Origin of the sequence: Streptomyces scopuliridis RB72, from assembly GCF_000718095.1 — a bacterium.
GTDB classification, from domain to species: domain Bacteria; phylum Actinomycetota; class Actinomycetes; order Streptomycetales; family Streptomycetaceae; genus Streptomyces; species Streptomyces scopuliridis.
On sequence record NZ_JOEI01000006.1, the window covers coordinates 114205 to 171067 of the forward strand.

49 protein-coding genes (1 of these 49 cut by a window edge) are annotated in these 56863 nt (G+C 70.8%); 24 read left to right on the forward strand and 25 right to left on the reverse strand.

The annotated features are described in order from the left end of the window. Window positions 1–57: 57 nt before the first annotated feature. Entirely contained in the window at window positions 58–621 is a 564-nt protein-coding gene (locus tag IF11_RS0108610; RefSeq protein ID WP_030350876.1) for a DoxX family protein, read from the forward strand. A gap of 81 nt (window positions 622–702) precedes the next feature. On the opposite strand, the gene aspS is transcribed toward IF11_RS0108610, so the two are convergent. Continuing rightward, on the reverse strand, window positions 703–2475 hold the full coding sequence (aspS, locus tag IF11_RS0108615; RefSeq protein ID WP_030350877.1) for an aspartate--tRNA ligase: 1773 nt from the start codon (window positions 2473–2475) through the stop codon (window positions 703–705). A gap of 136 nt (window positions 2476–2611) precedes the next feature. Here aspS and IF11_RS0108620 point away from each other — a divergent pair, with 136 nt between their 5' ends. Beyond that, window positions 2612–4825: an ATP-binding SpoIIE family protein phosphatase gene (locus IF11_RS0108620; RefSeq protein WP_030350878.1), complete on the forward strand. Its 2214-nt coding sequence runs from the start codon at window positions 2612–2614 to the stop codon at window positions 4823–4825. Here the strand turns inward: IF11_RS0108620 and IF11_RS0108625 are convergent. The 3 genes from IF11_RS0108625 to IF11_RS0108635 all read right to left on the reverse strand — a co-directional run bounded on the left by IF11_RS0108625 (window position 4786) and on the right by IF11_RS0108635 (window position 8224). Then, window positions 4786–5865: an AI-2E family transporter gene (locus IF11_RS0108625; RefSeq protein WP_030350879.1), complete on the reverse strand. Its 1080-nt coding sequence runs from the start codon at window positions 5863–5865 to the stop codon at window positions 4786–4788. The two genes, IF11_RS0108620 and IF11_RS0108625, sit on opposite strands and share 40 nt — an antisense overlap. Window positions 5866–6311: 446 nt before the next feature. Continuing rightward, window positions 6312–7007, reverse strand: coding sequence for a response regulator (locus IF11_RS0108630; RefSeq protein ID WP_030350880.1), 696 nt, complete (start codon window positions 7005–7007; stop codon window positions 6312–6314). Then, window positions 7004–8224 (reverse strand): sensor histidine kinase, encoded by a 1221-nt coding sequence (locus IF11_RS0108635; protein ID WP_240627732.1) that lies wholly within the window; start codon window positions 8222–8224, stop codon window positions 7004–7006. The genes IF11_RS0108630 and IF11_RS0108635 overlap by 4 nt, the downstream gene beginning before the upstream one ends. 179 nt (window positions 8225–8403) lie before the next feature. On the opposite strand from IF11_RS0108635, the gene IF11_RS0108640 reads away from it, so the two are divergent. Together IF11_RS0108640 and IF11_RS0108645 are read left to right on the forward strand one after the other, a co-directional pair. Continuing rightward, entirely contained in the window at window positions 8404–9324 is a 921-nt protein-coding gene (locus IF11_RS0108640) for an ABC transporter ATP-binding protein (protein ID WP_030350882.1), read from the forward strand. Then, a complete protein-coding gene (locus tag IF11_RS0108645) occupies window positions 9321–10094 on the forward strand; it encodes an ABC transporter permease subunit (RefSeq protein ID WP_030350883.1) in 774 nt (257 codons plus the stop codon). The genes IF11_RS0108640 and IF11_RS0108645 overlap by 4 nt, the downstream gene beginning before the upstream one ends. 67 nt (window positions 10095–10161) lie before the next feature. Here the strand turns inward: IF11_RS0108645 and IF11_RS0108650 are convergent, their stop codons facing one another. Together IF11_RS0108650 and IF11_RS0108655 are read right to left on the reverse strand one after the other, a co-directional pair. Beyond that, window positions 10162–11115, reverse strand: a complete 954-nt coding sequence (locus tag IF11_RS0108650) for a pirin family protein (RefSeq protein ID WP_030350884.1) — start codon at window positions 11113–11115, stop codon at window positions 10162–10164. A 152-nt stretch (window positions 11116–11267) separates the two neighbouring features. Continuing rightward, complete coding sequence (locus IF11_RS0108655; RefSeq protein ID WP_030350885.1) at window positions 11268–11756, reverse strand: SseB family protein; 489 nt, start codon at window positions 11754–11756, stop codon at window positions 11268–11270. A 163-nt stretch (window positions 11757–11919) separates the two neighbouring features. On the opposite strand from IF11_RS0108655, the gene IF11_RS0108660 reads away from it, so the two are divergent. Both IF11_RS0108660 and IF11_RS0108665 read left to right on the forward strand, forming a co-directional pair. Further along, the gene (locus tag IF11_RS0108660) at window positions 11920–13746 is read left to right on the forward strand and encodes an acyl-CoA dehydrogenase (RefSeq protein WP_030350886.1); all 1827 of its coding nucleotides are present in this window, start codon (window positions 11920–11922) and stop codon (window positions 13744–13746) included. Between the two features lie 304 nt (window positions 13747–14050). After that, window positions 14051–15352, forward strand: a complete 1302-nt coding sequence (locus IF11_RS0108665; RefSeq protein ID WP_030350887.1) for a M18 family aminopeptidase — start codon at window positions 14051–14053, stop codon at window positions 15350–15352. A 101-nt stretch (window positions 15353–15453) separates the two neighbouring features. On the opposite strand, the gene IF11_RS0108670 is transcribed toward IF11_RS0108665, so the two are convergent. Next, the gene (locus tag IF11_RS0108670) at window positions 15454–17325 is read right to left on the reverse strand and encodes an NHL domain-containing thioredoxin family protein (protein ID WP_030350888.1); all 1872 of its coding nucleotides are present in this window, start codon (window positions 17323–17325) and stop codon (window positions 15454–15456) included. 202 nt (window positions 17326–17527) lie between these two features. Between IF11_RS0108670 and IF11_RS0108675 the strand changes: the two genes are divergently transcribed. Continuing rightward, window positions 17528–18022: an LURP-one-related/scramblase family protein gene (locus IF11_RS0108675; RefSeq protein ID WP_030350889.1), complete on the forward strand. Its 495-nt coding sequence runs from the start codon at window positions 17528–17530 to the stop codon at window positions 18020–18022. Window positions 18023–18186: 164 nt separating this feature from the next. Here the strand turns inward: IF11_RS0108675 and IF11_RS0108680 are convergent, their stop codons facing one another. Beyond that, complete coding sequence (locus IF11_RS0108680; RefSeq protein ID WP_030350890.1) at window positions 18187–19032, reverse strand: carbon-nitrogen family hydrolase; 846 nt, start codon at window positions 19030–19032, stop codon at window positions 18187–18189. Window positions 19033–19206: 174 nt separating this feature from the next. Between IF11_RS0108680 and IF11_RS0108685 the strand changes: the two genes are divergently transcribed. After that, window positions 19207–20031, forward strand: coding sequence for a maleylpyruvate isomerase family mycothiol-dependent enzyme (locus tag IF11_RS0108685; RefSeq protein ID WP_030350891.1), 825 nt, complete (start codon window positions 19207–19209; stop codon window positions 20029–20031). Between the two features lie 84 nt (window positions 20032–20115). Here IF11_RS0108685 and IF11_RS0108690 read toward each other — a convergent pair whose 3' ends face one another. Together IF11_RS0108690 and IF11_RS0108695 are read right to left on the reverse strand one after the other, a co-directional pair. Beyond that, window positions 20116–21357 (reverse strand): MFS transporter, encoded by a 1242-nt coding sequence (locus IF11_RS0108690; RefSeq protein WP_206300685.1) that lies wholly within the window; start codon window positions 21355–21357, stop codon window positions 20116–20118. Window positions 21358–21413: 56 nt separating this feature from the next. Next, window positions 21414–22076 (reverse strand): GntR family transcriptional regulator, encoded by a 663-nt coding sequence (locus tag IF11_RS0108695; RefSeq protein WP_030350893.1) that lies wholly within the window; start codon window positions 22074–22076, stop codon window positions 21414–21416. Between the two features lie 142 nt (window positions 22077–22218). Here IF11_RS0108695 and IF11_RS0108700 point away from each other — a divergent pair, with 142 nt between their 5' ends. From IF11_RS0108700 to IF11_RS0108710, 3 genes are all read left to right on the forward strand, one after another. Next, window positions 22219–23262 carry a BRO-N domain-containing protein gene (locus tag IF11_RS0108700; RefSeq protein ID WP_030350894.1) on the forward strand — a complete coding sequence of 348 codons (1044 nt, stop codon included), beginning with the start codon at window positions 22219–22221 and terminating at the stop codon, window positions 23260–23262. Between the two features lie 189 nt (window positions 23263–23451). After that, window positions 23452–24384 (forward strand): D-alanyl-D-alanine carboxypeptidase family protein, encoded by a 933-nt coding sequence (locus tag IF11_RS0108705; protein WP_030350895.1) that lies wholly within the window; start codon window positions 23452–23454, stop codon window positions 24382–24384. A gap of 185 nt (window positions 24385–24569) precedes the next feature. Continuing rightward, complete coding sequence (locus IF11_RS0108710) at window positions 24570–25559, forward strand: D-alanyl-D-alanine carboxypeptidase family protein (RefSeq protein ID WP_420894604.1); 990 nt, start codon at window positions 24570–24572, stop codon at window positions 25557–25559. Window positions 25560–25597: 38 nt separating this feature from the next. Here the strand turns inward: IF11_RS0108710 and IF11_RS0108715 are convergent, their stop codons facing one another. Together IF11_RS0108715 and IF11_RS0108720 are read right to left on the reverse strand one after the other, a co-directional pair. Continuing rightward, window positions 25598–25780, reverse strand: a complete 183-nt coding sequence (locus IF11_RS0108715) for a DUF397 domain-containing protein (RefSeq protein WP_030350897.1) — start codon at window positions 25778–25780, stop codon at window positions 25598–25600. Then, entirely contained in the window at window positions 25773–26642 is an 870-nt protein-coding gene (locus IF11_RS0108720) for a helix-turn-helix domain-containing protein (RefSeq protein ID WP_030350898.1), read from the reverse strand. The genes IF11_RS0108715 and IF11_RS0108720 overlap by 8 nt, the downstream gene beginning before the upstream one ends. A gap of 273 nt (window positions 26643–26915) precedes the next feature. On the opposite strand from IF11_RS0108720, the gene IF11_RS0108725 reads away from it, so the two are divergent. After that, complete coding sequence (locus IF11_RS0108725; RefSeq protein WP_037727341.1) at window positions 26916–27368, forward strand: ATP-binding protein; 453 nt, start codon at window positions 26916–26918, stop codon at window positions 27366–27368. Continuing rightward, window positions 27365–27610, forward strand: a complete 246-nt coding sequence (locus IF11_RS0108730; RefSeq protein WP_030350900.1) for a hypothetical protein — start codon at window positions 27365–27367, stop codon at window positions 27608–27610. Before IF11_RS0108725 ends, IF11_RS0108730 begins: the two co-directional genes overlap by 4 nt. A 742-nt stretch (window positions 27611–28352) precedes the next feature. On the opposite strand, the gene IF11_RS0108735 is transcribed toward IF11_RS0108730, so the two are convergent. From IF11_RS0108735 to pdhA (IF11_RS0108745), 3 genes are read right to left on the reverse strand one after another with little or no spacing between them, the layout of a single operon-like run. Next, window positions 28353–29795 (reverse strand): dihydrolipoamide acetyltransferase family protein, encoded by a 1443-nt coding sequence (locus IF11_RS0108735; RefSeq protein WP_030350901.1) that lies wholly within the window; start codon window positions 29793–29795, stop codon window positions 28353–28355. A gap of 14 nt (window positions 29796–29809) precedes the next feature. Next, the gene (locus tag IF11_RS0108740; RefSeq protein ID WP_030350902.1) at window positions 29810–30790 is read right to left on the reverse strand and encodes an alpha-ketoacid dehydrogenase subunit beta; all 981 of its coding nucleotides are present in this window, start codon (window positions 30788–30790) and stop codon (window positions 29810–29812) included. Window positions 30791–30792: 2 nt separating this feature from the next. After that, window positions 30793–31974 (reverse strand): pyruvate dehydrogenase (acetyl-transferring) E1 component subunit alpha, encoded by a 1182-nt coding sequence (pdhA, locus tag IF11_RS0108745; protein WP_030350903.1) that lies wholly within the window; start codon window positions 31972–31974, stop codon window positions 30793–30795. Between the two features lie 324 nt (window positions 31975–32298). Here pdhA (IF11_RS0108745) and IF11_RS0108750 point away from each other — a divergent pair, with 324 nt between their 5' ends. The 3 genes from IF11_RS0108750 to IF11_RS0108760 all read left to right on the forward strand — a co-directional run bounded on the left by IF11_RS0108750 (window position 32299) and on the right by IF11_RS0108760 (window position 34757). Continuing rightward, the gene (locus IF11_RS0108750) at window positions 32299–32955 is read left to right on the forward strand and encodes a response regulator (RefSeq protein ID WP_030350904.1); all 657 of its coding nucleotides are present in this window, start codon (window positions 32299–32301) and stop codon (window positions 32953–32955) included. Between the two features lie 149 nt (window positions 32956–33104). Then, window positions 33105–33533, forward strand: a complete 429-nt coding sequence (locus IF11_RS0108755) for a pyridoxamine 5'-phosphate oxidase family protein (RefSeq protein ID WP_030350905.1) — start codon at window positions 33105–33107, stop codon at window positions 33531–33533. 204 nt (window positions 33534–33737) lie between these two features. Then, window positions 33738–34757, forward strand: a complete 1020-nt coding sequence (locus IF11_RS0108760; protein ID WP_030350906.1) for a phosphotransferase — start codon at window positions 33738–33740, stop codon at window positions 34755–34757. 33 nt (window positions 34758–34790) lie between these two features. On the opposite strand, the gene IF11_RS0108765 is transcribed toward IF11_RS0108760, so the two are convergent. Continuing rightward, window positions 34791–36431 carry a protein kinase domain-containing protein gene (locus IF11_RS0108765; protein ID WP_030350907.1) on the reverse strand — a complete coding sequence of 547 codons (1641 nt, stop codon included), beginning with the start codon at window positions 36429–36431 and terminating at the stop codon, window positions 34791–34793. A gap of 360 nt (window positions 36432–36791) precedes the next feature. Between IF11_RS0108765 and IF11_RS0108770 the strand changes: the two genes are divergently transcribed. The 6 genes from IF11_RS0108770 (at window position 36792) to IF11_RS0108795 (ending at window position 44471) form a co-directional block, all read left to right on the forward strand. Beyond that, window positions 36792–38468 (forward strand): protein kinase domain-containing protein, encoded by a 1677-nt coding sequence (locus IF11_RS0108770; protein ID WP_030350908.1) that lies wholly within the window; start codon window positions 36792–36794, stop codon window positions 38466–38468. Between the two features lie 156 nt (window positions 38469–38624). Further along, the gene (locus IF11_RS37695; RefSeq protein ID WP_051745708.1) at window positions 38625–39209 is read left to right on the forward strand and encodes a hypothetical protein; all 585 of its coding nucleotides are present in this window, start codon (window positions 38625–38627) and stop codon (window positions 39207–39209) included. A gap of 108 nt (window positions 39210–39317) precedes the next feature. Continuing rightward, a complete protein-coding gene (locus tag IF11_RS36500; RefSeq protein ID WP_037727346.1) occupies window positions 39318–40001 on the forward strand; it encodes a PadR family transcriptional regulator in 684 nt (227 codons plus the stop codon). Window positions 40002–40162: 161 nt separating this feature from the next. Then, window positions 40163–40960 (forward strand): ABC transporter ATP-binding protein, encoded by a 798-nt coding sequence (locus IF11_RS0108785; protein ID WP_420894575.1) that lies wholly within the window; start codon window positions 40163–40165, stop codon window positions 40958–40960. After that, window positions 40957–43806: an ABC transporter permease gene (locus IF11_RS0108790; RefSeq protein WP_030350911.1), complete on the forward strand. Its 2850-nt coding sequence runs from the start codon at window positions 40957–40959 to the stop codon at window positions 43804–43806. Before IF11_RS0108785 ends, IF11_RS0108790 begins: the two co-directional genes overlap by 4 nt. A 122-nt stretch (window positions 43807–43928) precedes the next feature. Next, window positions 43929–44471 (forward strand): bacterial proteasome activator family protein, encoded by a 543-nt coding sequence (locus tag IF11_RS0108795; RefSeq protein WP_030350912.1) that lies wholly within the window; start codon window positions 43929–43931, stop codon window positions 44469–44471. A gap of 111 nt (window positions 44472–44582) precedes the next feature. Here IF11_RS0108795 and IF11_RS0108800 read toward each other — a convergent pair whose 3' ends face one another. The 7 genes from IF11_RS0108800 to pdhA (IF11_RS0108830) form a co-directional block, all read right to left on the reverse strand. Beyond that, a complete protein-coding gene (locus IF11_RS0108800; RefSeq protein ID WP_030350913.1) occupies window positions 44583–45572 on the reverse strand; it encodes an NAD(P)H-quinone oxidoreductase in 990 nt (329 codons plus the stop codon). A 47-nt stretch (window positions 45573–45619) separates the two neighbouring features. Further along, window positions 45620–46675: a potassium channel family protein gene (locus tag IF11_RS0108805; protein ID WP_030350914.1), complete on the reverse strand. Its 1056-nt coding sequence runs from the start codon at window positions 46673–46675 to the stop codon at window positions 45620–45622. Between the two features lie 20 nt (window positions 46676–46695). Then, window positions 46696–48174 carry a molybdopterin molybdotransferase MoeA gene (locus IF11_RS0108810; protein WP_030350915.1) on the reverse strand — a complete coding sequence of 493 codons (1479 nt, stop codon included), beginning with the start codon at window positions 48172–48174 and terminating at the stop codon, window positions 46696–46698. Further along, a complete protein-coding gene (locus IF11_RS0108815) occupies window positions 48171–49046 on the reverse strand; it encodes an NTP transferase domain-containing protein (protein ID WP_030350916.1) in 876 nt (291 codons plus the stop codon). Before IF11_RS0108815 ends, IF11_RS0108810 begins: the two co-directional genes overlap by 4 nt. Before the next feature lie 81 nt (window positions 49047–49127). After that, a complete protein-coding gene (locus tag IF11_RS0108820) occupies window positions 49128–50540 on the reverse strand; it encodes a dihydrolipoamide acetyltransferase family protein (RefSeq protein WP_030350917.1) in 1413 nt (470 codons plus the stop codon). Then, the gene (locus IF11_RS0108825; RefSeq protein ID WP_030350918.1) at window positions 50540–51544 is read right to left on the reverse strand and encodes an alpha-ketoacid dehydrogenase subunit beta; all 1005 of its coding nucleotides are present in this window, start codon (window positions 51542–51544) and stop codon (window positions 50540–50542) included. Before IF11_RS0108825 ends, IF11_RS0108820 begins: the two co-directional genes overlap by 1 nt. Continuing rightward, the gene (pdhA, locus tag IF11_RS0108830) at window positions 51541–52755 is read right to left on the reverse strand and encodes a pyruvate dehydrogenase (acetyl-transferring) E1 component subunit alpha (protein WP_051745712.1); all 1215 of its coding nucleotides are present in this window, start codon (window positions 52753–52755) and stop codon (window positions 51541–51543) included. The genes IF11_RS0108825 and pdhA (IF11_RS0108830) overlap by 4 nt, the downstream gene beginning before the upstream one ends. A 188-nt stretch (window positions 52756–52943) precedes the next feature. Between pdhA (IF11_RS0108830) and IF11_RS0108835 the strand changes: the two genes are divergently transcribed. Then, window positions 52944–53483 carry an Lrp/AsnC family transcriptional regulator gene (locus IF11_RS0108835; protein WP_030350920.1) on the forward strand — a complete coding sequence of 180 codons (540 nt, stop codon included), beginning with the start codon at window positions 52944–52946 and terminating at the stop codon, window positions 53481–53483. Window positions 53484–53589: 106 nt separating this feature from the next. Here the strand turns inward: IF11_RS0108835 and IF11_RS0108840 are convergent, their stop codons facing one another. After that, window positions 53590–54195, reverse strand: coding sequence for a TetR/AcrR family transcriptional regulator (locus IF11_RS0108840; protein ID WP_030350921.1), 606 nt, complete (start codon window positions 54193–54195; stop codon window positions 53590–53592). Next, window positions 54192–55712 (reverse strand): 3-hydroxyacyl-CoA dehydrogenase, encoded by a 1521-nt coding sequence (locus tag IF11_RS0108845; RefSeq protein ID WP_030350922.1) that lies wholly within the window; start codon window positions 55710–55712, stop codon window positions 54192–54194. The genes IF11_RS0108840 and IF11_RS0108845 overlap by 4 nt, the downstream gene beginning before the upstream one ends. Before the next feature lie 205 nt (window positions 55713–55917). Here IF11_RS0108845 and paaN point away from each other — a divergent pair, with 205 nt between their 5' ends. Continuing rightward, window positions 55918–56863, forward strand: partial view of a phenylacetic acid degradation protein PaaN gene (paaN, locus tag IF11_RS0108850; RefSeq protein ID WP_030350923.1) — the 5' portion only. It continues 776 nt past the right edge of the window; the window shows 946 of its 1722 coding nt (coding positions 1–946); the start codon lies at window positions 55918–55920; its stop codon lies beyond the right edge, outside the window.

Genomic DNA, 56863 nt, shown 5'->3' on the forward strand with positions numbered 1-56863 from the left:
CTTTCAAGCATAGGTTTCGTCCCCCACGTCCCCCACACCCCAGGAGAGAACACGCTCATGTCCTCCCTCACCCGCACCCCCGCCGGCCCGCTCACCCGCACCCCCGACGCCCCACACACCCCGCACGCCGCCTCGCCGCACGCCTACGACGTCGGCCTGCTGCTCCTGCGCGTCGTCCTGGGACTGACGATGGCCGCGCACGGCGGCCAGAAGCTGTTCGGCTGGTTCGGCGGCGGCGGTATCGACGGCACCGGATCCTTCTTCACCATGAGCGGCTACCCCAACGGCAAGGCACTGGCCGTCGTGGCCGGCCTCACCGAGACCTTCGGCGGCCTGGGCCTGGCCCTCGGCCTGCTCACCCCGCTCGCGGGCGCCGCGGTGGTCGGCACCATGGTCAACGCGCTCGCTGTGAAGGGCTTCGGCGGCTTCTTCGCCCCGACCGGCATCGAGTACGAACTCCTCCTCGCCGCCGGCGCCGCCGCCCTCGCCCTCACCGGCCCGGGCCGCCTCGCCGCGGACCGCTACCTGCCCTGGGTCAAGTCCCACCGCCTGGCCTACGGCGCGGCGGCTCTGGCCCTCGGCCTCCTCATCGCGGCGATCACGCTCCTCCTCCGCAACTGACCCGGCTCCCCTCCCAAGCTCGGGCGCAAGAAAGGGGCCCGGAACCGTGTGGTTCCGGGCCCCTTCGGGTGTGCCGGGAGGCTACTCGCCGGACTTCGCGGCCGACTTGCGGAGCGCGATGTTCAGCTCGCGGAGGCGGGACTCGGCCAGCTCCGTGGGCGCGCCCATCATCAGGTCCTGCGCGTTGCCGTTGAGCGGGAAGGCGATCGTCTCGCGGATGTTCGGCTCGTCGGCCAGCAGCATCACGATGCGGTCGACGCCCGGGGCGATGCCGCCGTGCGGCGGGGCGCCGAGGCGGAACGCGCGGAGCATGCCCGCGAACTCGTGCTCGACGGTCTCGCGGTCGTAGCCGGCGATCTCGAACGCCTTGATCATCAGCTCGGGCTCGTGGTTACGGATCGCGCCGGAGGACAGCTCGGTTCCGTTGCAGACGATGTCGTACTGCCACGCCAGGATGTCCAGCGGGTCCTTCGTCTCCAGGTCTTCCAGACCGCCCTGGGGCATCGAGAACGGGTTGTGCGAGAAGTCGATCTTCCCGGTCTCCTCGTCCCTCTCGTACATCGGGAAGTCGACGATCCAGCAGAACCGGAAGACGCCCTCCTCGAAGTGGCCCGCCCGCTTGGCGGCCTCGACGCGGACCGCGCTCATGATCTTGGAGACCTCGTCGAACTCACCCGCGCCGAAGAAGACGGCGTGGCCGGGGACGAGCCCCAGGCGCTCGGTGAGCAGCTTGACGTTCTCCTCGGTGAGGAACTTGGCGATCGGGCCGCTCAGCGAGCCGTCCTCGCCGACCCGCACCCAGGCCAGGCCCTTCGCGCCGTGCTCGACCGCGTAGTCACCGAGCCCGTCGAAGAACTTGCGCGACTGGCCCGCCGTGTCCGGCACCGGCAGCGCGCGCACGTGCTTGCCGGCGAACGCCTTGAACTCGGAGCCCTCGAAGACGTCCGAGATGTCGGCCAGTTCGAGCTTCGCGCGCAGGTCCGGCTTGTCGTTGCCGTACTTCAGCATCGACTCGCGGAACGGGATGCGCGGGAACGGCGAGGTCACATGGCGGCCGTTGCCGAACTCCTCGAACAGCTCGGTCATCAGCCTCTCGATCGGCCGGAAGACGTCCTCCTGCTCGACGAAGCTCATCTCGACATCGAGCTGGTAGAACTCGCCGGGCGAGCGGTCGGCGCGGGCGTCCTCGTCGCGGAAGCACGGCGCGATCTGGAAGTAGCGGTCGAAGCCCGAGATCATCAGCAGCTGCTTGAACTGCTGCGGAGCCTGCGGCAGCGCGTAGAACTTGCCCGGGTTCAGCCGGGACGGGACCACGAAGTCACGGGCGCCCTCGGGGGAGGTCGCGGTGAGGATCGGCGTGGCCATCTCGTTGAAGCCCAGCGCGGTCATCTTGTGCCGGATGGCGGAGATGACGGCCGTACGCAGCATGATGTTGCGGTGCATGCGCTCGCGGCGCAGGTCGAGGAAGCGGTACTCCAGGCGCCGCTCCTCGTTCACTCCGTCCTCGGCGTTGACCGTGAACGGCAGCGGGCCCGCCGCGCCGAGGATCTCGACCTCGGAGACCTCGATCTCGATCTCGCCGGTCGGCAGCTCCGGGTTGACGTTCTCCGCACCGCGCGCGGAGACCTTGCCGTCGATACGGACGACGGTCTCCTTCGTGAGCTTGGACAGCTCCTCGTTCGCGGGGGTGCCGGGGCGGCCCACGAGCTGGACCAGGCCGTAGTGATCACGCAGATCGATGAAGAGGATGCCGCCCAGGTCTCGGCGATTGTGCAGCCAGCCGCTCAGCCGGACGTCGGCACCGACGTCAGAGGCGCGGAGCTCGCCGCAGGTGTGGGACCTGTACCGATGCATCGTCGTTTCATCCAGTTCTTGGCAAGTCGGGGTTGGCCGGGCAGAGGCGCTACGTCGTACGACGTAACAGGTTACCGCCCGGCCATGACACCACCCTCGGTGGCGTTTGTTCTACACATATTCATAAAGTGGGACAATGCGCACCGAGGATGTCCTGGCCGCGATCGCGACCGGCCTATGGCGCTGGGAGAACGCGTCCGGCACGGTCACCCTCGACGGGGAGGCCGCCCGGCTGCTCGGCCTGCCCGAGGAACCCGTGACCCTCACCGGGGCCGCCACACGCTCCCGTTTCCATCCCATCGACTGGAACGAGATCGACGGCATCGTCCATCTCGCGGTCGCCGAGAAGACCCTCGCCGAGGCCCGGCTGCGGGTCGTGGACGAGAGCGGCCGGGTGCTCCGTACCGTACGGGTCAGGACCAGGCCGATCATCACATCACCGGCCGAGGGGGAACGGGACTACGAGCTGATCGGCACCGTCCAGGAGGTCACCGAGCCCCGGCCGGGCACCACCGTCGAACGGACCTCCGTCACCGGCGACTGGCGCCGCTCCCGCGAGGCCTTCCTGCTCGACGCGGGCCGCGCGCTGGCCGAGGCGCGCTCCACCACCGAGGTGCTGCGGGTCGCCGCCTCCCTCTCCATGCCCGGCTTCTCGCCGGACGGGCTCGCGGTCTACGGCGTCTCCGGCGAGCGGCTGACGATCATCGGCCACCACGGGCACTCGCCCGAGGACTCGGCCCCGTTCGAGGGCATGACCGTGGACACGGACTACCCGGCGGCCGAGGTCGTACGGACCGGCCGGGCCATCTATCTGCCGACCCCGGAGGCGTACGCCGACCGGTACCCCGCCACCTGGCGGTACGTGGAGCGCTTCGGCCGCCGCTCCTGGGCCTTCCTCCCGCTCATCGTCGCGGGCCGCACGCTCGGCACCTGGATGGCCGCCTTCAAACACCGGGTCGCGTTCTCGCCCGACGAGCGCTCCGTCCTGACGACGGTGGCCCGCATGCTGGCGCAGGCGCTGGCCCGCGCGGGCGTCGCCGAGACCGAGCGCGAGCTGTCCCTCGGCCTCCAGCGCACGATGATGCCCACGCTCGGCCCCGAGATCCCCGGCATGACGGTGGCCGCCCGGTACGTACCGACCGGCGGCGGGCTCCAGGTCGGCGGCGACTGGTACGACATGATCCCGCTGCCCGGCGGCACGGCGCGCTCCGAGGGGCGCCGGGGCGGACGCTTCGCGCTGGTCATCGGGGATGTCCAGGGCCATGACGTACGGGCCGCCGGCCTCATGGGCCAGCTGCGGATCGCCCTGCGCGCGTACGCCTCCGAGGGCCACCGGCCGGACGCGGTGCTCTCCCGCGCCTCCCGCTTCCTGGCCGGTCTCCAGCACTACCCGGGGCGCGACGGAGGCTCCGTCCCCGGCGGCGGACCGCGCACGGACGCGGGGGCCGCCGTGATGGACGAGTGGTACTCCGTGGCGGGCCCGCGCTTCGCGACCTGCCTCTATCTGGAAGTCGACCCCGAGAAGGGCACGCTCGACATCGCCCGCGCGGGCCATCCGGACCCGGTGATCCGCACGGCGGACGGAACCGCGTTCATCCGGCAGACCGAAGGCGGGCTGCCGCTCGGCATCGAGGCCGACTCCGACTATCCGACGACCCGGCTCGTCCTGGGGCCCGGCGAGACGCTCATGCTCTGCACCGACGGGCTCATCGAGACCGGCGGGCACGATCTCGCGACCGGCTGGACACGGCTGCGGCCCGTACTGGAGCAGGACAGCGGAGAATCCCTGGAAAAGCTCGCCGACGCCCTCATCCAGGCGGTGCACGGCCCCACCTCGCACTACACGACCGGACCGCTCGCGGACCGCCGCGAGGACGACATCGCGCTCCTGCTGCTCTCCCGCGACCTCGCGCCGGCCCGGCTCGCCGGCGGGGTTCCCCGGCGCACCGCCCTGACCGTCGCCCAGGCCGAGCCCGAGCGGATCGCGGGCGTACGGCGGCAGCTGCGCGAACTGCTGCACGACTGGGCGGACGTGGAACAGATCGACTCCGCGGAGCTGATGGTCTCCGAGATGATCACCAACGTCCTCGTACACACGGACGGCGACGCCCTGCTGGTCGCGGAGGCACGTGGCGAGCTGGGAGACCGCCGCCTGCGCGTCGAGGTCGCCGACACCAGCGACGAACTGCCGCACCGCCGGCGCCCCGGGGAACTGGCGTCCAGCGGGCGCGGCCTGGTGCTGATGGAGGTGCTCGCCGACGCCTGGGGGGTGGACCCGCGCGGCGAGGGGAAGTCGATCTGGTTCGAGCTCTACGAGTGCGGCGGGACGGAGCCCGGGGCCTCGTCGTAGTGCCCGTAACGGTCCCTCAGCTCGGAGAGGACACCGAACGCGGCGGCCGTCAGCGGCACGGCGAGCAGCATGCCCAGGATCCCGGCCACGCTGGCGCCCGCGGTGATCGCCAGTATCACCACGGCCGGGTGCATCTGGACCGTACGGCTCTGGATCATCGGCTGCAGCACATGCCCCTCCAGCACCTGCACGGCGAGCACCACCCCCAGCGCCCACAGCCCGATCACCCAGCCCCGGTCGGCAAGCGCGACCAGCACGGCGACGGTGCCGGAGATGAACGCGCCGAGATACGGGATGTACGCCCCGACGAAGACGAGCGCGCCGAGCCCGATCGCCCCGGGGACGCGCAGGATCAGCAGGCCGACGGTGATGCAGATCGCGTCGATGAGAGCGATGACGGTGGTGCCGCGCATGAACCCCTCGACAGCGCCGAAAGCACGGCGGGCCATGGCCTCGACGGTCTCCCCGGTCGTATGCGGGGCGAAGGTCCTGAGCGCGTCGGCCGCGCGTTCCGAGTCGCGCAGGAAGAAGAACATCAGCAGCAGCGCGAGCACGGCGGTGGCGATCAGCTCGCCGACGACACTGATACCGGTGAGCACCCCGGAGGCGGCGGTGGCGCCGAACTTCCCGAGCAGTTCCTTGCCGTTCTTCGCCAGATCGTCGAGCGAGGTCCCGGCGGCGCCGAAGTGCCGGGCCATGTCCCGCGCGGCCTGCCGCAGCGAGGTCATGATCTGGTCGCCGTTGTCGACCAGCGCGCTGACGACGATGTACCCCGCGCCGCCGACCACGGCCACGACGGCGACGCAGGTGAGCCCGGCGGCGAGCGACCGGTTCAGCCGCAGCCCGACGAGGCGACGGTACAGGGGGCCGAGCAGCGCGGTGCCGAGGGTGGCGAGCAGTACGGGCGTGACGGCGGTCTTGAACGTGACGACCAGCCAGATCGCGACGGCCCCGACCCCGGCGATCACCAGCACCACACCGCACCAGGCGGCGAGGCGGCGGGCGCTCTCGGGGAGGACGGACGACGGCGAGATCTGCACGCTCCCACCCGACCACGCGGAGGGGGGCCTGTCCCGCGTAGCGCTCCGCGCGGGTGACGGTGCGGTTGTCCAGGGTGCGTTTCGGCTGGGGCCGGTGGTCCGGGTGCGGGTTGTCGCCGGGTGGCGCTCCGGGGCGGCGGCGGCAACCTCCCGCACCGGCCCACTCACACCCGCCTCGGCGGCGAATGGCCGGGGCCACCGGGCCGCACCCACCCCCACACCCCCAGCCGGGCGGCGGGGTGCCGGACCCACCGGCGGGAGGGGGTCGGGGTCGTAGGAGGTGCGTGTCCGGACACTGAAGCGTGATGTGTGGCGCGCGAACGCCCGTCTCCATACGTTGGGCAGCTGCGCGCCGTAAATCGTGCCGTCCGGACATGTGCCTCCGGAGGCCCCGGGCCCCGGCACCAGCCACGACGACCGCGACCCGGAACGCGAGGACCCGCCGGCTACGCCGGCCCCGCCGTCACCAGGCCGCTCTCATACGCCACGATCACCAACTGCGCGCGATCACGCGCACCGAGCTTGGTGAGCAGGTGGCTCACGTGCGTCTTCACGGTCGCGATGCCGAGATACAGCCGTTCGGCGATCTCCGTGTTGGACAGGCCGCAGGCGATGAGAGTGAGGACCTCACGTTCGCGCTCGGTCACGCCGTCCAGAACGCCGCGGAGAGGTCGCGAGGGCGCCGGGCGGCGGGCGAACTCCGTGATCAGGCGGCGCGTCACGGCCGGTGCCAGCAGCGCATCGCCGGCGGCGATGACCCGTACCGCCGCGAGCAGTTCGCCGGGCGGTGTGTCTTTGAGCAGGAAGCCGCTGGCGCCGGCTCGCAGCGCGGCGTAGACGTACTCGTCCAGGTCGAACATCGTAAGGATCAGCACCTTGACGTCCGCGGTCTCAGGACAGCCGCAGATCTGCCGGGTCGCCTCGATGCCGTCCATCCCGGGCATCCGCACGTCCATCAGGACCACGTCCGGCGGATCCTGCCGGGCGAGCCGCACCGCCTCGGTCCCGGTCGCCGCCTCCGCCGTGGCCACCAGGCCGGGTTCGGCGTCGACGAGCACCCGCAGGCTGCCGCGCAGCAGCGCCTGGTCGTCGGCGATCAGGACCCGGACCGGGTTACCGGCCGGATCGGCGGGCCGGGTCATATGTTCTCCTCGTACGGCAGGGACGCGTGCACCGCGAAGCCGCCCTCCGGACGCGGTCCGGCGGTGAAGGTGCCGCCGTGCGTGGCGACGCGTTCGCGCATGCCGACGATGCCGTGGCCACCGGGCGTCGTCGCGAGGGGCGTCGTCGCGAGGGGCGCCCGGTCGCCTCCGTCGTCGATGATGTCGAGCCGGACGTCGTGGCCGTTCGCGTCGACGACCACCCGGCAGCGGGTTTCCGGGCCGGTGTGCTTGGCCACGTTGGTGAGCGCCTCCTGCACGATCCGGTAGACGTCCAGCGCGACTCCGTCGGGCAGGCTCTCGACACCACGCATCGTCAGCTGCGCGCCGGCCTGCCCGACGAGCTCGGGGAGAGCGACGGCACTGGGCACGGGGCCGAGCGCCGCCGGCTGCCGCTCGCCTTCGGAAGTACGCAGCACACCGAGCATCCGGCGCATGTCGTTCAGCGCGGTGCGGCTCGTGCGCTCGATGACCCGCAGCGCGTCGTACGCCTCCTGCGGCTTGATGTGCAGCACGTGGTTGGCGACGCCGGCCTTGACCGCGATCAGACCCATGCTGTGCGTGACGACGTCGTGCAGTTCGCGGGCGATCCGCAGGCGTTCGTCCGTGACGGCCTGCCGCGCCAGCTGCTCGGCCGCCCGCACGGCGAAGGCGCGCCTCTGCCGCGCGGAGCGCCCCACCTCCCAGGCGCCGAGCAGGGCGGCGAAGCCGAGCAGCGGCAGCCCCGGGCCACCGCGCCACCAGTACGTTTCACCGGCACGCGCCGCTCCGACAGCGCCGGCCGCGGCCAGTACGGCGATCGCCAGGCCGGGCAGCCATCGCTGCCACCAACGGCGCGCCGGCACCGTGACGGCGACGGTGTAGAGGGCGAACGCCGCCGACAGGAACGGGTCCCACGCCGCGTCCCGTACGACGGCGACGGCGGTCACGGCCAGCACGACCGCGAACACGGACAACGGCCAGATCCGCCGGACGGCGACGGGCGCGGTGGCCGCGGCGATGAGCGCGAACTGCTCCCACGGCACGGGGGCCGGGGCCGGCGGCGCGGCCGACGACGAGATGTCCGCCGGCCCGGTCAACAGCAGCGCGGCCGCGTAGACGAGCACGAACACGCAGTCCAGGGCGATGAGTTGGCGCCGGCTCAGCCGCCGGGCCAGGATCGGATGGTCGTCGGGGTCCACCGCGGTACCTGCTAGCACCGCTCGACCCTATCCAGGCGTACGCGGCGCCACCTCCGTCCACGGTCCGTCGCGTCCGCTCCCCCTCCAGCCTGACGCGCGGCCACGGAGGGCGGTCTTCCTCCGCCCACGGGTGGAGGAAGGACGGTCAGCCCCGGGCCGGACGCGGCCGGAGCCGTGCGTCGCGGACCATCATCGGCATGATCGAAGTTGCCGACCTGACCAAGCGCTACGGGAGAACGACCGCTGTGGAGGGGCTCACCTTCCAGGTACGGCCCGGCCGGGTGACCGGATTCCTGGGCCCCAACGGCGCCGGGAAGTCCACCACGATGCGCATGATGCTGGGCCTGGACCGGCCGACGGCCGGCGAGGTACGCATCGGGGGCGTGCCCTACCAGCGGCTGCACGACCCGCTGCGTACGGTGGGCGCGCTGCTCGACGCCAAGGCGGTGCACCCCGGCCGGACCGCGCTGAACCATCTGCGGAGTCTGGCCCGAGGCAACCGGATCCCACCACAGCGCGTCCGTGAGGTGATCGAGCTGACCGGCCTGCGGAGCGCCGCGCGCCGACGGGCCGGGACGTTCTCCCTGGGCATGAGTCAGCGGCTGGGAATCGCCGCGGCGCTGCTCGGCGACCCCGCCGTCCTGGTGCTCGACGAGCCGGTCAACGGGCTCGACCCGGAAGGCGTCCTGTGGATCCGTCACCTCATGCGGGACCAGGCGGCACAGGGGCGCACCGTCTTCGTGTCCAGCCATCTGATGAGCGAGGCGGCGCTGACCGTCGACCACCTCATCGTCATCGGCCGCGGCCGGCTCCTCGCGGACACCAGCATGACCGCGTTCATCGACCGGCACACGGACTCGGGGGTGCGGGTGCGCACGCCGGAACCGCGGCGGCTGCGCGACGTGCTGGCCGGCGCGGGCATCACGGTCACCGACCACGCCGACGGCGGCCTGGACGTGGCCGCCGGCGCGGAGCGGATCGGCGAACTCGTCGCGGCGCACGGGGTGCCGGTGCATGAGGTGACGCGGAACACCGCGTCTCTCGAAGAGGCGTTCATGCGGCTGACCGCCGACGCGCTCGAATACCGGGCGGAGCCGCCGGGGGGAGTACGACGATGACCAGCAACTCACCCCGAGCGGTTCTCGCCGCCGAGTGGATCAAGGTGTGGACCGTACGTACGACCGGCCTCACCCTGCTGCTGACCTTCGCGCTCAGCACCGGCCTCGGCACCCTCGTCGCGCTCAGCTGGCGTGGCGACATCGAGCGCGTCGTCAACTTCGATCCGCTGTTCGCCGGCTTGTACGGCGTGACCCTCGGGCAGCTCGCCCTCGTCGTGTTCGGCGTCCTGCTCGTGGGCTCCGAGTACTCGTCCGGATCGATCCGGGCGTCGCTGTGCGCGGTGCCCCAGCGCGGGCTGCTCTATGGCGGCAAGGTGCTGGCCGGCACGCTGGTCGCCCTCGCCGGTTCGACGGTCACCGTCATCGTCACGTTCGCCGGGGCGCAGGCGGCCCTCGGCCCGTACGGCACCACGCTCACCGCGGACGGGATCCCGGCCGCGCTGGCCGGCGCCATTGCCTACCTCACGCTGATCTGCGCCTTCTCCATGGGAATCGCGACCATCGTGCGCAGCCCGTCGATCTCACTGGGCGTTCTGCTGCCGCTGCTGTTCCTCAGCTCCCAGGGGCTGGGCAACGTGCCCGCCCTGAAGCCCGTCCTGCGGTACCTGCCCGACCAGGCCGGCCTGGAACTGATGGGCCTTGCCGGACCGTCCGCCGACGGACGCTTCGGCCCCGGCTACGGCACCGGGACAGCGCTTGTCATTTTGCTGGCCTGGACCGCCGCCGCCCTGGCCGGCGGCTACCTGCTCCTGCGCCGACGCGACGCGTGATGCCCGGGCCGGGTGTGCCCCGGCCCCCGGCACCACGACGCACGAGACCACACCCCGGACCCGCCGGCTACGCCGGCCCCGCCGGAACCGTGCCCAGGCGGCCCGCCTGGAAGTCCTCGAACGCCTGCTTGAGCTCCGCGTGACTGTTCATCACGAACGGGCCGTAGTGCGCCATCGGCTCCCTGATCGGGCGCCCGCCCAGCAGCACGACCTCCAGGTCCGGCGTGTTCCCGTCCTGGGACTCGTCCGCGCGCACGCTCAGTGCGCCGCCCGCGCCGAACACCGCCGTCTGCCCCATGCGCACGGGGCGCCGGTCCGTACCGACCGAGCCGCGCCCCGCCAGTACGTACGCGAGACCGTTGAAGTCCTCCCGCCACGGCAGGTTGATCTCCGCCCCCGGCCGCAGCGTCGCGTGGATCATCGTGATCGGGGTGTGCGTGATGCCGGGACCCTCGTGCCCGTCCAGCGCGCCGGCGATCACCCGGAGCAGCGCGCCGCCGTCGGGCGAGGTCAGCAGCTGGACCTGGCCGCCGCGGATGTCCTGGTACCGGGGGTCCATCATCTTGTCGGACGCCGGGAGGTTCACCCAGAGCTGGAGGCCGTGGAACAGCCCGCCTGACGTGACCAGCGACTCCGGCGGAGCCTCGATGTGCAGCAGGCCGGAGCCCGCCGTCATCCACTGGGTGTCACCGTTCTGGATGGTGCCGCCGCCACCGTTGCTGTCCTGGTGGACGAAGGTGCCGTCGATCAGGTACGTGACGGTCTCGAAGCCGCGGTGCGGGTGCCACGGCGTGCCCTTGGGCTCGCCCGGCGCGTACTCCACCTCGCCCATCTGGTCCATCATGATGAACGGGTCGAGGTGCTCGTAGTTGATCCCCGCGAACGCGCGACGTACCGGGAAGCCCTCACCCTCGAAACCGCCGGGGGCGGTCGTGACGGCGAGCACGGGGCGGGCCACGGCGTCGGCCGGAGCCGCCACCCGGGGAAGGGTCAGCGGGTTTTCGACAGTCACTGCGGGCATGAGGGCCTCCTTGATGATTCAACGTTCAATTTAGTTGAACAGTGAACATCTGGCAAGGCGCACTCCCCTCCCGTACCGCTCCCATGGGGTGACATGAGCGCGCCGCGGCCGGATGGGCCGCGGCGGGAGGGCTGGGGATTAACGGACCGGTTCTAGCCGTACATACGGCGCATCGCGAAGTCCACCATCTGCTCGACCGCCTTCGCGTCGAACACCATCCGGTGGTCGCCCTCCATGTCCAGTACGAAGCCGTATCCCGTGGGCAGCAGATCGATCACCTCGGCGCCGGTGATCACGAAGTACTTCGACTCCTTGCCCGCGTACCGCCGCAGCTCCTTGAGCGTGCTGAACATGGGGATCACCGGCTGCTGCGTGTTGTGCAGCGCCAGGAACCCTGGATTGTCACCCCGCGGGCAGTAGACCTTCGACGTCGCGAAGATCTGCTGGAAGTCCTCGGCCGACAACGACCCCGTCGTGAACGCCCGCACGGCGTCCCCGAGCGACGGGGGCGACGGCTCCGGATACAGCGGTTGTTCGCCGTAACCGCCCGTGCCGGGGCCGCCCATCGGTTGCTGCTGCGGCTGCTGAGGCGGGTGCGTGTACTGCTGCTGAGCGCCCGGGTTCTGGTCGTAGCCGTACATGAGCGCAAGAGTACTGAGGAATGCCGCCCCGGGAAGCCTCGTCGACCTCGTCACAGTATCCGGGACGGGGTTGCATCTTATTACCCATGGGTAGCATCATCGTGGCTACTTACCGGTACATGTATGAGGAACCCGCCTCCCCGATCCTTACGGAGTCGTCGCCATGGGGCACTACAAGTCGAATCTGCGCGACATCGAGTTCAACCTCTTCGAGGTCCTCGGACGCGACAAGCTGTACGGCTCCGGACCGTTCGCGGAGATGGACGTGGAGACCGCCAAGAGCATCCTCGAAGAGGTCACGCGCCTCGCGGAGACCGATCTCGCCGAGTCGTTCGCGGACGCCGACCGCAACCCGCCGGTCTTCGACCCGGAGACCAACACCGCTCCGGTCCCGGCGGCCTTCAAGAAGAGCTACCAGGCGTACATGGACTCCGAGTACTGGCGTCTGGGCCTGCCGGAGGAGATCGGCGGCACGACCTCGCCGCGCTCCCTGATCTGGGCGTACGCGGAGCTGCTCCTCGGCGCGAACCCCGCCGTGTGGATGTACGCGTCGGGCCCCGCCTTCGCCGGCATCCTCTTCGACGAGGGCAACGAGGCGCAGAAGAAGGTCGCCGCGTTCGCCGTCGAGAAGCAGTGGGGCTCCACGATGGTCCTCACCGAGCCGGACGCCGGCTCGGACGTCGGCGCGGGCCGTACGAAGGCCGTCGAGCAGGAGGACGGCAGCTGGCACATCGAGGGCGTGAAGCGCTTCATCACGTCCGGTGAGCACGACATGTCGGAGAACATCCTTCACTACGTCCTCGCACGCCCCGAGGGCGCGGGACCCGGCACCAAGGGCCTGTCGCTCTTCCTCGTGCCGAAGTACGAGTTCGACTGGGAGACCGGCGAGCTGGGCGCGCGCAACGGCGTCTACGCCACGAACGTCGAGCACAAGATGGGCCTCAAGGCCTCCAACACCTGCGAGATGACCTTCGGCGACCGCCACCCCGCCAAGGGCTGGCTGATCGGTGACAAGCACGACGGCATCCGCCAGATGTTCCGCATCATCGAGTTCGCCCGGATGATGGTCGGCACGAAGGCCATCGCCACGCTCTCCACCGGCTATCTGAACGCGCTGGAGTACGCCAAGGAGCGCGTCCAGGGCCCCGATCTGGCGCAGTTCATGGACAAGGCCGCGCCCAAGGTCACCATCACGCACCACCCCGATGTGCGGCGCTCGCTGATGACGCAGAAGGCGTACGCCGAGGGCATGCGCGCCCTCGTCATGTACACCGCCTCCGTCCAGGACGAGATCGCAGTCAAGGAGGCCGAGGGCGAGAACGCCAAGGCGCTGCACGGGCTGAACGATCTGCTGCTGCCGATCGTGAAGGGCTACGGCTCGGAGCGGTCGTACGAGCAGCTCGCGCAGTCCCTCCAGACGTTCGGCGGCTCCGGCTATCTGCAGGAGTACCCGATCGAGCAGTACATCCGGGACGCCAAGATCGACACCCTCTACGAGGGCACCACCGCGATCCAGGGCCAGGACTTCTTCTTCCGGAAGATCGTCCGCGACCAGGGCCAGTCGCTGAACACGCTCGCCGAGGAGATCAAGACGTTCCTCGCGGTCGGCACCGGCGGTACGGAGCTGGCCCCGGCCCGTGACGCGCTCGCCAAGGCCGCCGCCGACCTGGAGGCGATCGTCGGCCGGATGCTGACCGACCTCACCTCCACCGGCGAGGACGTCAAGAACATCTACAAGGTCGGACTGAACACGACGCGGCTGCTGATGGCCTCGGGCGATGTGGTCGTCGGCTATCTGCTGCTGCGCGGCGCGGCCGTGGCCGCCGAGAAGCTGGAGACGGCCGCCGCGAAGGACGTGGCGTTCTACCGGGGCAAGATCGCGGCGGCGAAGTTCTTCGCCGCGAATGTCCTGCCGGACGTCTCGACGCAGCGCGCGATCGCCGAGTCCGTCGACGACTCCCTGATGGAGCTGGACGAAGCGGCCTTCTGACCGGGCCGGCTCCCGCGGTCCCGGGTCACGACTCACGGCTCACGGCTCACGGCTCACGGCTCACGGCTCACGGCTCACGGCTCACGGCTCACGACGGCAGGGCATCTCTCCCCGGGGAGGTGTCCTGCCGTCTGTCCCGCCGCCCGTCCCGCCGCCCGTTCCACCGTTTCCCGCCGTTTCCCGCCGCCCGTCGCTCCGTTCCGCGTGCCTGTTCTCCCCATGTGCGGAGCTTGTCCCGCCCAGTTATGTGTCGTTCCAACCGGTGGCGGGCCCGGTGTCCGGGCCCGTCGTTATGGTGAACCCCATGAGCACTTCCGCCCGCTTCGACCGCGGCCACACCGACGACCTCATCTCCTTCTTGACGGCCAGTCCTTCGCCGTATCACGCGGTGGCCAACGCCGCGGAGCGGCTGGAGAAGGCCGGCTTCCGGCAGCTGCGGGAGACGGACGCCTGGGACGGGTCGGCGGGCGGGCGGTTCGTGCTGCGCGGCGGGGCGATCGTCGCCTGGTTCGTGCCGGAGGGCGCCGACCCGCACACTCCCTTCCGTATCGTCGGCGCCCACACGGACTCCCCGAATCTGCGGGTGAAGCCGCTGCCGGACACCGGCTCGTACGGCTGGCGCCAGATCGCCGTCGAGATCTACGGCGGGACGCTGCTCAACACCTGGCTCGACCGCGATCTGGGCCTCGCGGGCCGTATCACCCTGCGCGACGGCTCGCACCGGCTGGTCAATGTCGACCGCGCCCTGCTCCGCGTCCCGCAGCTGGCCGTGCATCTGGACCGCTCCGTCAACACCGACGGCCTGAAGCTGGACCGGCAGCGGCACATGCAGCCGATCTGGGGCCTCGGGGATCCCCAGGAGGGCGATCTGATCCGCTTCGTGGCGCAGGAGGCGGGCGTCGACGCCGCGGACATCACCGGCTGGGACCTGATGCCCCACGCCATAGAGCCGCCCTCCTACCTCGGCCGCGACCGCGAGCTGCTGGCCGGGCCCCGGATGGACAACCTGCTGTCGGTGCACGCGGGTACGGCCGCGCTGGCCGCGGTCGCCACGTCCGCCGCCGCGGAGCCGCTCCCGTACATCCCGGTACTCGCCGCCTTCGACCACGAGGAGAACGGCTCGCAGTCGGACACCGGCGCCGACGGACCGCTGCTCGGCAACGTCCTCGAACGCTCGGTGCTCGCCCGCGGCGGTACGTACGAGGACCGGGCGCGGGCCTTCGCGGGCACGGTCTGTCTGTCGTCCGACACCGGCCACGCCGTGCACCCGAACTACAGCGACCGCCACGACCCGACGCACCACCCGCGCGCCAACGGCGGCCCCATCCTCAAGGTCAACGTCAATATGCGGTACGCGACGGACGGCAGCGGCCGGGCCGTGTTCGCCGCCGCCTGCGAGAAGGCGGGCGTGCCCTGGCAGTCGTTCGTCTCCAACAACTCGATGCCGTGCGGCACGACGATCGGCCCGATCACCGCGGCGCGGCACGGCATCCAGACCGTCGACATCGGCGTGGCGATCCTGTCGATGCACAGCGCGCGCGAGCTGTGCGGCGCGGACGACCCGTATCTGCTGGCGAACGCGCTGGTGGCGTTCCTGGAGGGCTGAGCACCCGCACTGCCCGGGGCCGCGGCGGGGCCGAACTCCCGCCGAGCCGAACTCCCGCCGTCCGCATGGCTGTCCCGCCTTCGCTCGGACCTTCGCCCGGACTACGCGCCGAGTCCGGCCAGTACGAGTGCGAGCCGGGACGTTCCCGTGTCGCCGACCCGGACGGGCACGCCCCAGTCCTGCTGATGGACATGGCAGGCCGGGTACTCGTTCGCCGGGTCGTCGTCGCAGGAGGCCGCCATCGCGGAGACGTGCAGCACGCCCTCGGTGACGCCGTCGGCCAGCACCAGTTCGCGGTGGAGGTCCGTACCGGCGCCGCTGCCCTCCGCCAGCAGTTCCGGCGGGGTCGCGGAGACCAGCAGCCGGGTCGAGGGGCCGTAGCGTGTGTCGAGCTTCTGGCCCGTCGGCGCCGTGAAGACGACGTCCAGCGTCAGCGCACCGGGGGCGACCTCGGTGGCCTCCCGCTGGGTGCGGTGGGCGACGGCCTCGACCCTGACCGCCTCGTCGGGCAGCCGCAGCCGGGTCAGCCGGTGCCGCGCGGACTCGACGACGACGATGTCCTCGCCGACGAGCACCGCGTCGCTCGGCTCCCGCAGATCCGTTGCCAGCGTGGTCACTTCACCGCTCGCCGGGTCGTAGCGGCGCAGCGCGTGGTTGTACGTGTCCGAGACGGCGACCGAGCCGTCGGGCAGCGCCGTGACACCCAGCGGGTGCTGGAGCAGGGCCTGTTCGGCGGCGCCGTCGCGGTGGCCGAAGTCGAAGAGCCCGGCGCCGACGGCCGTACGGATCACGAACCCGTCCTCGACGTCCCCCTCGCCGTCTCCCTCACCGTCGCCGGCTCCCGCGCGCTCCACGTAGCGCAGGGCGCTGGTCTCCGAGTCGGCGATCCACAGCCGGTCCCCGGCCGCCGCCAGTCCGGACGGCTGGGCGAACCACGCCTCGGCGGCGGGCCCGTCCACCAGCCCCTCATTGGTCGTGCCGGCCGCGACCCCGACCGTCCCGGTGGCCGGGTCGTACGTCCACAGCTGGTGGACCCCGGCCATCGCGATCCAGACCCGGTCCGCCCACCAGGCGACGTCCCACGGCGAGGAGAGATCCACCTCCAGGGCGGGCCCCTCGGTCGGCGAGCCCTGCCACCACTGCCTGCCGGTCCCGGCGACGGTCTCGATCGCGCCGCTGACCGGGTCGTAGGTCCGCAGCGCGTGGTTGACCGTGTCCGCGACGATCACCTTGCCGTCCGGGAGCAGCGCGAGCCCCTGCGGTTCGCTGAAGGAGTCCGGGCCGAAGCCGCGCACGCCGGAGCCGATCCGCCGGACGACCGTCTCGCCGTCCGCCTCCAGCTCGACCAGCTGATGACGGGTGGAGTCCGAGACGAGGAAGTGCCCGCTTGGCAGCACCAGTGCCTTGCCGGGGAAGCGCAGACCGGTCGCGACCGGCTCCGGCGGTACGTACGGACCGTCCCCGCGCCGCAGCGTTCCCTTCGCGGCGTGCTCGGTCTCCAGTTCCTCCACCAGCTTCGCGATGGCGTGCGCATGCCCCTCACCGGCGTGCTGGGCCACGACATAGCCCTCGGGATCGATGACGACCAGCGTCGGCCAGGCACGTACGGCGTACTGCTTCCAGGTCGCCAGCTCGGGATCGTCCAGCACCGGGTGGTGCACCCCGTACCGCTCGACGGCGTCGACGACGGACTGGTGCTCGGCCTCGTGCACGAACTTCGGCGAGTGGACACCGATGATCACGACCGTGTCCCGGTGCTTCTCCTCCAGCTCCCGCAGCTCATCGAGGACATGCAGACAGTTGATGCAGCAGAACGTCCAGAAGTCGAGAATGACGATGCGTCCGCGCAGGTCGGCGAGCGTGTACGACATCTCGCCGGTATTGAGCCAGCCCCCCTTGCCGATCAGCTCGGGGGCACGGACTCGGGCGCGGCGGGACGGGGGTGAAGCGGGAGCGGAGGTCGCATCGGTCATGAAACAAGGGTGCCACCACCGAAAACGCCCCGGCCGTCAGGGCTCCCCGTCGGGCACGGGTGCGGGGGCACTCGGCGGGGCGGGACCCCACAACGCCGCGCACCGCACCCCGCGCACGGCCGTACGCGTGCGCCCGCGCTCGTATGCGTGCACCTGCGCCGCCGCCGACCGCCGCGCCGGCTCCCCCGGGTACCCGTCCTCCATGAGATATCTCGTGCGCGACAAGATCTTCGCGATCGGCGACGACTACTGGATCGAGGACGAGCACGGCCGGCGGGCCTTCCGCGTCGACGGCAAGGCGCTGCGGCTGCGCGACACCCTGGAACTGAAGGCGCCCACCGGCCAGGTGCTGATCACGCTGCGCCAGAAGCTGCTCAGTCTGCGGGAGGCCATGATCATCGAGCGGGACGACCGGACGCTGGCGACGATCCGCAGAAAGCGGCTCTCGCTGCTGCGCAATCACTACCGGGTCTCCCTGGCGGAGGGCACCGAGCTGGATGTGAGCGGGCGGATCCTGGACCTGGAGTTCGCGATCGAGTACGACGGCGAACTGCTCGCCCATGTCTCGCGGCGCCGGCTGCGGATGCGGGAGACGTACGGCGTGAATGTCGTACGGGACGACGCGGACCACGCGCTGCTGATCGCCGTGGCGGTGTGTGTGATCAGGATGGCGGAGAAGGAGCACGAAGACGTCTGAGGGCGCTGCTACTTCAGCCGGCCGACTACTTCAACCACCCGACTGTAGGGCCGCGCTTCTTCGGCCACCGGACCGTCGGGCCGCGCTCTTTCGGCCACCGGACCGTCGGGGCACGGCCCCTTCAGTCACCGGCCTGTCGGGGCGCGGCTCCTTCGGCCACCGGCCTAACGGTTCGCCGGCGGCGTCTCCAGCCCCAGCCGACGGTCCTTCAGCGCCGGGAAGCGCTCGCGGGTCGTCGCGACCGTCCCCGGGTCGAAGTCCACGGTGAGGACCTCCTCGTCCGTCCCCGCCTCCGCGAGCACCTCGCCCCAGGGGTCCACCACGATGCTGTGCCCGGACTGCTCCACCCCGGCGTGCGTACCGGCGGTCGAGCAGGCCAGGACGTAGGCCTGGTTCTCCACGGCGCGTGCGCGGGCGAGCAGTGTCCAGTGCCCGCGCCTGCGGGCGGGCCAGCCGGCCGGGACGACGAGCGTCTCGGCGCCCGCGTCGACCAGTCCGCGGAACAGTTCGGGGAAGCGCAGGTCGTAGCAGGTGGCGAGGCCGAGGGTGGTCTCCGGCAGCCGGACGGTGACCAGGTCGCCGCCCGCGCCCATCAGCGTCGCCTCGCCCTTGTCGAAGCCGAAGCGGTGGATCTTGCGGTACGTACGGACCAGCTCACCGGCGGGGGAGAGGACGAGCGAGGTGTTATAGAGAGTCCCGTCCTGGTCCGGCCCGTCCGGGGCCCGCCCGTCCTGGGCCCGCCCGTCCTGGGCCCGCTCCACGATGGATCCCGCGTGCAGCCAGACGCCCGCCTCACTCGCCGCCTTGGACATCTCCCGGAACGTGGGCCCGTCCGGCGTCTCCGCCTCGTCGGCGAACGACTCGTACGCGAAGGCCCCGACCGGCCAGAGCTCCGGAAGCACCACCAGATCGGCGCCGCGCTGCTCCCGTACCAGCGCCGCCGCACGCCGCCTACGCGAATCGACCGATTCGTCCGGGTCTACTGCGATCTGGATCAACGAGGCGCGCACAGTACCACCGTCCTGGCATTCGAGCCGTCAACACGGGCCTACGATCGTCACACGAAAGCACTGCCGGGGTGCCACCGGGCAGCGTAACTTAGCTGCCAAACCTCCCACGCAGCCCGCAGCCCGCCCGCCCGCCAGCAAGCCAGCCCGCGTTCCGCAGAACCGCCGAGGGGTCCCGTGACCGTCCATCCCAGCCTTCAAAACTACGCCGATGCCTGGACCCACTCCATCGAGGCCATAGCCGAGCTGGTGCAGCCGCTCGTCGAAGGCGAATGGAACCGCCGCACACCGTGCCCCGGTTGGTCCGTACGAGACATCGTCTCGCATGTCATCGGCATGGAATGCGAGATGCTCGGGGACCCCCGGCCCATCCATTCGCTGCCGCGCGATCTCTACCACGTACGGGACGACCACACCCGCTACATGGAGATGCAGGTCGATGTGCGGCGCCACCACACCGCGCCGGAGATGACCTCCGAGCTGGAGTACACGATCATCCGCCGCAACCGTCAGTTGCGGAACGAGAACCGCTCCCCCGACACCATGGTCCGCGCCCCGCTGGGCGCCGAGCAGACGCTCGAAACCGCCATGCGCGCGCGGGCGTTCGACATCTGGGTGCATGAGCAGGACCTGCGCACCGCGCTGAACAGGCCCGGCAACCTGGACTCACCGGGCGCGATCGTCACCCGCGACGCGCTGCTGGCCGCGCTGCCGAAGGTCGTCGCCAAGAAGGCGGGCGCGCCGCCGAACTCGGCGGTCGTCATCGATGTCTCCGGCCCGGTGGAGTTCCTCCGTACGGTCAGGGTGAACGCCGACGGACGCGGTTCGGTGGACGGGTCCCCCTCGCTCGGTCCCGTGGTGACCCTCGCGACGGACTGGGAGACGTACTTCCGGCTGGCGTGCGGACGGGTGCGGCCCGCGGCGGTGGCGGACCGCGTCAAGATCGACGGTGATCTTGATCTGGCCGAGGCGATTCTGCGGGAGTTCGCGGTCACGCCGTAGGGCCGGGCGCGCCATCCGTTTACCGTTGACGTCCAACGCCCGCCCGCACGGCCGTACGTGGACAGCGCGGCATACGCACAGGCGTCACGCGGGTACGTGCACGGCCTCCACCCGGCTCGCCACCAGCCGCTCCCGCTCCCGGCGCGCGGTGCGGTTCCGCAGCCGCAGGATCTGCACGATCCCGATCGCCTGCAGAACGAAGAGGGTCGAGAACGCGATCCGGTAGTTGTCGCCGGTCGCGTCCAGCAGGACGCCGACCGCGAACAGCGTCGTCATCGAGGCCGTGAAACCGCCCATGTTGACGATTCCGGAGGCCGTGCCCTGACGCTCCGGCGGGTTCGCGGGCCTGGCGAAGTCGAAGCCGATCATCGACGCGGGTCCGCACGCGCCCAGGACCGCGCAGAGTGTGATCAGCAGCCACATCGGGGCATGGTCGCCGGGGTACGCGATCGTCACCGCCCAGGCCAGCGCCGACGCCCCGACGGTGCCCAGGGCCAGCGGCGCCCTGGCCGCGTGGTGGCGGGCGATGACCTGCCCGTACACCAGCCCGACGACCATATTGGAGAGCACGATCAGGGTGAGCAGTTCGCCCGCGACGGCACGGGACAGGCCCTGCGCCTCGACGAGGAACGGCATCCCCCACAGCAGCAGGAAGAACATCGCCGGGAACTGGGTGGTGAAGTGCACCCACATCCCCAGCCGGGTACCGGGTTCGCGCCAGGACTCGGCGATCTGCTTCCGTACGTACGCGGCGCCCGCGTGCTCGGCGGGCGGCGGCTCATGGCCCTCCGGGTGGTCCTTGAGGAAGAGCAGCAGCAGGACGAGGACGAGGACCCCGGCGAGCGCGCTGCCCGCGAAGGTGGTGGTCCAGCCGAGACCGTTCAGGGTGCGGGAGATGAAGATGGTGGAGACGAGATTGCCCGCCATCCCGAAGAGCGCGGCGACCTGGGCGATCATGGGCCCGCGCCGGGCCGGGAACCAGCGGGTGCCGAGCCGCAGCACGCTGATGAAGGTCATCGCGTCACCGCAGCCGAGGAGCGCGCGGGAGACGAGGGCGGTGCCGTACGAGGGGGAGAACGCGAAGCCGAGCTGCCCGACGGTGAACAGCACGACGCCGATGGTCAGTACCTTCTTGGTGCCGAGCCGGTCGACCATCAGGCCGACGGGTATCTGCATGCCCGCGTACACGAGCAGCTGAAGTATGGAGAACGTCGACAGGGCCGAGGCGTTGACCTCGAAGCGGTCGGCGGCGTCGAGGCCGGCCACGCCCAGGCTGGTACGGAAGATGACGGCGACGAAGTAGACGGCGACGCCGATGCCCCACATCCAGGTGGCACGGCGCCCGCCGGGTGGATCGCCGGGGAGGGTGCCCGAGACGGCGCTCACCGGGCCTCACCCCGGACCAGCACCTTGACCCGGCTGACATGCCGGCGCAGACACTGCGCCGCGCCGTCCGCGTCACCGGTTCTGATGGCGTCAAGGAGCTCGGTGTGCTCGGTGATGTTCTTGGCGATGCGGTCGGGGTGCGCTTCGAGCACGGCGACGCCCATCCGCAGCTGACGGTCCCTGAGCTGGTCGTAGAGCTTGGAGAGGATCTCATTGCCCGCGTGGCGCACGATCTCGGCGTGGAAGCACCGGTCGGCGACGGCGACGGCGGCGAGGTCCCCGTCCTCGGCCAGCCGCCGCTGCTCCTCCAGCGCCTCCTCCAGCCGCGCGACCAACCGCGCGGACGCCGGCACGGCCCTCCGTACGGCGAACTCCTCGACCAGCAGCCGGGTCTCGACGACATCAGCGATCTCCTGCGCGGAGACGGCGAGTACGAGGGCGCCCTTCTTCGGATAGAGCTTGATCAGCCCCTCGACCTCCAGCTTGAGCAACGCTTCCCGCACGGGCGTACGAGACACCCCGACGGCTTCGGCGAGCTCACCTTCGGTCAGCAGAGTGCCGCCTTCGTAACGGCGGTCGAGCACGGCTTCTTTGATATGGCTGTACACGCGGTCTGCGGCGGGCGGTTGCTTCACGGGAGCGGCAGGGGCGGGTGGCATGCGCACAGCTTAGATACAACACAGGTGCAACAGCATCCCGCGTCCGGGATTCGGACAGGGGTCACCCAGTGTGATGAACCTCGCCAGGGACGCTGGCATATTCGATTTGCTCGCTTTACGTTCCGCCACGGAGGTGATTCGTATGAACGAACGCGACAAGTCCTCGAACACGCCCGCACGGCGCGAGGCGATCGACATCAACGACTTTGTCTACGGAGCGACGGGCTCCCGGATCCGGAGGCTGACGATGCCGGACGGGATGCACTGGTTTCCGGCGGTGGACGTATGCAGCCGACTTGGGTACGGCAATTCGAGAAAGGCACTTCTCGACCATGTCCCCGAGAATCAGCGAGACTTTCTTGAGACCGTAACTGGAGGTTACGGTCTCAGCGTTCCCGCAGGTAGAGAGTGGCGTCGAGACTTGCAACTCATCGACCTGAAGGGTCTGATCCGTCTCGTCAACGGGTGCACAAAAGTCTCGTGCGGACCTTTCAAGGAGTGGGTCACCGAGGTCATCCTGACGGTCCAGCGGGAAGGTTCCTACACGTTCCCCGAAGCCAGAACGGAGTCCGCCGACCAGGCGGCGCCGGCGGCAGTGGCGGAGCCGGGGGCGCCCGTTTCGTACGCGCTGCCCGAACAGGTCGCCGACGCGATCGTCCGGCTCGAAGAGCGGAACGTTCGACTGGACGAGGAGTTCGCGGCCGTACAGCGCGAATCCCTCGCGTTACGACGTGAATCGCTCGCCACCCAGCGTGAGGCGCTCGCCGCGCATCAGGCCACCGCACGCGCCATGGAGCGGATAGCGGAGCAGCTCGACGCGGTTCTCACAGAGCGGTCCGACGGATCCGGCGGCAGTGGCGGACCCGGCGGAACCGATCGCCAGGCCCCGGCCCCGGCCCCGGTTACTCAGCCCCCGCGTCCCACCGCCGAAGCAGTCCTCGCCGACTGGAAGACGCGGATGTCCGTGACGGAGGACGTCTGGGCCGTCGCCGTCACCATCGCCCCTGCGCTGGCCGAAGACGGAGAGCTGCGCCAGCCGCTGGAGTCCATCGCGTCCCGGACGGGCCTGTCGGTCCACCGCGTCAACGAGTGCCTCCGGTTCATGCGGAAGCACGCGTGCATCGACGCGCGGGGCGGGGCGCCGGACGGCTCGCCGGTGTACGTACTGCGCACTGCGCCGCACTGAACCGCCCCGGCCCGCACCGAACCACCACGGCCTGACCTCCCCTGACCTCAACCGTGACCTGATCCACGAAACCGCTCCCGCATCCCGTACATCCCTCTGGTCCGCTCATGCGTCACCTATAGGGGCCTGCTTCCCAGAGAGGCCCCATTCGGTGCTTTCCCTCGCATTCGCGGATTCGGAGCGTTTCTCTTGACACCCAGCCTCCCGGGCGCGCGCAGAGCCGCCGTGATCTCCCTCACCGCCGGCGCGCTCATGGCCGTCTCGGCCCTCGCCTCACCCGCTCAGGCGGCCACCGCGCCGTCCATCAGCGGTAAGGGCGGGTTCGTGCTCAACAACGCGACTGGCGCGACGGTCTACAGCAAGACCGCCGACACCCGGCGCCAGATGGCGAGCACGACGAAGATCATGACCGCCGCCGTGGTGCTCAGCACCAAGGGCGTCGACCTCAACCGCAAGGTGACGGTCAAGCAGGCGTACCGCGACTACGTCACCAAGCAGGGCGCGAGCACCGCGGACCTGCGGACCGGCGACAAGGTCACCGTGCGGCAGCTGCTGTACGGCACGATGCTGCCCTCGGGCTGCGACGCGGCCTACGCCCTCGCCGACACCTTCGGCACCGGCTCCACCAACGCCGCCCGCACCAAGTCGTTCATCGCGAAGATGAACGCCAAGGCGACCGAACTCAAGCTCAAGAACACCAAGTTCGACTCCTTCGACGGCATATCGCAGGCCGGCAACAACTACACCACCCCGCGCGACCTCGCCAAGATCGCCCAGTACGCGATGAAGAACTCCAACTTCCGCGCGGTCGTGAAGGCCACCTCGTACAAGAGCACGGCCCCGACCAGCACCGGCGGCACGCGCACCTACACCTGGTACAACACGAACAAGCTCCTCGGCTCCTACAACGGCGCCATCGGCATCAAGACGGGCACCGGCACGGCCGCGGGTCCCTGCCTGGTCTTCGCCGCCACCCGCGGCACCAAGACCCTCGTGGGCGTCGTCCTGAACGGCTCCGACCGCTACAAGGACGCGGCGAAGCTGCTCGACTACGGCTTCGGCTCGTCGACCGCGAAGACGATGAAGCTGCGGTCGCTCCCGGCGGACGCGCAGCGCGACTGATCCGGGGCAAGTGAGAGCGAGGGCCGTGCCGGGGAACGAGACTCCGGCCCGGCCCTCGTTCGTACGTACGCCTCGTACGCGCCCCCGGACAACCCAACGGCCCTCCCAGGACGTTCCGTAGGTGGACACCTTGCTCAAAAACCAAGGCGACCTCACCAATGGCCTCACTGATCCGGAGCGTTCCTTTGACCACCAGCCCCCGGGCCCTGCGCGCCGCGCACACCACCGCCCTGATCACCCTCACTGCCGGCGCCCTGCTGACGGTCACCACCCTGGCCGCGCCGGCCCAGGCGGCCACTCCGCCCGCCGCCGCGTCGGCCGTGACCTCGCAGGCCGTTGCCGCGCCGGTCGCTCCCGCGCCGGCCGTCGCCGCCAAGGGCGCCCTCCTGGTGGACGACGCGTCCGGCGATACGGTCTTCGAGAAGGACGCGGGCACCGGCCGCCGGATGGCGAGCACCACGAAGATCATGACCGCCGCCGTCGTGCTCGACGCCAGAAACCTCGATCTCGACCGCGAGGTCACGGTCCAGCAGGCGTACCGCGACTACGTGGCGGCGAACGGCACGAGCACCGCCGACCTCCGCACCGGCGACCGGCTCACCGTCCGGCAGCTGCTGTACGCCACGATGCTGCCCTCCGGCTCGGACGCCGCGTACGCCCTGGCGGACACGTACGGCACTGGCGCCACCCGCGAGGCGCGGACGGCGTCGTTCATCGCGAAGATGAACGCGAAGGCCGCGGAACTGGGTCTCGGCGAGACCGTGTTCGCCTCCTTCGACGGCATCGGAACCGACACCACCACCCCGCGCGATCTCGCGAAGCTCGCCCAGCACACGATGAACGACGCCACCTTCCGCACGATCGTCAAGACCACCTCGTACAAGAGCACGGCCCCGGCCGCGAACGGCGGCACGCGCACTTACACCTGGTACAACACCAACCAGCTGCTCGGCTCCTACGAGGGCGTCACCGGCATCAAAACCGGCACGAGCACCCCGGCGGGCCTGTGCCTGGTCTTCGCGGCGACGCGGGGCGGCAAGACGGTGGTCGGCGTCGTCCTGAACAGCACGAACCAGTACGCGGACGCGGCGGCGCTGCTGGACTACGGGTTCGGGATGTCAACGGCGAAGACGATGAAGCTGCGGAAGCTCCCGGCGGGGGCGCAGCGGGACTGATCCGGAGGGCCAGGGGGTTGCAGGGGTTGCAGGGGGAGCTACGGCCTGCGCAGGCCGGCCCGGAAGGCGTCCCACGCGGCGGGGGTGACGCGGACGACCGGGCCGGTCTGGCGCTTGGAGTCACGGACGGCGACGGTACCGGGGACGTTGAGGGCGACCTCGACACACTCGCCGGTCAGATTGCTGTAGCTGGACTTCCGGAACTCGAACTTGTCACTCACTCATTTCCTTCCCAATGCCCTCGATGAGTTGTACGGAGTCATACGGCGAGAGACTGGCCGCGCATAGGCGTCCGAAGAGCTGCGCGTAGGCCGCGCTCTCCTGTTCGCCTTCGACCCAGACCGTGGAGCCGAGACCGTCCATGTGGATCACGTCCACCGCGCCTTCGTCGGCGAACGAAAGAATGTTGAACGGACCTCCCACGCCAGGGTAGCCACCCGCTCGAAAGGGCAACAGCTGGATATGCACGTTTGGCAGTTCGGTCAGTTCACGCAGGTGTGCCAACTGCTGCCCCATCGCCCTTGGCCCGCCTATCATCTGACGGAGCGCAGCTTCCCAGATGACTGCGTGCACCTGTAGTGGATGGTCACCGTACAAACGGGCCTGTCGCCTCCGCCGTACGTCCACGACCCGTTCGATGTGATCGATCTCGTCCGGCGAAATCTCCGGGACCGCCAAGGCGCGGGTGTATTCCGGCGTCTGGAACAGTCCCGGAATGACCGAGAGCTGCCATAGGCGCACCTTCAGTGCCACGTCTTCCATGGCGATGTACTCCCGCAGATTTCCCTGGTCGAGAGCGCTCCACCAGCCTTTCGCTTTGCGACGATCGCGGTCCAGCTTGGCCAACCGCAGCAGACCGTCAACGACTTCCGCGTCCTCAACTCCGTAGAGCTTGCACAGCGCGATGATGTCGGGATCCCGAAACGGCACCCACCCCCTCTCCATCTTGGCGACCTTGGCCGTCTGTGCGCTGAGAACCTCGGCCGCGCGGGACTGGTTGAGGCCGGCGGCCTCTCGGAAAGCCAACAACTGGCCGCCCAACTGTCGGGCCAGGACCGTCGATACACGATTTCCCGTGCTCACGCGCCGCTGTGTCACTCCACGTCACCTCCTGATGTCAGGCACAGTCTGCAACCGTCGTCCAGCAGCGCACAATCACCCTAGTGGGGAGAATTATCTCCAAGATATTGTCCGGCGACGCCGTGACCGCTACTTTCGGTACGCAACCGCTCGCACTGCGGCGCCAACATGGTGGAAGTGCACCGCCCTGCCCTGCGCCAGAGCAGCCCGCGGCATCGCCACTGCCATGCGCACCCCGTACGGGCAGACCCGCCGCACACGGAAAGGTGCGCGTCCATGACCCCAGCCCACCAAGAGGCATCCGCGTCTGAGCCCGAGTTCTCTCCGGTTCTCCAGGAGGATCGGCTGAACTACACGCCCACCGCCGGCAGCGTCAGCCTCGCGCGGCGGCGCGCCGCGCGGCTCGTCACCCAGTGGGGGCACCCCGAACTCGCCTGGTCCACCGCCCTGGTGGTCAGCGAGCTCGCCACCAACGCCCTGCTGCACGGCAGCTTGCGCGACCGCCTCTTCCAGGTACGGACCACCCTCCGGCCGAAGACCCTCCGTATCGAGGTCAGTGACCCGCGCGGAGAGCGACTGCCGAGTCTGCGCATCGCCGAGGACGACGAATGCTTCGGCCGGGGACTGCACATCGTCACGCAACTCGCGGACCGCTGGGGCACCCGGCCCCGGAGCGTCGGCAAGACCGTTTATGCCGAGCTCGACGTTCGGACGGATACGGCACGGTGATCGACCCCTTCACCGACAGGGCGTTGTGGGGCGTCGTCGCGCTCGCCATCAGCCTCATCGTGCTGGTCATCGGCATTCTGTACGCGGCAACCTGGCGCCCCGAGCATGAGCCACCCCAGGCCCCGGCGACCGCCGAAGAGGCGTACACGTACACCTGTTACTGCCACCGGGAACCGGTCCACATCACCCTCCGTGCCTCCGAACTCCCACGCAGACACGCACGCGGTCACTGGAGACGGTGAGGGCCGAGGGGTAGTCGGGGTGGGCCGGGGGGTTTGGTGTCGGGTGGGGGCCGCCCCTCAGGTTTCAGTTTCGCGGTTGCGGGCCGGGCGTCAAGGGCGCTCCTTCGTCGCGTCGGCAAGCCGATGACCTCCGGTCCCCCTTGACACCCGACCCTCCACCGCAAGTGCAGCTTCGTGGAGGGGCGGCCCGGGGGGGGAGGGGTCCCCGGGGAAGCTCCCTTGTTCCTGGGGTCCGTTCCCGGCCTCCTGGCCGGTGGTGGGGGCGCAATCGTGGAGTGGGGCGGCCCGGAGCCAGCTCAGCGGGCATATGTGAGTGGGTAGTTGAGCTTCATGCCCCGCTGGTGACGGTCCGTTGTCGGGTGTTCCTGTAGTCCGAGACGGACGGAGCCCTCAGCCTGACCTGTATGTCCCGGTTTGGTTGGCCATTTGGAGGGTCCTCCGGGCGGTGATGCGTCCTCGTGCCAGGTAACCGGGCAGCGGGGCACATCACGGCCTCTCAACGGCCCACTTGCCACCTCACCCGTCACACCCACCCCACCGCCCACACCCCCGCCAGCGGGGCCCACCAACTCAGCCCCCCGGGGACCCCTCCCCCCGGGGCCGCCCGTGGGGAAGGCGTCTTCCGGAGCCCGCACGGTGTCCGGGACGAACGCCGACCGATCGTGCGCGGGACGAACGAAGAGCCCCACGGCCGCGTGCGCGCCGTGGGGCTCTGTCGTCGGGGCGCTTGGGCCCCGTGTGCTTACGCCCAGGTGATCAGGCGCTTCGGCTGTTCCAGGATCGCGGCGATGTCCGCCAGGACCTGGGAGCCCAGGGCGCCGTCGACCAGGCGGTGGTCGAAGGAGAGCGCCAGTGTGGTGACCTGGCGGGGCTTCACCTTGCCCTTGTGGACCCACGGCTGGAGCTTGATCGCGCCGACCGCCAGGATCGCGGACTCCCCCGGGTTGAGGATCGGCGTACCGGTGTCGACGCCGAAGACGCCGACGTTGGTGATCGTCACCGTACCGCCCTGCATGGCCGCCGGGGTCGTCCTGCCCTCGCGGGCCGTGGACACCAGCTCCCCCAGCGCTTCGGCCAGTTGGGGCAGCGTCTTGTCGTGCGCGTCCTTGATGTTCGGGACGATCAGACCGCGCGGGGTCGCCGCCGCGATGCCCAGGTTGACGTAGTGCTTGAGGACGATCTCCTGATTCGCTTCGTCCCAGGCCGCGTTGACCTCGGGGTTCCGCTTGATCGCGACCAGCAGCGCCTTGGCGATGAGCAGCAGCGGGTTGACCCGCAGGCCCGCCATGTCCTTGTCGGACTTCAGCTCCTCGACCAGCTTCATCGTGCGCGTCACATCGACGGTGATGAACTCCGTGACATGCGGCGCGGTGAACGCGCTGCCCACCATGGCCGCCGCCGTGGCCTTCCGTACGCCCTTGATCGGGATACGGGTCTCCCGGCCGGCCGTCACGCCGGCCGCCTGGGCCGCCGTCGTCGGCTCGGCAACCGGAGCCGGGGCCTGAGCCGCGACCGCCGGTTCGGCAGCAGGAGCGGGAGCCGTCGCCGCGTGGACGTCCTCGCGCGTGATGATCCCGCCCGGACCCGTCGGCGTGATCGTCGCCAGGTCCACGCCGAGGTCCTTGGCGAGCTTGCGTACGGGGGGCTTGGCCAGCGGACGGGGCTGCGGGGGCGTGCCCGTGTGCCCGTTCATCTCCGCCTGGATGGCAGCGGCCGCAGCCCCGGCGCCCGTCGCCTGCCCAGGCACCGAAGCACCGGCACCCGGAGAGCCCTTGCGCGCCCGCCGCTTCGTGGACGCCTCGGCGACCCCGTACCCGACGAGCACCGGCGTACGCCCCGTCGGTTCGGCGGGCTCGGCCGGCTCCTCGGCGACAGCGGGGGTGGCAGGCGCAGCCGGCGCCGGCTCTCCGCTGCCCGGCGCCACGTCCACCGTGATGATGGACGCGCCGACGTCGACCGTCGTGCCCTCCCCGAAGCGCAGTTCGTGCACCACCCCGTCGTACGGAATGGGCAGCTCGACGGCCGCCTTCGCGGTCTCGACCTCGCACACCACCTGGCCGTCGGTGACGGAATCGCCCGGCTGTACGTACCACTTGAGGATCTCGGCCTCGGTGAGCCCCTCGCCCACGTCCGGCATCTTGAATTCGCGATAGCGAGCCGAAGCGGTGGAAGTGTCAGCAGTCATGGTCACGGCACTCCTCAGTACGCGAGCGAGCGGTCGACGGCGTCGAGCACCCGGTCCAGGCCCGGGAGGTACTCGTCCTCCAGCCGGGCCGGCGGATACGGCGCGTGGTAGCCGCCGACCCGCAGCACCGGGGCCTCCAGGTGGTAGAAGCACCGCTCCGTGAGGCGCGCGGCGATCTCCGCGCCGGAGCCGAAGAAGACCGGCGCCTCGTGCACCACGACCAGCCGGCGCGTCTTCTCCACCGACGTCTGGATCGTGTCGAAGTCGATCGGGGACATCGACCGGAGATCGACGACCTCCAGCGACTTGCCCTCCTCCTCGGCCGCCGCGGCGGCCTCCAGACAGACCTTCACCATCGGGCCGTACGCCGCGAGCGTCAGGTCCGTACCCTCCCGGGCCACCCGCGCCCCGTGCAGCGGGCCCGGGATGGCCTCGGCGTTGACCTCGCCCTTGTCCCAGTAGCGCCGCTTCGGCTCGAAGAAGATCACCGGGTCGTCGCTCTGGATGGCCTGCTGCATCATCCAGTACGCGTCCGACGCGTTGGACGGCGAGACGATCTTCAGACCCGCGACATGCGCGAAGAGCGCCTCGGGCGACTCGCTGTGGTGCTCGACCGCGCCGATGCCGCCGCCGTACGGGATACGGATCACGACGGGCAGCTTGATCTTGCCCAGCGCGCGGGCGTGCATCTTCGCGAGCTGGGTGACGATCTGGTCGTAGGCGGGGAAGACGAAACCGTCGAACTGGATCTCCGCCACCGGCCGGTAGCCGCGCAGCGCGAGACCGATCGCCGTGCCGATGATGCCCGACTCGGCGAGCGGGGTGTCGATGACGCGGTCCTCGCCGAAGTCCTTCTGCAGGCCGTCCGTGACCCGGAAGACGCCGCCGAGCTTGCCGACGTCCTCGCCCATGATCAGGACCTTGGGGTCGGTCTCCAGCGCCTTGCGGAGCGACTCGTTGATCGCTTTGGCGATCGGGAGCTTCTGTACGGCCATGGCTACTTGCCCTCCCCGGCGGAACCGCTCTGGGTGTCCTCGAACGACGCCTGGTACGCGGCGAACTGCGCGCGCTCCTCGTCGACGAGCGCGTGCCCGTCGGCGTAGACATGGTCGAAGATCGCCATGGGGTCCGGGTCGGGCATGGCCCGTACTACCTCTCGTACCCGCTTTCCGAGCGTCTCGCTCTCCTCGTCCAGAGCCGTGAAGAACGCCTCGTCGGCATGGCCCTCCCGCTCCAGGTAGCGGCGCAGCCGCAGGATCGGGTCCTTGGCCTCCCAGGCCTCCCGCTCCTCGTCCCGGCGGTACTTGGTCGGGTCGTCGGAGGTGGTGTGCGCGCCCATCCGGTACGTGAAGGCCTCGACCAGCGTGGGCCCCTCGCCCCGGCGGGCCCGCTCCAGCGCGGAGCGGGTCACGGCGAGACAGGCCAGTACGTCATTGCCGTCGACCCGGACGCCGGGGAAGCCGTACCCCTGCGCGCGCTGGTAGAGCGGCACCCGGGTCTGCTTCTCGGTCGGCTCGGAGATCGCCCACTGGTTGTTCTGGCAGAAGAAGACCACCGGCGCGTTGTAGACCGCGGCGAAGGTGAACGACTCGGCGACATCGCCCTGGCTGGAGGCGCCGTCCCCGAAGTACGCGATCACGGCCGAGTCCGCGCCGTCCTTGGCGACGCCCATGGCGTAGCCGGTGGCGTGCAGGGTCTGGGAGCCGATGACGATGGTGTAGAGGTGGAAATTGTTGCTGTTGGGGTCCCAGCCTCCGTGGTTCACGCCACGGAACATGCCCAGCAGATTCGTCGGGTCGACCCCGCGGCACCAGGCCACGCCGTGCTCACGGTAGGTCGGGAAGACATAGTCGTCGTCGCGCAGCGCGCGACCCGAGCCGATCTGCGCGGCCTCCTGGCCCAGCAGTGATGCCCACAGTCCCAGCTCGCCCTGGCGCTGGAGCGCCGTTGCCTCGGCGTCGAAGCGGCGGGTCAGGACCATGTCCCGGTACAGCCCGCGCAACTCCTCCGGGGTCAGATCGATCCCGTAGTCCGGGTGCTCGACCCGCTCGCCCTCGGGGCTGAGCAGTTGTACGAGCTGCGGCTCGGAACTCTGTGGCTGCGGCGTCCTCTTGGCGCTTGCGCGCTTGGTGCCGCTGCTGCGTCGCGGTTTGCGAGCGGCAGTGCTCTCCACGGTCACGTGCGTGCTCCTCCGTCTGTCCGGCCCCCGGGATCCGCCGGGAACCAGTGCGGCTCGCCTGTTTCCGCCGCGTGCACGGGGTGGGTGCGACCCGGCCGGGACAGGCGTGACAGGTGCCCCGGCGAGCGCCCTGTCACAGGCACGTTACCCAGTGGGCGGCATTACTGCGAAACCCCATCTGACCTGCAATTTTGCTTGGATTTCCAAGTAAATCGACAAAGTCTGGAACAACCACTGGTCACAGCCTTGCAGGCCGCCGGAACAACGGCACGTTATCCCGCTGATCTGCGGCAGGGAAGGGGTGAATGTGTGAGACTGAATTCTGTGTACAAGGACGGAAAAATTACAGTATTTCTCGTTGATGACCATGAAGTCGTCCGCAGAGGCGTCTACGAGCTTCTCTCCGTCGAGGACGACATCGAGGTCGTCGGAGAAGCGGGTACGGCGGCGGACGCGACGGCCAGGATCCCGGCGACCCGGCCCGATGTGGCGGTGCTGGACGTCCGGCTGCCGGACGGCAGCGGCGTGGAGGTCTGCCGGGAGATCCGCTCCCGGGACGAAACCATCAAGTGCCTGATGCTCACCTCGTTCGCGGACGACGAGGCGCTCTTCGACGCGATCATGGCCGGGGCCTCGGGTTACGTACTCAAGGCGATCCGCGGCAGCGAGCTGCTGACGGCGGTACGGGACGTGGCGGCGGGGCGGTCGCTGCTCGATCCGGAGGCGACGGCGCGGGTGCTGGAGCGGCTGCGTACGGGCAACACCCCGAAGGACGACAAGCTGGCCGGCCTCACCGACCAGGAGCGCAAGATCCTGAATCTGATCGGCGAGGGCATGACCAACCGCGCGATCGGCGAGGAACTGCATCTCGCCGAGAAGACGATCAAGAACTATGTCTCCAGCCTGCTCTCCAAGCTGGGGATGGAGCGCCGGTCGCAGGCGGCCGCGTATGTGGCGCGCCTTCAGGCGGAGAAGCCCTGAGCCGAACCAGGCAAAGCCAAGAAGTCCCGAACCGGGCAAATACCGCAGCGCGTACCGCATCGGGCCCCGTCCTAATCGGGACCTACGTCCTGTGCATACGGGGCCGCGTCCTCTGTTGGCGCGGACTTCGGTGACGGACAGTGGACGACATGTCCACCGAGGAACTCCGAGCCGAACTCCGCGCCATCGACCTGCTCCGCCGGGTGTCGTACGGGCGGGTGGCGACGAGTATGCGCGCGATGCCGTTCGTGGCGCCCGCCCGCCATGTCGTGGCCGGCGGATCCGTCCTGCTGCGCATGCACGCGGGTCTCGGCTACCACCGGGCATGCGGCGCCGGCGTGGTGGCGTACGGGGCGGACAACTTCAGCAGCGACGAGGTGGACCGGTGGTCGGTGCAGTTCACCGGCACCGCCGAGATCATCGAACCGACGGCCCCCGAGAGGGAAATGTTCGGCACGGGCCCGCACCGCGTGGACGGTGAACCCTTCGATCCGGTCTATATACGGCTTACGCCCCAGTTCGTCACCGTACATACGCTCGACTATTCCTTGGAGCGACGAAGCCAACACGTTGCGTGATCTAACATCTGACAAGTGCCGCGCTCATATGAATTCGCCGCACCTGCTGCGACCGCCGTGATCCCCATTCCCGCGCCTGCCGCCGCTCGTGCACCTCGTACCGTGCTTCCCCCCGTACATCCCTCCGCACCACCGCACCCGTCCGCACCACCGCACCCCTCCACCCCGCTCCACCCGTCGGCCCCGCCGCACCCCTCCGCCCCCCTGCACTCCACCCTCCCGCTCCACGCCGCCGCTCCCCCCGTCCGGGCGCTGCTCCGCCGCTACCGGAACGCGGGCGAGCCGCTCTCCTGCGAACCGGTCGCCCAAGGGCTCCTCAACCGCGGCTACCGGCTCCTCACCACCCGGGGCGCCTACTTCCTCAAGCACCATCTGGACGGCGACCGCGACACCATCACGCGCCAGCACCGCGCCACCGAGCGGCTCCGGACGCTCGGCGTGCCCGTCGCCCCGCCCGTCGAGAACACCGACGGCGAGACCGTCGCGGTCATCGGCGGCCACTGCTACGCCCTGCACCCGTGGATCGACGGACGCCATCGCGACGGCTCCCAGCTGTCGACGGCGGGGTCGCACGACCTCGGCGCGCTCCTCGGGCTGGTGCACACCTGTCTGGAGCGGGTCATGGAGCCGGACCCGCCGGCGCTCGCGTATGTCAGCCCCGACCCCGCCGACACCTTCGACCTCATCGACGAGCTGCTCTCCCTGGCCCGCGGCCGCACCCGCAGGGACGTCTTCGACGCGCTGGCCGAACACCGCCTCATGGAACGCCGGGACCTGCTGGAACTCCACGCCCACCGCCGGCCGCCGCCCGGCGCGGAACCGGCCACGGGCTGGGTGCACGGCGACTTCCACCCGCTGAATCTGCTCTACCGGGGCGACGAACCGGTCGCGATCATCGACTGGGACCGGCTCGGCGTCCAGCCGCGCGCCGAGGAGGCGGTGCGGGCCGCGGCGATCTTCTTCGTCCGGCCGACGGGCGAGCTGGAGCTGACGAAGGTACGGGCGTACGCGCGCGCCTACCGCCGGGCGGCCGGAGCCCGCGCCTCCGAACTGGCCGCGGCCGTCCACCGGGTGTGGTGGGAGCGGCTCAACGACTTCTGGATACTGCGCTGGCGCTACCAGCTGGACGACCGAAGGGCCGACCCGCTGTTCGCTGCGGTGTCGGCCCTCGCGGTGTGGTGGACGCGGGAGTACGAGGCGGTGCGCGAGGCCTTCGCCGGCTGATCCCGGCTCAGGGAGCGGCGCGCGGCCCGCCGGTCAGGGAGTGGTACCTCCCGCGTCGGCGCCGGTGATCGTGCCGCCCCCGCCGGGGGCACCGTTGCTGCCCGTCGTCGTGCCGCCGTCGGAGGTGCCTCCGTCGGCCGTACCGGCGGACGAGCCGTCCGTCGTACCACCGTCGGACGTGCCTCCGTCCGTCGTGCCCGTGGAGGTGCCTCCGTCCGAAGTGCCCGTGCTCGTCCCGTTGCTGGAGCCGGTCGATCCCGTCTCCGGAGGCGTCGACGGCGCGTCACTCGTCGCGTCGGACGGGCTCGGGGTGTGCGACGGCGTCTCCCTGGGGGTGTAGCTCGGCTGGTGGTTGCCTCCCGTGGAGGTGTCCGGCTGCGTGGTGTCCTCGCTCTGCGAGTCCGAGGGCGAGGGCGAATCGCTCGGCGTCGAATCGCTCGGGCTGGACGACGGCTTGTTCTCCGGCTTGTCGCCGTTGCCCGTATTACCGATGCCCTGGATCGCGTAGGCCGCCCCCGCCACGATCGCGATCACCGCGAGCGCGACGAAGATCCACAACTTGCCCCGGCCGCCACGCCGCTGGTGCCCGCCGTCGTACCCGCCGTCGTCCGGGTTCCTCGGCGGCAGGATCGGACCCTGTGAGGTGTCGCTGTGCGGCGGGTGCCCCATCGCGGTCGTCGCGGCCATGCCCATCGCCGGGGTGTTGCCGCCCATGTGCGGCTCGACCGCCCCGGTGTTCCACGTGCCCGTATGGCTGCCCTGCTGCTGGAGCATCTGCATGCCGTACTGGATCAGCCCGCGCATCTCCTCGGCGCTCTGGAACCGGTCGTCCGGCTCCTTCGCGAGCGCGCGCATGACCAGGCCGTCCAGCTCCGGCGGCGCCACGTCCGAGACCTCGGACGGCGGGACCGGGATGTCCTGGACATGCTGGTAGACGACCGAGAGCGGGGTCTCGCCGGTGAACGGGGGGCGCAGGGCGAGCAGTTCGTAGAGCAGACAGCCCGTGGCGTACAGGTCGCTGCGGTGGTCGACGGCCTTGCCCAGCGCCTGCTCGGGCGAGAGGTACTGCGGCGTGCCCATGACCATGCCGGTCTGGGTCATCGTCGACTGCGCGCCGTGCAGGGCGCGCGCGATGCCGAAGTCCATCACCTTCACCGCGCCGGCGTCCGTGATGATCACGTTCGCCGGCTTGATGTCCCGGTGCACGATGCCGTGCTGGTGCGAGTAGGCGAGCGCTTCCAGCACCCCGGAGACGATGATCAGCGCCTGCTCGGGCGGCGGGGCCTCCGCGCTGACCAGCAGATCGCGGATGGTGCGGCCCTCGACCAGCTCCATCACGATGTACGGCACGGTCTGGCCGTTGACGGTGTCCTCGCCCGAGTCGTACACCGCCACCACCGCGTGGTGGTTCAGCCCGGCGACCGACTGCGCCTCGCGGGTGAAGCGGGCCTTGGAGACAGGGTCCTCGGCGAGATCCGCCCGGAGCAGCTTGACGGCGACGATGCGTCCGAGCCGTACGTCCTCGGCCGCGAACACCTCGGCCATGCCGCCGCGGCCCAGGCGATGGGTCATGCGGTAGCGGCCGTCGCCGACCATCCCGCCGACCAATCCGTTGTCGCCCCAGGAGTCCGCCGCATCCGACACTCCGCCGCCTGCTTCGGGTTCGGGTGCCATCAGTCCTCGCCGTCGTTTCTGTCCGCGGAGAGACCGCGCGCGCGGTCCGCGGTATGTCTGTGTGTCTCAGGGGATGTCTCAGGGGTGGCTATGCCACATCACGCTACAGCCTCCGTGTGACACGCCGGTCCAGGATGGACCGGTCATGAAACCCGCTCGCGCGGTACCCATGCAAATTCCATGCGTTTCCTGTAACGCTTCCGAGACGCTTGTTGTGCGTACGGTCACGGAACGGGCACCCGGCTTGACGTGTCAGTGCCCTCGGGCAGACTTGGCGCGTATTCGCGTCATCGCGGGATCTTCGATAACGGGTCATCGCGTGGTACCACCGCGTCAGCGCGCCGAGGGGGAAGCACAGTCATGAGCCAGGACGGCGCACAGGGCCGCTATGCGGGCGGTTCGGTCGCGGGGGGCCGGTACCAGCTTCGCGACCTGCTCGGCGAAGGCGGGATGGCGTCCGTATATCTGGCGTACGACGCGGCGCTGGACCGTCAGGTCGCGATCAAGACCCTCCACACGGAGCTGGGGCGCGAGCAGTCCTTCCGCGAGCGCTTCCGCCGTGAGGCCCAGGCCGTCGCCAAGCTGTCGCACACCAACATCGTCTCCGTCTTCGACACGGGCGAGGACGAGCTAGACGGCGCGCTGATGCCGTACATCGTCATGGAGTACGTCGAGGGGCAGCCGCTGGGCTCCGTACTCCAGGCGGACATCGCCCAGTACGGCGCGATGCCGGCCGACAAGGCGCTGAAGGTGACGGCCGACGTGCTGGCCGCGCTGGAGACCAGCCATGAGATGGGGCTGGTCCACCGGGACATCAAGCCCGGCAACGTGATGATGACCAAGCGCGGCATCGTCAAGGTCATGGACTTCGGCATCGCGCGCGCCATGCAGTCGGGTGTGACGTCGATGACGCAGACCGGCATGGTCGTCGGTACGCCGCAGTACCTGTCGCCCGAGCAGGCGCTCGGGCGCGGCGTCGACGCGCGCTCCGACCTCTACTCGGTCGGCATCATGCTGTTCCAGCTGCTGACGGGCCGGCTGCCGTTCGACGCGGACTCGCCGCTGGCGATCGCGTACGCGCATGTGCAGGAGGAGCCGGTCGCTCCGTCCAGCATCAACCGTTCGATCACCCCCGCGATCGACGCGCTGGTCGCGCGGGCGCTGAAGAAGAACCCGAACGAGCGCTTCCCGAGCGCCGAGGCGATGCGCGACGAATGCGCGCGGGTGCTGCCCGGCGGGCAGGCGGGCGCGCCGGTGATCGTGCAGGGGATGCCGCAGAACAGCGGCGCGGGCGTGGGCTCCGCGGTCTTCCCGCCGGTGGACCAGTCGACCCAGGGGCCGCCGAGCGGGCAGGGCGTGCAGACGCCGTACCAGCCGGGCCCTTACGGGCCGCCGACGCCTGCCCCGATGCAGACATCGGGCCCCGGGGCCGGGCCAGGGTACGGCTATCCGCAGACGCCGCCCCCGGCCTACCACACCCCGTCGCCGGCTCCGCAGCCGTACGCGGTCTCCCCCCAGCCCCAGACGGCGGCCGGTTCCGGCCACGGCGGGCATGGTGGCCACGGCGGGCACGGCGGGGGTGGCCAGCACGGCGGCCGACGGAACATGCCGGTCATCGTGGGCTCGGTCGCGGTCGCGATCCTCGCGATCGCCGGGCTGGTCACGGCGCTCAATATGAAGAACGGCACCGACGACAACACGAACGCGGATCCGCGCACGAGCGGCACCACCGGCCCGGCCGCGGGCCACCGGGACCCGGAGCGGAACCGCACCATCGACGCGACGAAGTGCTCGGAAGCCTCGGAGGACAGCCTCGACCCGGCGAAGGTGACCGTGCCGGACCTGCGGTACAAGGACCTCCTCTCGGTGAAGGACTGCCTGCGCGCGGCCGGCTGGACCTGGTCGGAGCCGAAGAAGCAGAACGACGGCACGCAGGCCGAGGACATCGTGATCAGCCAGTACCCGCGGCCGGGCGCCGCCGTGCTGCCCAAGGAGCAGGAGTTCGAGCTGACGATCTCCACGGGGGACCCGGAGTAGCCGTACCGGCCCGTCGGCCGTTACCCAACGCCGTTACCCAACGCCGTTACGTACGCCGTTACGTAGGGCCGTTACCTACGAAACGTCCGGGATGCCGGAGTTGTCGCGTCATGTGACGCTGGATCGGTGACTCCAAGGTTCCGCACCTCTTGCGCGATGGCGGTCGCTTCCCTGTTGCTGGCCGCACCCGTCGCATACGCCGAGGAGTCCACCCCGCCCCCGCCGCGCACGTCCGCGGCCCCCGAGCCCGCCGCCTCTTCGTTGGCCGGGCGTCTCGCCGGGGAGGGGAAGACACGGCCGGGCAGGCCGCCGGAGCCGGATTCCGAGGACGAGCCGCCCGAGGACGTGGGCCCGAGCGCGAGCGCGGAGAGCTCGGCCCCCGTGCGCCCCGGCCGGCCCTCCTCCCCGGCGAAGCCGCCCGCCCCTTCCCGTAAGCCGTCGTCCTCCTCCGCGCCCGCGAAGCCGTCCGCCTCCGCCCCCGCGCGTACGGACGAGGAGGCGGCGGACGACTGGAACGCGGCCGACGACCCGGGGGAGGCCCTGAGACCACCCGAGGAGCAGGCGGGTACGGGCGAGCCCACGGCATCCGGCTCCACGCCGCCCACCGCCGCCCGCAGGCCGGACGCGAGGGCCCTCGGCAGATCGGCCACGCGGCCGGTTCCCGTACTGACCCTGGGCGCCGGAATCACGCTGCTCGGCCTGGGGCTCGGCTTCCTCGGGCTGCGGCTCCGACGCCGCTGAAACTCCCTCGTCCCCCCGAGGCCCCCCGGTGGTCCTCCTTATGGCGTACTTATGAGGTCCGCCTCAAGTCCCTTGCGGGCTAGGACTTACTCGGTATACATACTGAGTATGTCCATTCGGCACGGGCTTCTCGCCCTCCTCGAACGCGGTCCGCGTTACGGCTCTCAGCTCCGTACGGAGTTCGAGTCGCGCACCGGCTCCACCTGGCCGCTCAACGTCGGCCAGGTCTATACGACCCTGAGCCGGCTGGAGCGCGACGGCATGGTCACGCAGGAGGGCGAGGACGAGGCCGGTCACGCGCTCTACGTGATCACGGAGACCGGCCGCGCGGAGCTGCGGTCGTGGTTCCGTACGCCCGTCGACCGCGCCAGCCCGCCCCGCGACGAACTGGCGATCAAACTCGCCATGGCGGTAGGGGCTCCCGGGGTCGACATCCGGGAGGTGATCCAGTCGCAGCGGCACCACACCATCCAGGCGATGCAGGACTACACGCGGCTGAAGGCACAGGCCCTGGAAGCCGTCCCGACCGACCGGGACGAGGTGGCCTGGCTCCTGGTCCTGGAGCAGCTCATCTTCCAGACCGAGGCCGAGGCCCGCTGGCTCGACCACTGCGAAGTACGGCTGATCCGGCTCGCGATGATGCCGGGGCGCGGCGGCACGCAGCCGGAGACGCCTCCGGGGAATCCGGCCGCCGGGTCCACGCCCGCGTCCGCCACCGGGTCCGCCACCGCACCGGCTTCCTCCGCACCGGCTTCCGCGTCCGCGCCGTCCGGCGGCTCGACGGCCGACTGACCGCGGCGCCGGACACCACCGCCCGCGGCTCCGGCCGTCACCCGAACCATCCGGCCGGAGCCCGCAGGGCCTCCTGGGGCTGACCGCACCACCACCCGCCCCACCTCACTCGTCACACCGAACCGCTCGTACGTGCGCGTACGCCCAAAGGGGGGACCCTCATGGCTCGCAAATCACATCAGCCACACCAGTCACAGCCGTCACAGCCGGCGCCACCGCAGCAGCACTCGTCGAAGCGGCCCGTGCTCCAGCTCCAGGAGCTGACCCGCGTCCACGGCAGCGGCGCCACCGAGGTGCACGCGCTGCGCGGTATCAACCTCGATGTGTTCCCCGGCGAACTCGTCGCCGTCATGGGCCCGTCGGGCTCCGGCAAGTCCACGCTGCTCACCATCGCGGGCGGCCTCGACAGCCCCAGCTCGGGCCGCGTGATCGTCGAGGACACCGACATCACCACCGTCGACCGCAAGCAGCTCGCGGCCCTGCGCCGCCGCAGCATCGGCTATGTCTTCCAGGACTACAACCTGATCCCCGCGCTCACCGCCGCCGAGAACATCGCGCTGCCCCGCGAACTCGACGGCACCTCCGCGCGCAAAGGCCGCGTCGAGGCCCTGGCCGCGCTGCGGGAGATGGGTCTGGAGGAGCTCGCCGACCGGTTCCCCGACGAGATGTCCGGCGGCCAGCAGCAGCGCGTGGCGATCGCCCGCGCTCTCGTCGGCGACCGGCGTCTGGTCCTCGCGGACGAGCCGACCGGCGCCCTGGACTCCGAGACCGGCGAGTCCGTGCTCGCGCTGCTGCGCACGCGCTGTGACGCGGGCGCGGCCGGCATCCTGGTCACCCACGAGCCGCGCTTCGCGGCCTGGGCCGACCGCGTGATCTTCCTGCGGGACGGCGCGGTCGTCGACCAGACGCTGCGCAGCCAGGCGGACTCGCTGCTCACGGGCCAGGCGGCCGAGCTGTGAAGAACTGGTTCCACTCCTGGCGCGCCGCGGTACGGATAGCCCGTCGCGACGCCTGGCGCTTCAAGGGGCGCAGCTTCCTCGTCCTCGCCATGATCGCGCTGCCCATCCTCGGGGTGAGCGCCGCGGATGTGACCCTGCGCAGCTCGGACCTCTCCACCGCGGAGAGTCTGAACCGCGACCTCGGCCGGGCCGACGCGCGCATCTCCGACCCCTCGTTGGCCGGTGAGCCCCTCCTGCAGAACCCGACGGGCGAGCAGTACGCGCCGGTGGGCGACTTCGAGAACAAGCCGTGGCCCGACGGCCCCGCGGACGTCAAGAAGACCATCCCGCCGGGCGCCACGGTCCTGGAGGACACGCTCGGGTCCGGAAAGCTCCGGACCACGCACGGACTGCTGCACACCGAGATCCGTGAGCTGAAGGCCTCCGACCCGATGGCCCAGGGCATCATGCGTCTCCTCGACGGCCGCTTCCCCGAGAAGGGCGGCGAGGTCGCCGCGACCACGCACTTCCTGGAGACCAGCGGTCTGCGTGTGGGCTCGAAGCTCACCGCGCGCGGACTCGACGCCGACTACCGGATCGTCGGCGAGTACGAACTCCCCAGCTCCCTCGGCACCGACCAGGTCAACGCGCTCCCCGGCGCGTTCCTGGCCCCGCTCGACAAGGCGCTGAAGGCCGACGATCTGCCCGGCACGTCGCCGACGACCACGCGACTGGTGAGCCTCTCGGGCGGTTTCACGTGGAACATGGTGCAGGAGGCCAACGCCAAGGGCGTCACGGTCACCTCACGCGCCGTACAGCTGAACCCGCCCGCCGACTCGGACGTCCCGCTGTACCAGCAGGACGGCTGGGGAACGTACGAGCAGAGCACGGCGTCCAAGACCTTCGAGATGGCCGCGATGGGCACCATCGTCGGTCTCGCGATGCTGGAGATCTGTCTGCTGGCGGGGCCCGCCTTCGCGGTCGGCGCCCGGCGCTCGCGCCGTCAGCTCGGCCTGGTCGGGGCCAACGGCGGCGACCGGAGCCATATCCGCGCCATCGTGCTCAGCGGCGGTCTGGTGATCGGTGTCGCCTCAGCCGTCGTCGGTACGGTCCTCGGTGTCGCCCTCACCTTCGCCCTGCGTCCCGTGCTGGAGGAGTACAACGGCGGGCGCTTCGGCGGCATGGAGATCCGGCCGCTGGAACTGATCGGTATCGCGGCGCTGGCCGTGCTCACCGGCCTGCTGGCCGCGATCGTCCCGGCCGTCACCGCCTCCCGTCAGACCGTGCTGGCCTCGCTCACCGGCCGCCGCGGGGTGCGCAGGAGCAGCAGGGTGCTGCCGGTCCTCGGACTGATCGCGTTCGCGCTCGGTGCCGCGATCGCGCTGTACGGATCGACGATGACCGACCAGTTCGCGATCGTCGCGGGCGGCAGTGCCCTCGCCGAACTGGGTGTGGTCGCGCTGACGCCGGCCCTGGTGGGTCTCTTCGGCCGGATCGGCCGCTGGATGCCGCTCTCACCGCGGCTGGCGCTGCGTGACGCCGTACGCAACCGGGGGCGCACGGCCCCCGCCGTGGCCGCGGTGCTGGCCGCGGTCGCGGGAACGGTCGCGGTCTCGACCTACGAGGCGAGCAGCGACGCCCAGAGCCGGGCCGCGTACACGCCGGAGCTGCCCCATGGCGCGGTCTCCGTCATGCTCGACGAGGGCGGCGGCCGGGATGTCCCGGCCGTGCGTACGGCCGTCCAGAAGAATCTGCCCACCGAGATACGGGCCGATGTGGACCGAATCTCGGTCGGGAAGCCCAGTTGCTCGATGTACGGCGGCGAGGACGGCTGCGGGCGGTACGAGGTGGTCGTACCCAAGGCCAACCAGTGCCCGCTGTGGATGAACAACGGCGGCGAGGATCCCTCCGAGAAGTTCAGCAAGGCCGAGCGGCGCAAGCTCATCAAGGACTGGCGCTGCAAGGAGGGCGACGTCTACAGCAGCGTCAACGGCGGTGTGCTGATCGGTGACGCCAAGCTGCTCGCGGTCCTCGGGATCAAGGACGCCGACGCCGAAAAGGCGCTGGCGGACGGGCGGATCGTCTCATTCGACAAGCGGAACATCGACACGAACGGCAAGATCGGCATCCGGCTGATCACCGACGTGGAGGCGGCCGACGCGGCCTTCGAGAAGGGCGAGGACCCGCCGGGCGACGTCAAGACGGTCGCGGCGCACCAGGTCGCGGGGTCGCCCAACGCGTACGGCATCGCGATGATCCTGACCCCGGCCACGGCCGAGGCCACGGGCCTCAGCACCGTCCCGCTCGGCGCGTACTACTCGACCGGCGCCATGCCGAGCAGCGCCCAGAAGCAGAAGCTGGACAGCGAGCTCGACAAGACCGGCAGCGATGTCAGCCTCCACATCGAGGGCGGCTACGTCAGCGAGAACAGCATCGTGCTGCTGGCGCTGACCGTCTTCGCGGGGCTGGTCACCATCGGCGCCGCCGGTATCGCCACCGGTCTCGCCCAGGCCGACGCCGAGGCCGATCTCAAGACGCTCGCCGCGGTCGGAGCTCCGGCGCGGGTCCGCAGGACGCTCAGCGGATTCCAGTGCGGGGTGGTGGCCGTGATGGGTGTGCTGCTCGGCTCGATGGCCGGGGTGCTTCCGGCGATCGGGCTGCGGCTGACCCAGCGACGCAGCGAGGAGGACTGGTACCGCGAGGCGCTCGACGAGGGCCTGAGCGCCGTCGACCTGCCGCACGTACCGATCGTGATCCCCTGGGGAACGCTGGCCGCGCTGCTGGTCGCCGTCCCGCTGGGCGCCGCGATCCTGGCGGCGCTGGTCACCCGCTCGCACCGGGTGCTCGGCCGCCGGGCGGCGACGTAACCCCACGGGCCCGGCCTGTGGATCACGCGATCCTCGCGTCTCCGTGCCCCCGTACCGAGGTCATCCGCCTTCGTACGGGGGCACACCATGTGGTGACGCACATGTGCGAGACAATGGGCCGCATGGAGATGCCGAGGAACGAACGGTCGCAGGAGAGCCCCCACGTCCTCGTGGTGGGACAGGACGGGATGGCGCTCGGCGGCGGTGGAACCGACGACGGCGCGCGTGAGATTCCGGTGACGGAGATGGTCGAGCAGCCCGCGAAGGTCATGCGCATCGGCAGCATGATCAAGCAGCTTCTGGAGGAGGTGCGGGCGGCTCCCCTGGACGAGGCGAGCCGGGTACGGCTCAAGGAGATCCACGCCGGCTCGGTGAAGGAGCTGGAGGACGGGCTCGCCCCCGAACTGGTCGAGGAGCTGGAGCGGCTCTCGCTCCCCTTCACGGACGAGGCCATCCCTTCCGAGGCGGAACTGCGTATCGCGCAGGCCCAGTTGGTGGGGTGGCTGGAGGGCCTTTTCCATGGGATCCAGACGGCGCTGTTCGCCCAGCAGATGGCGGCCAGGGCCCAGCTGGAGCAGATGCGCCGCGCGCTGCCGCCGGGCTCGGTCCAGGAGGACGACGGGGAGCAGGGGCACGGCGCGATCCGTTCGGGCCCGTACCTGTAATCCCCGTATCGCGCTGAATCACTCTGTCCGGCGCGGCCCGGCGCACCGTGCGGTGTGCCGGGCCGCGGACGTATCAGGCGCTCGCGGGCGCGATCAGCTGGTGAACGTGGTTCAGGCGCCCGCCGACGTGAGCAGCAGGATCTTGCCGACGTGCGCGCTCGCCTCCAGGGCCCGGTGCGCCTCGGCCGCCTCCGCCATGGGCAGCGTCCGGTCCACGATCGGACGGACCTGACCGTCGGCGATCAGCGGCCAGACATGCTCCCGTACGGCCGCGACGATCGCCGCCTTCTCGGCCAGCGGCCGGGCGCGCAGCGAGGTCGCCGTGATGGCCCCGCGCTTGCTCAGCAGGGCGCCCAGATTGAGTTCGGCCTTCGCCCCGCCCTGAAGACCGATCACCGCCAGCCGCCCGTTGACGGCCAGGGCCCGCACATTCCGTTCCAGATACTTCGCGCCGACGATATCGAGAATGACATCCGCGCCGGCGCCGTCCGTGGCCTTGCGGATCTCCTCCACGAAGTCCTGCTCGCGGTAGTCGATCAGGATGTCCGCGCCCAGCTCGGCGCAGCGCGCCAGCTTCTCGGGGCCGCCCGCCGTGACCGCGACCCGCGCGCCCACCGCCTTGGCCAGCTGGATCGCCATCGTGCCGATCCCGCTCGCCCCGCCGTGCAGGAGCACCGTCTCGCCCGGCCGCAGGTGAGACACCATGAAGACGTTCGACCAGACCGTGCAGGTGACCTCGGGGAGCGCCGCGGCCGAGGCCAGGTCCAGGCCCCGCGGTACGGGAAGCAGCTGCCCGGCCGGGACGGCGACCTTCTCGGCGTACCCCCCGCCGGCCAGCAGCGCGCACACCTCGTCGCCGACGGCCCAGCCCGAGACCCCCGGGCCGAGCGCGGTGATCGTGCCCGCGCACTCCAGGCCGGGGTACGGGGAGGAGCCGGGCGGGGGATCGTAGAGGCCCTGACGTTGCAGCAGGTCCGCGCGGTTGACGGCGCTCGCCGCCACCTCGACGAGCACCTCGCCCTCGCCGGGTACGGGATCGGGCACCTCGGCCCATACAAGCGCCTCGGGGCCGCCGGGTTCCGGAATCGTGATCGCATGCATGGCCGCGAGGCTACTCCGGCGGGGTGCGAGGCGGCCCCTGGGCACGATCAGTTCGAGTAGTCCGGCGCCGAGGGGCTCTGCGCCCGGACGATGGTGATCAGACGGTCGGTCAGCTGGAGCGGGCTGGCGGCGGGGTCGTCGTACCCCATCAGCCGGTGGCCGCGCAGCACGCTCACCACGAGGTCGTCCGTCTCCCGGACGTTCCGGCCCACCTCGGCCTTTATGACGGGGCGTTCGATGATGTCCAGGCCGCTGCCCTGCTGGATCAGATCCTCCATCACCGTGCCCGCGCTCGGGCTGAGCACGGACAGTCCCAGCAGCCGGCCGGCCGCGCTGGCGCTGGTGATGACCGCGTCGGCCCCGGACTGGCGCAGGAGCGGTGCGTTCTCCTCCTCGCGCACGGCTGCGACGATCTTCGCGGCACGGTTGAGCTGACGTGCGGTCAGCGCCACCAGCACGGCCGTATCGTCGCGCTGAGTGGCGATGACTATCTGACGCGCCCGCTGCAACTCGGCGCGGATCAGCACATCGCTGCGGGTCGCGTCGCCGATCACGCCCACGAACCCTTCCGCGTTGGCCGCGTCGATGACCTTGCTGGACGGGTCGACGATAACGATCTGTTCCTTCTTGAGACCCGTGGCACAGAGGGTCTGCATCGCCGAGCGCCCCTTGGTGCCGAAGCCGACGATGACGGTGTGGTCACGCAAGTTGGACCTCCAGCGGTTCAGCCGCCACTCCTCCCGGGTGCGCTCCGTGAGCACTTCGAGAGTGGTACCGACCAGGATGATCAGGAAAAGCACCCGCAACGGGGTCACCAGCAGCACATTGGCCAGCCGCGCGCTGTCGCTGTACGGGACGATGTCGCCGTACCCCGTCGTCGAGAGCGTGACGGTCGCGTAGTAGACGGAGTCGAGGAAATCGACCGACTCATCCGAGTTGTCGTGATAGCCCACTCTGTCGATATAGACGATGAAGACCGTCAGAGCGAGGACGAACAGCGCCATCAACAGCCGTCTGGTGACCTGCCGCAGGGGCTGTACGGCCGTACGGCGCGGAAGCTTCACCCGCGCCGCGACGAGATGTTCGTCGGCGTGCCTGGCCATCGCATCATGGCCCGGAAGTTTCACGTGAAACACCCTCCATCGACCGATGCCGCCCACGGCAGGTCGAGAACTTCCAGTTCGTCTCCGGGCCGCGCGCCGCCCGGCGGCACGACCGCGAGTCCATCGGCGGCGGCGATACCGCGCAGCATGGCGGGACCGTTGAAATGCAGCGGTACGAGACCCTCGTCATGGTGCACGAACGGCACCAGCCGGGTGTCGTACGGGTGGCCGTGCACCGCGTCCCGCAGCGGTGCGCGATACGGGGGGCGGGGCGCCCGTCCCGCCAGCGTGCGCAACAGGGGCTCGGCGAGCGTCAGCAGCCCGGAGACCGCGGCGAGCGGGTTGCCGGGCAGCCCGACCAGATGCCGTCCCGAGGCCAGCCGGGCCAGCAGCATGGGGTGCCCGGGGCGTACGGCGACCCCGTCGACCAGCAGCTCGGCGCCCGTCTTGTGGAGCACCGGGTGGACATGGTCGACCGGTCCCGCGGCCGTACCGCCCGTGGTGAGAACGAGATCCGCTTTGGATCCGGTGACCGCGCGGCACAGCGCCTCGGCGTCGTCGCGGATCCGGCGGGTGGCGATGACGTCGGCGCCGAGCGTACGGAGCCAGGGCGCGAGCATCGGCCCCAGCGCGTCGCGGATCAGCCCGTCATGGGGCAGCCCTTCGGTGAGCAGCTCGTCACCGAGGACCAGCACCTCCACGCGCGGGCGCGGGACGGTGAGCAGCTCGTCATAGCCGGCCGCCGCCGCGAGCCCCAGGACGGCGGGGGTCACCAGGGAACCGGCGGGCAGCAGACGGTCGCCGGTCCGGCACTCCTGGCCGCGCGGCCTGATGTCCTGCCCGGGGATCACCTCGCGGTCGGCGTGGAGATGGCCGCGGCTGTCCGTACGGGCATGCTCGCTGCGGACCACCGCGGTCGTGTCGGCCGGGATACGGGCGCCGGTGGCGATCCGTACGGCCGTGCCGTCCGGGAGCGGCGCCACCGTCCCATGGCCGGCCAGGATGCCGAGGTCGTCGGCGCCCCGGCTGCCGGTCGCCCCTTTTCGTGGGGAGCCCTTGACGGGCCGCACGGACCAGGGGCCCGGCCCCGAGACCGCCCAGCCGTCCATGGCGGAGGTGTCGAACGACGGGAGATCGGTGAGGGCGGTGAGCGGCTCGGCGAGCGCCCGGCCCACGGCCCGGTCGAGGGGTACGGAGGCGGCGCGGGCGGCCGGGACCGACGCCGCGGAGCGTGCCGCGAGGGCGCGGGCGGCGTCCCACGGCTCGGCGCGGTGCCGAGCGGTCGGGGGAGAGCCGGGGCCGTGGCCCGGTGCGGCGCTGGGGCCCGGTGCGGCGCCACGGGTCCGGTCCCGCTCCTGGCCCTCGCCCTGGTCCTGGCTGTGATGCGGGCCGTGGACCGGGCCGGTGGCCCGGTCCGGCACACCCCCCGCGCCCGGCTCTCTGCCGACCAGAGCCAGGGCATCGTCGAACCCGTCGACCTCGCGGTCCTGGGCCGTCATCCGGCGTCGGCCCCCTTGACGCCCGGTCCGTCGGTGCCCTCCGTCTCGTCCGCCCAGCGCACGGCGAGCGCCGCGGCCTTGCGGGCGGCTTCGGCGACCGCTTCGGGACCGTCCCCGCCGGCCTTGGCCGCCGCGTAACCGACCAGGAAGGTCGTCAGCGGCGCGGCGGGCCTGGCGACGCCGTGCGCGGCGTCGCGGGCGAGATCGAGGAGTACATGGGTGTCGACATCCAGCTCGATGCCGAGTTCGTCCTTGACTGCGGTGATCCATTCGTCCAGCACGGTCCCATGCTCTCTGATCCTGGCCCGCGCTGTGGAGATGTCTTCCCAGGTGTCGCAGTCGAAGGAGGCGAGCGGATCAGCGTCGACCCGGGCGAGGTCGAGTTCCTCCACCAGCAGCCGGAGCGGCAGGCCGGGCAGACTGCCGTACTCGGTGGCGAGAAGGGCCAGTTCACGACGGAGCGGCTCGGCGCGGTAGGCGGCGACCAGCGGCTGGTCACGGCCTTCGGCGTCGGTGAGCAGGGCCCCCTCCCGGCCGGTTCTGTCCAGCGTCTCGATCAGGCGGCGCACCGTCGGCTCCCCCAGGAACGGCAGATCCGCGGAGAGTACGAGCACGGTGTCCGCCTCCGCGCACCGCACCCCCGCGTCGAGCGCGGCGACCGGCCCGCCGCCGGGCGGATCCTCGCGCGCCCAGCGCACCGGCCGCGCTGTGGGCCGCCTGCCGCCCACGACTACGGTGCGGGCGGCCCCTTCGCAGGCCGCCAGCACCCGGTCGAGCAGCGACCGGCCCCCGACGCGTACCCCTGGCTTGTCGGCGCCGCCGAGCCTCTTGGCGGCACCTCCGGCGAGCACGATGGCGTCATACGCGGTCATGGCTGAAGTATGGGCCGCGACGGCACGCCCGAAGCACCCGAGGTGGCCTGTTTTCGAGCGACCACCTCCCTAGGCCCTGACCTACAGCGCGCGCAGCAGCACCGCCGGCTGTTCGACGCAGTCCGCCACGTAGCGCAGGAAACCGCCCGCCGTACCGCCGTCACAGACGCGGTGGTCGAAGGTGAGCGACAGCTGGACGACCTGACGCACGGCCAGCTCACCCTCGTACACCCATGGCTTGGGCACGATCCTGCCGATCCCGAGCATCGCCGCCTCGGGGTGGTTGATGATCGGCGTCGAGCCGTCGACCCCGAACACCCCGTAGTTGTTGAGGGTGAACGTCCCGCCGGTCAGGTCGCCCGGCGTGAGCGTGCCCGCCCTGCCCGCCTCCGTCAGCCGCGCGAACTCGGCGCTCAGCGACTCCGCGGAGCGGGCGTGCGCGTCCCGTACGACAGGGACGACCAGGCCACGGTCGGTCTGCGCGGCGAAGCCGAGGTGCACCTCCGGCAGGCGCACGATCTCCCGCGCTGCCAGATCCACGGTGGAGTTCAGCTCGGGGTGGCGAGCGAGGGCCGCCGTGCAGATCCGGGCGAACAGGGCGATCAGCGAGATCTTGGTCCCTCCGGCCGCGTTCATCGCCGTACGCGCGGCCAGCAGTTCCGTGGCGTCCGCGTCGACCCAGCAGGTCGCGTCCGGGATCTCGTGACGGCTGCGGGTGAGCTTGTCCGCGACCGCGCCGCGTACGCCCCGCAGAGGCACCCTGGTGACGCCGGGCCGCGTGGACGGAGTGGCCTGCATGGGAGCCGGAGCCGGGGACGGAGTCTGTGTCGTGGCAGGAGCGGGGGCGGGGGTGGCGGGTGGTGCCTGTGCGGCGCCCTGGCGGATCGCCTGCTCGACATCGCACCGCAGGATCAGCCCGTCCCGCCCCGAGCCCGTCAGCTCCCGCAGATCGAGGCCGTGCTCGCGGGCCAGCCTGCGGACCAGCGGGGAGACGACGGGGACCGCCCCGGCCGCGCCGTTCACCGGTTCACGAGCGGGCGCGGGGGCAGCGGCGGACGCGCTCATCGGCGCCCGGCGGACCCGGCGCCTGCGCGCCGCCGGAGCGCCCGTACCGTACCCGACCAGCACATTGCCCGACGTCTCGTCGGAGGCCGAAGCCGAGGTGGGGGCGGGAGCGGGGGCCGGGTCAGCAGTCGGGGCAGCGGCCTCCGGCGCGACAGCCGCCGTCGGCGCGTCGGCCGGTTCCGACGCCCCCACCGCCACCGTCAGCAGCGGCGCCCCGACAGGCAGCTCCGTGCCCTCCTCGCCGTAGCGCGCCGTCACCACACCCCCGTAGGGGCAGGGCACCTCCACCATCGCCTTGGCCGTCTCGACCTCGACCACCGGCTGATCGACGGCGACGACATCCCCCACCGACACCAGCCAGCGGACGATCTCCGCCTCGGTCAGCCCTTCCCCGAGGTCCGGCAGTTTGAATTCCAGCACCTGGGCCATCAGCTCTCCGTCTCCCACTGGAGTCGCGCGACCGCGTCCAGCACCCGGTCCACTCCCGGAAGATGGTGCCTCTCCAGCATGGGCGGCGGATAGGGAATGTCGAATCCGGCCACCCGCAGGACCGGCGCCTCCAGGTAGTGGAAGCAGCGCTCGGTGACCCGGGCGGCGATCTCCCCACCCGGCCCGCCGAAGCCGGTGGACTCGTGGACCACGACCGCGCGCCCCGAACGCCGTACGGACGCCGCGACCGTCTCGTCGTCGAACGGCACCAGCGAGCGCAGATCGACGACCTCCAGGTCCCAGCCCTCGGCGCGGGCCGCCTCCGCCGCCTCCAGACAGACCGGCAGGGAAGGACCGTAGGTGATCAGCGTGGCGCTGCTGCCCCGGCGCCGGACGACGGCCCGCCCGATCGGGGCGACCTCGGCCGGCTCGTCCGGCGACCACGGGGCCTTCGACCAGTAGAGCCGCTTCGGCTCCAGGAAGATCACCGGATCATCGGAGGCGATCGCGGCCCGAAGCAGCCCGTACGCGTCGTCGACCGTGGCGGGCGTGACGACATGGAGGCCGGGGGTCGCCATGTAGTACGCCTCCGAGGAGTCGCTGTGGTGCTCGACCCCGCCGATCCCGCCGCCGTACGGCACCCGCACGGTGATCGGCAGCGGCATCGCGCCTCGCGTGCGGTTCCGCATCTTCGCCACATGGCTGATCAGCTGCTCGAACGACGGATAGGCGAAGGCGTCGAACTGCATCTCCACGACGGGCCGCAGCCCGTACATCGCCATCCCGACGGCCGCCCCCAAGATGCCGGCCTCGGCGAGCGGGGTGTCCGTACAGCGGTCGTCGCCGAACTCGGCCGCGAGCCCGTCGGTGATCCGGAAGACCCCGCCGAGCGTGCCGACGTCCTCACCGAGGACATGGACGGAGGGGTCCTCGGCCATCGCGTCGCGCAGCGCGCGCCGCAGGGCCTGCGCCATGGTGGCGGGCTTCACCGCGACGGTGGTCATCGCACCTCACCGGATCCTTCCGTGCGTCCTTCCCCGGAGCCTTCTCCCGGTTCTTCTCCGGAGCCTTCCTCGGCCGAGGCGTCCAGCTCGGCCCGGAGCTGCGCCGCCTGCTCACGCAGCTGGACGGTCTGATCCGCGTAGACATGCGTGAAGAGGTCCATGGGGTTGAGCACCGGCTCGGCGTTCATGCGGTCGCGCAGCCGCGCGGCCATCGTCTCGGCGGCCTCGGCGGCCTTCCTGATGCCGTCCTCGTCGAGCACCCCGCGCGCGGTCAGCTCGTGTTCGAGCAGCCGGAGCGGGTCGTGCGCGCGCCAGATCTCGACCTCGTCGCCGGCCCGGTAGCGCGTGGCGTCGTCGGCGTTCGTATGGGCGTCGATGCGGTACGTCACGGCCTCGACCAGCGTCGGTCCCTCGCCGCGCCCGGCACGCGCCAGGGCCTCGCCGAGGACCGTGTGCACCGCGACCACGTCGTTGCCGTCCACCAGCCGGCCCGGCATGCCATACCCGACGGCCTTGTGGGCCAGGGAGGGCGCCGCAGTCTGCTTGGCGAGCGGCACGGAGATCGCGAAGCCGTTGTTCTGGACGAGGAAGACGACCGGGACCCGCCACACGGCGGCGAAGTTCAGCGCCTCGTGGAAGTCGCCCTCGCTGGTGCCCCCGTCGCCCACGAGGGCGAGCGCGACCACATCGTCCCCCTTGAGCCGGGCCGCGTGAGCCAGGCCGACGGCGTGCGGCAGCTGGGTCGCCAGCGGTGTCGACAGCGGCGCGATCCGGTGCTCGTGCGGGTCGTAGCCGGTGTGCCAGTCGCCGCGCAGCAGCGTCAGCGCCTGCACGGGATCCAGCCCGCGCGCCACGGCCGCGAGGGTGTCGCGGTAGCTGGGGAAGAGCCAGTCCTGCTCCCGCAGGACCAGCGCGGCGGCGATCTGGCAGGCCTCCTGTCCGGTGCTCGACGGGTAGACGGCGAGCCTGCCCTGCTTGGTCAGCGCCGTGGCCTGCGTGTTGTACCTGCGCCCGCGGACCAGCTCGGCGTAGAGCCGCAGCAGCAGGGCGGGGTCGGCCCCGGCCGCGGCGTCCGTACCCAGCACGCGGTACGGCTCGGGGTCGGGCAGCAGCGGTGCGGGGTCGGTACGCGGCCGCCACGCCGGGGGCGGGTGCGACAGGTGGCCCGCGGCACCGGGCGGTTCCTGGACCGACGTACTGCTTTCCTTCACGCGTGCACCTCCTCGTGGGAGCGGGTGAACGGGTGCCAAGATGTGGCACGCCTCACCTACCGATTGTTCGGTCGTCAGGGCATTTTGGCTACACGCGGCTCCAGCCTGTGGACAAACGGTTCTCCACAGCTTGGGATGGACGCAGGCCGTCCATGGCGCGGAGCCGGGGAGACAGGGGAGCTGAACAAATGGCCGACGGCACGGACCGGGAGATCGACGGGGTGGGGGTCAGACCCGGCGCCGAGAGAGGCGGCGGCGGTACGGAAGCCATGCTTCCGGCGCGCCCGCTGGACGCCATCGATCAGGACATTCTCCGCATCCTGCGGGCGGACGGCCGTGCCTCGATACGGTCGGTGGCCGAGCGCGTCCATGTCTCGCGCGCCAACGCGTACGCCCGGATCAACCGGCTGATCGACGACGGCGTGATCCGCGGTTTCAGCGCCAGCGTCAACCATGAACGCGCCGGTCAGGGCGCGTCCGCGTACATCACCCTGAAGATCGTGCAGAACTCCTGGCGCACCGTGCGCGAACAGCTCCAGGAGCTGCCGGGGGCCACCCATATCGCGCTGGTCAGCGGCGACTTCGACGTTCTGCTGCTGGTGCACGCCCCGGACAACCGCTCCCTGCGGGAGCTGGTCCTGACCAGGCTCCAGGCCATCCCCGAGGTGCTCTCGACCCGGACGCTGCTGGTCTTCGAGGAGACGGACCTGAACGGGCCCCCTCCGTAGAAACGGGCCCCCTCCGTAGAAAGGCCCCTTCCGTAGTAAACGGCCCCCTCTTTAAGAGCTTTAAGAGCACTAAGAGGAGGCCGCTTCGGGATTACGGAGGAGGCCGCTACGGGCCCTGCTGGGCGTCGGTCCGCAGCCCGTCGAAGGCCAGCCGTACGACCGCCTCCGCCACCTGGTCACGGTCATAGCCGCCGGGCGCGTGCGGCCGGTACCACTCCACCAGGGAGTTGACCATGCCGAAGAGCAGCCGGGTCGCCAGCCTGATGTCCATGTCGGCGCGCAGATCACCGTCCGCCGCGGCGGCCTTCAGCAGATCGGCGACCCGCTGGTCGAACTCGCGGCGCCGCTCCATCGCCCAGCGCTCGGTCTGGGTATTGCCCCTGACCCGCAGCAGCAGCGTCACATACGGCAGCTCCGCGATCAGCACCTCGACCGTACGGCGGGTCACGTACTCCACCCGCCCGATGGCCCGTCCGCGCGTCGCCCCCTCCTCTTCGAGGATCCCGAAGAGGCCGTCCAGGGCGCGGCTGACCGCACGGCGCAGCAGCTCCTCCTTGCCCACGACGTGGTGGTATATCGAGGACTTGGAGATCCCGGCCGCCTTGGAGAGATGCTCCATGGAGGTGCCGTCGTACCCGCGCTCGTTGAAGACGCGGACAGCGACGGTCAGCAGGGTCTCGGGCGTATAGGTGTCGCGCTTCGCAGTGGTCATGACGCGTCGTCCTCCTGGGCGGCGGCCAGGCGGCGCAGTGCCTGGGAGGGGGCGTAGCGGCCCGTGGGGTACTCCTCGTGCAGGGCCTCCAGCGTGTCCAGCGCCCACCGCGCGCCGAGCCGGTCGCCCCAGTCGAGGGGGCCTCGCGGGTAGTTGACGCCGAGCCGCATCGCGAGGTCGATGTCCGCCGGGGCCGCCACCTGGCGCGCCGCCGCGTCGAGCGCGAAGTCCACGAGCATCGCGACCGTACGGGCCACGATCAGGCCCGGGAGGTCGGCGATCACGCTGACGTCCTTGCCCAGCGCCTGGAAGAGGCCGACGGCCTCCTTCAGGGCGGCCTCCGCCACCCGGGCGGCGGGTGCGAGGGCGATCCGGGTCGCCTCCCGGTAGTCCAGCGCCAGATCGAAGTGGATGACGGGCATCCCCGCGTCGTCGGCGGCCGAGCCGTCCGCCAGGAAGAGACGCGTGCCGTCGGACAGTTCGATCCAGCCGGGGTAGCCGGGGACGGCGTCGTCCTTGCGGGAGACAGCGATCCCCGCTTCCTCGATCAGGCCGGGCAGCGCGTCCGCCGCGAACAGCTCGCCCCGCACGATGACGGACGCGGGCGCCTTTTCGGGCCCCGCCGTGTGCGCGGCGACCCGCGGCGCTTCCTCGCCGTACGCGTACCACCCCCGGCCCGACTTGCGCCCCAGCCGTCCCGACTCCACCAGCCGGCGCTGCGCGAGCGACGGCGTGAACTTCGGGTCCTGGAAGAAGGACTCCCAGACCGACCGGGTGACGGCCTCGTTGACATCCTGGCCGATCAGATCGGTCAGCTCGAAGGGGCCCATCCGGAAGCCGCCGCACTCCCGCAGGACCGCGTCGATGGTCGCGGGGTCGGCGGCCCGCTCCTCGTACACGCGCAGCGCTTCCGCGTAGAAGGGGCGGGCGATGCGGTTGACGACGAAGCCGGGGGTGTCGGCGCAGCGTACCGGCGTCTTTCCCCAGGCCAGCGCGGTCGCGTGGGCGCGCTCGGCGGCTGTCTCGTCGGTCGCGAAGCCGCTGACGACCTCCACGAGCGGCAGCAGCGGGGCGGGGTTGAAGAAGTGCAGTCCCACGAAGCGGCCGGGGTGGCGCAGCGCGCCCGCGACGGCCGTGACGGAGAGGGAGGAGGTGTTGGTGGCGAGCAGACAGTCGTCGGCGACGATGTCCTCCAGCGCCGCGAAGAGTTCCCGTTTGACGGAGAGTTCCTCCAGGACCGCTTCGACCACGAGCGCGGCGTCCGCCAGCTCGGCGAGGTCCCGGGCCGGGTGCAGCCGGGCGCGCGCGGCGTCGCGCGCCACGGCGTCGAGCCGGCCCTTCTCGACCAGCCGGTCGAGTCGCCCGGCGAGGGTGGTAGCGGCCTGCTCCGCGCGGCCGGGCACGGCGTCGTAGAGCCGTACGGGATGGCCCGCGACCAGCGCCACCTGGGCTATGCCCTGCCCCATCGTGCCGGTGCCGACGACCGCGACGACGCGGCCGGGCTCGATTGCTGTCATGGACGCAATCCTCCCGTATGAGTAAGCCATTGAGTGAGCCGGTTATCCACAGACGGGTGGTCCACGGACGAGTACGGACGAGTTATGCACAGGTTCGCCGGGCACCCTTGTCCCGACCGATCGTTCGGTTACTCTAACTCTGTCCGCCAGTTCATGTCCCTGTCCGTGTCTCTGATGCTCAGCCCGACCGAGGAGTGGGTCCGTCATGGCCGCCGCCCAGCTCAGTCCCCAGCAGCTCTCCGACAAGCACCGGCCCACGCTCGACCGGGCTCTTGACGCGATCAGCACCCGCGCCTACTGGTCCCCGCATCCCGAGCATCCCAAGGGGTACGGGGAGACCGCCCCGGCGGACGGGCTCGCCGCCTTCCAGGCGCTGCGCGGGACCCGCTTCGAGCTGGACCAGCCGGGGACGGACGGCTGGACCGGCGGCGAGATCTCGCCCTACGGCCCGGCGCTGGAGGTCGAGTATCCGCACGCGGACCTGGAGGTCCTGCTGCCCGCCATGCGTGCGGGCATGGGCGCGTGGCGCGAGGCCGGGCCCGAGACGCGCGCGCTGGTCTGTCTGGAGATCCTGGCCCGGATCAGCGCCCGTACGCACGAGTTCGCGCACGCGGTGATGCACACCAGCGGGCAGGCGTTCATGATGGCGTTCCAGGCGGGCGGGCCGCATGCCCAGGACCGCGGTCTGGAGGCCGTGGCGTACGCGTATCAGGAGCAGGTCCGTACGCCGGCCGATGCCGACTGGTCCAAGCCGCAGGGCAAGCGCGACCCTCTTGAGCTGCGGAAGACCTTCACGGCGGCGGCGCGCGGGATCTCGCTGCTGGTCGGCTGCAACACGTTCCCGACGTGGAACGGCTACCCGGGCCTGTTCGCCTCCCTGGCCACCGGCAATCCGATGCTGGTCAAGCCGCATCCGCGGGCGGTTCTGCCGCTCGCGCTGACGGTCCGGGTGGCCCGCGAGGTGCTCGCCGAGGCCGGCTTCGACCCGAATCTGGTCGCCCTGGCCGTGGAGCGGCCCGGCGAGGGCATCGCCAAGACGCTGGCCGTACGCCCCGAGATCCGGATCATCGACTACACCGGCTCCACCGCCTTCGGCGACTGGCTGGAGGCCCACGCCCGCCAGGCGCAGGTGTACACGGAGAAGGCCGGCG

Coding starts and splice junctions, on each gene's coding strand:
- IF11_RS0108610 (WP_030350876.1), top strand. CDS start 58: ATGTCCTCCCTCACCCGCACCCCCGCCGGCCCGCTCACCCGCACCCCC.
- aspS (WP_030350877.1), bottom strand. CDS start 2,475: ATGCATCGGTACAGGTCCCACACCTGCGGCGAGCTCCGCGCCTCTGAC.
- IF11_RS0108620 (WP_030350878.1), top strand. CDS start 2,612: ATGCGCACCGAGGATGTCCTGGCCGCGATCGCGACCGGCCTATGGCGC.
- IF11_RS0108630 (WP_030350880.1), bottom strand. CDS start 7,007: ATGACCCGGCCCGCCGATCCGGCCGGTAACCCGGTCCGGGTCCTGATC.
- IF11_RS0108640 (WP_030350882.1), top strand. CDS start 8,404: ATGATCGAAGTTGCCGACCTGACCAAGCGCTACGGGAGAACGACCGCT.
- IF11_RS0108645 (WP_030350883.1), top strand. CDS start 9,321: ATGACCAGCAACTCACCCCGAGCGGTTCTCGCCGCCGAGTGGATCAAG.
- IF11_RS0108650 (WP_030350884.1), bottom strand. CDS start 11,115: ATGCCCGCAGTGACTGTCGAAAACCCGCTGACCCTTCCCCGGGTGGCG.
- IF11_RS0108655 (WP_030350885.1), bottom strand. CDS start 11,756: ATGTACGGCTACGACCAGAACCCGGGCGCTCAGCAGCAGTACACGCAC.
- IF11_RS0108660 (WP_030350886.1), top strand. CDS start 11,920: ATGGGGCACTACAAGTCGAATCTGCGCGACATCGAGTTCAACCTCTTC.
- IF11_RS0108665 (WP_030350887.1), top strand. CDS start 14,051: ATGAGCACTTCCGCCCGCTTCGACCGCGGCCACACCGACGACCTCATC.
- IF11_RS0108670 (WP_030350888.1), bottom strand. CDS start 17,325: ATGACCGATGCGACCTCCGCTCCCGCTTCACCCCCGTCCCGCCGCGCC.
- IF11_RS0108675 (WP_030350889.1), top strand. CDS start 17,528: ATGAGATATCTCGTGCGCGACAAGATCTTCGCGATCGGCGACGACTAC.
- IF11_RS0108690 (WP_206300685.1), bottom strand. CDS start 21,357: ATGTGGGGCATCGGCGTCGCCGTCTACTTCGTCGCCGTCATCTTCCGT.
- IF11_RS0108695 (WP_030350893.1), bottom strand. CDS start 22,076: ATGCCACCCGCCCCTGCCGCTCCCGTGAAGCAACCGCCCGCCGCAGAC.
- IF11_RS0108700 (WP_030350894.1), top strand. CDS start 22,219: ATGAACGAACGCGACAAGTCCTCGAACACGCCCGCACGGCGCGAGGCG.
- IF11_RS0108725 (WP_037727341.1), top strand. CDS start 26,916: ATGACCCCAGCCCACCAAGAGGCATCCGCGTCTGAGCCCGAGTTCTCT.
- IF11_RS0108735 (WP_030350901.1), bottom strand. CDS start 29,795: ATGACTGCTGACACTTCCACCGCTTCGGCTCGCTATCGCGAATTCAAG.
- IF11_RS0108740 (WP_030350902.1), bottom strand. CDS start 30,790: ATGGCCGTACAGAAGCTCCCGATCGCCAAAGCGATCAACGAGTCGCTC.
- IF11_RS0108755 (WP_030350905.1), top strand. CDS start 33,105: ATGTCCACCGAGGAACTCCGAGCCGAACTCCGCGCCATCGACCTGCTC.
- IF11_RS0108765 (WP_030350907.1), bottom strand. CDS start 36,431: ATGGCACCCGAACCCGAAGCAGGCGGCGGAGTGTCGGATGCGGCGGAC.
- IF11_RS0108770 (WP_030350908.1), top strand. CDS start 36,792: ATGAGCCAGGACGGCGCACAGGGCCGCTATGCGGGCGGTTCGGTCGCG.
- IF11_RS37695 (WP_051745708.1), top strand. CDS start 38,625: ATGGCGGTCGCTTCCCTGTTGCTGGCCGCACCCGTCGCATACGCCGAG.
- IF11_RS36500 (WP_037727346.1), top strand. CDS start 39,318: ATGTCCATTCGGCACGGGCTTCTCGCCCTCCTCGAACGCGGTCCGCGT.
- IF11_RS0108785 (WP_420894575.1), top strand. CDS start 40,163: ATGGCTCGCAAATCACATCAGCCACACCAGTCACAGCCGTCACAGCCG.
- IF11_RS0108795 (WP_030350912.1), top strand. CDS start 43,929: ATGGAGATGCCGAGGAACGAACGGTCGCAGGAGAGCCCCCACGTCCTC.
- IF11_RS0108800 (WP_030350913.1), bottom strand. CDS start 45,572: ATGCATGCGATCACGATTCCGGAACCCGGCGGCCCCGAGGCGCTTGTA.
- IF11_RS0108805 (WP_030350914.1), bottom strand. CDS start 46,675: ATGGCCAGGCACGCCGACGAACATCTCGTCGCGGCGCGGGTGAAGCTT.
- IF11_RS0108810 (WP_030350915.1), bottom strand. CDS start 48,174: ATGACGGCCCAGGACCGCGAGGTCGACGGGTTCGACGATGCCCTGGCT.
- IF11_RS0108815 (WP_030350916.1), bottom strand. CDS start 49,046: ATGACCGCGTATGACGCCATCGTGCTCGCCGGAGGTGCCGCCAAGAGG.
- IF11_RS0108820 (WP_030350917.1), bottom strand. CDS start 50,540: ATGGCCCAGGTGCTGGAATTCAAACTGCCGGACCTCGGGGAAGGGCTG.
- IF11_RS0108825 (WP_030350918.1), bottom strand. CDS start 51,544: ATGACCACCGTCGCGGTGAAGCCCGCCACCATGGCGCAGGCCCTGCGG.
- IF11_RS0108835 (WP_030350920.1), top strand. CDS start 52,944: ATGGCCGACGGCACGGACCGGGAGATCGACGGGGTGGGGGTCAGACCC.
- IF11_RS0108840 (WP_030350921.1), bottom strand. CDS start 54,195: ATGACCACTGCGAAGCGCGACACCTATACGCCCGAGACCCTGCTGACC.
- IF11_RS0108845 (WP_030350922.1), bottom strand. CDS start 55,712: ATGACAGCAATCGAGCCCGGCCGCGTCGTCGCGGTCGTCGGCACCGGC.